General features: G+C 73.7%; 52 protein-coding genes (1 of these 52 running past the window's edge). 22 read left to right on the forward strand and 30 right to left on the reverse strand.

What is annotated here, in order from left to right:
- Positions 1–287: 287 nt before the first annotated feature.
- The 7 genes from LWC33_RS11060 (at position 288) to narI (ending at position 8,767) form a co-directional block, all read left to right on the forward strand.
- The gene (locus LWC33_RS11060; RefSeq protein ID WP_233304200.1) at positions 288–896 is read left to right on the forward strand and encodes a TetR/AcrR family transcriptional regulator; all 609 of its coding nucleotides are present in this window, start codon (positions 288–290) and stop codon (positions 894–896) included.
- Positions 897–994: 98 nt separating this feature from the next.
- Entirely contained in the window at positions 995–1,270 is a 276-nt protein-coding gene (locus LWC33_RS11065) for a type II toxin-antitoxin system Phd/YefM family antitoxin (protein ID WP_233304201.1), read from the forward strand.
- Positions 1,267–1,575 carry a type II toxin-antitoxin system RelE family toxin gene (locus LWC33_RS11070; RefSeq protein ID WP_233304202.1) on the forward strand — a complete coding sequence of 103 codons (309 nt, stop codon included), beginning with the start codon at positions 1,267–1,269 and terminating at the stop codon, positions 1,573–1,575. The genes LWC33_RS11065 and LWC33_RS11070 overlap by 4 nt, the downstream gene beginning before the upstream one ends.
- Positions 1,576–2,008: 433 nt before the next feature.
- The gene (locus tag LWC33_RS11075; protein ID WP_233304203.1) at positions 2,009–5,653 is read left to right on the forward strand and encodes a nitrate reductase subunit alpha; all 3,645 of its coding nucleotides are present in this window, start codon (positions 2,009–2,011) and stop codon (positions 5,651–5,653) included.
- Between the two features lie 38 nt (positions 5,654–5,691).
- On the forward strand, positions 5,692–7,314 hold the full coding sequence (gene narH / locus LWC33_RS11080) for a nitrate reductase subunit beta (protein ID WP_233304204.1): 1,623 nt from the start codon (positions 5,692–5,694) through the stop codon (positions 7,312–7,314).
- Positions 7,311–8,027 (forward strand): nitrate reductase molybdenum cofactor assembly chaperone, encoded by a 717-nt coding sequence (gene narJ, locus LWC33_RS11085; RefSeq protein ID WP_233304205.1) that lies wholly within the window; start codon positions 7,311–7,313, stop codon positions 8,025–8,027. The genes narH and narJ overlap by 4 nt, the downstream gene beginning before the upstream one ends.
- A complete protein-coding gene (gene narI, locus LWC33_RS11090) occupies positions 8,024–8,767 on the forward strand; it encodes a respiratory nitrate reductase subunit gamma (RefSeq protein WP_233304206.1) in 744 nt (247 codons plus the stop codon). The genes narJ and narI overlap by 4 nt, the downstream gene beginning before the upstream one ends.
- Here narI and LWC33_RS11095 read toward each other — a convergent pair.
- Genes LWC33_RS11095 through LWC33_RS11105 form a run of 3 tightly spaced genes read right to left on the reverse strand, consistent with a single transcriptional unit; the run spans position 8,761 to position 13,171 of the window.
- Positions 8,761–11,388 carry a multicopper oxidase domain-containing protein gene (locus LWC33_RS11095; protein ID WP_233304207.1) on the reverse strand — a complete coding sequence of 876 codons (2,628 nt, stop codon included), beginning with the start codon at positions 11,386–11,388 and terminating at the stop codon, positions 8,761–8,763. The genes narI and LWC33_RS11095 overlap by 7 nt on opposite strands.
- Positions 11,385–12,500 carry a DUF8744 domain-containing protein gene (locus tag LWC33_RS11100; RefSeq protein WP_233304208.1) on the reverse strand — a complete coding sequence of 372 codons (1,116 nt, stop codon included), beginning with the start codon at positions 12,498–12,500 and terminating at the stop codon, positions 11,385–11,387. The genes LWC33_RS11095 and LWC33_RS11100 overlap by 4 nt, the downstream gene beginning before the upstream one ends.
- Entirely contained in the window at positions 12,497–13,171 is a 675-nt protein-coding gene (locus LWC33_RS11105; protein WP_233304209.1) for a helix-turn-helix domain-containing protein, read from the reverse strand. The genes LWC33_RS11100 and LWC33_RS11105 overlap by 4 nt, the downstream gene beginning before the upstream one ends.
- Positions 13,172–13,324: 153 nt before the next feature.
- Between LWC33_RS11105 and LWC33_RS11110 the strand changes: the two genes are divergently transcribed.
- The 3 genes from LWC33_RS11110 (at position 13,325) to LWC33_RS11120 (ending at position 14,946) form a co-directional block, all read left to right on the forward strand.
- Positions 13,325–14,137, forward strand: a complete 813-nt coding sequence (locus LWC33_RS11110; RefSeq protein ID WP_233304210.1) for a DUF2249 domain-containing protein — start codon at positions 13,325–13,327, stop codon at positions 14,135–14,137.
- Complete coding sequence (locus tag LWC33_RS11115; protein ID WP_233304211.1) at positions 14,134–14,436, forward strand: hypothetical protein; 303 nt, start codon at positions 14,134–14,136, stop codon at positions 14,434–14,436. The genes LWC33_RS11110 and LWC33_RS11115 overlap by 4 nt, the downstream gene beginning before the upstream one ends.
- A gap of 141 nt (positions 14,437–14,577) precedes the next feature.
- Entirely contained in the window at positions 14,578–14,946 is a 369-nt protein-coding gene (locus LWC33_RS11120) for a hypothetical protein (RefSeq protein WP_233304212.1), read from the forward strand.
- A 71-nt stretch (positions 14,947–15,017) separates the two neighbouring features.
- Here the strand turns inward: LWC33_RS11120 and LWC33_RS11125 are convergent, their stop codons facing one another.
- Both LWC33_RS11125 and LWC33_RS11130 read right to left on the reverse strand, forming a co-directional pair.
- A complete protein-coding gene (locus LWC33_RS11125; RefSeq protein WP_233304213.1) occupies positions 15,018–16,244 on the reverse strand; it encodes a cytochrome d ubiquinol oxidase subunit II in 1,227 nt (408 codons plus the stop codon).
- Positions 16,241–17,635, reverse strand: coding sequence for a cytochrome ubiquinol oxidase subunit I (locus LWC33_RS11130; protein ID WP_233304214.1), 1,395 nt, complete (start codon positions 17,633–17,635; stop codon positions 16,241–16,243). Before LWC33_RS11130 ends, LWC33_RS11125 begins: the two co-directional genes overlap by 4 nt.
- A 60-nt stretch (positions 17,636–17,695) precedes the next feature.
- On the opposite strand from LWC33_RS11130, the gene LWC33_RS11135 reads away from it, so the two are divergent.
- Positions 17,696–17,863, forward strand: a complete 168-nt coding sequence (locus tag LWC33_RS11135) for a hypothetical protein (protein WP_233304215.1) — start codon at positions 17,696–17,698, stop codon at positions 17,861–17,863.
- Between the two features lie 186 nt (positions 17,864–18,049).
- Here the strand turns inward: LWC33_RS11135 and LWC33_RS11140 are convergent, their stop codons facing one another.
- The gene (locus tag LWC33_RS11140; protein ID WP_233304216.1) at positions 18,050–18,928 is read right to left on the reverse strand and encodes an LLM class F420-dependent oxidoreductase; all 879 of its coding nucleotides are present in this window, start codon (positions 18,926–18,928) and stop codon (positions 18,050–18,052) included.
- A gap of 170 nt (positions 18,929–19,098) precedes the next feature.
- Here LWC33_RS11140 and LWC33_RS11145 point away from each other — a divergent pair, with 170 nt between their 5' ends.
- Positions 19,099–19,977: an SDR family oxidoreductase gene (locus LWC33_RS11145; protein ID WP_233304217.1), complete on the forward strand. Its 879-nt coding sequence runs from the start codon at positions 19,099–19,101 to the stop codon at positions 19,975–19,977.
- 39 nt (positions 19,978–20,016) lie between these two features.
- On the opposite strand, the gene LWC33_RS11150 is transcribed toward LWC33_RS11145, so the two are convergent.
- The 7 genes from LWC33_RS11150 to LWC33_RS11180 all read right to left on the reverse strand — a co-directional run bounded on the left by LWC33_RS11150 (position 20,017) and on the right by LWC33_RS11180 (position 25,266).
- On the reverse strand, positions 20,017–22,410 hold the full coding sequence (locus tag LWC33_RS11150) for an ATP-binding cassette domain-containing protein (protein ID WP_233304218.1): 2,394 nt from the start codon (positions 22,408–22,410) through the stop codon (positions 20,017–20,019).
- A 118-nt stretch (positions 22,411–22,528) separates the two neighbouring features.
- On the reverse strand, positions 22,529–22,954 hold the full coding sequence (locus tag LWC33_RS11155; RefSeq protein WP_233304219.1) for a VOC family protein: 426 nt from the start codon (positions 22,952–22,954) through the stop codon (positions 22,529–22,531).
- A complete protein-coding gene (locus LWC33_RS11160) occupies positions 22,951–23,403 on the reverse strand; it encodes a helix-turn-helix transcriptional regulator (protein ID WP_233304220.1) in 453 nt (150 codons plus the stop codon). Before LWC33_RS11160 ends, LWC33_RS11155 begins: the two co-directional genes overlap by 4 nt.
- A gap of 62 nt (positions 23,404–23,465) precedes the next feature.
- Positions 23,466–23,696 carry a DUF3072 domain-containing protein gene (locus LWC33_RS11165; RefSeq protein ID WP_233304221.1) on the reverse strand — a complete coding sequence of 77 codons (231 nt, stop codon included), beginning with the start codon at positions 23,694–23,696 and terminating at the stop codon, positions 23,466–23,468.
- Positions 23,697–23,741: 45 nt separating this feature from the next.
- Positions 23,742–24,380: an HdeD family acid-resistance protein gene (locus tag LWC33_RS11170; protein ID WP_233304222.1), complete on the reverse strand. Its 639-nt coding sequence runs from the start codon at positions 24,378–24,380 to the stop codon at positions 23,742–23,744.
- Positions 24,381–24,449: 69 nt separating this feature from the next.
- Positions 24,450–24,935 carry a bacterioferritin gene (gene bfr / locus LWC33_RS11175; protein ID WP_037038919.1) on the reverse strand — a complete coding sequence of 162 codons (486 nt, stop codon included), beginning with the start codon at positions 24,933–24,935 and terminating at the stop codon, positions 24,450–24,452.
- Between the two features lie 133 nt (positions 24,936–25,068).
- Positions 25,069–25,266 carry a (2Fe-2S)-binding protein gene (locus LWC33_RS11180; RefSeq protein ID WP_233304223.1) on the reverse strand — a complete coding sequence of 66 codons (198 nt, stop codon included), beginning with the start codon at positions 25,264–25,266 and terminating at the stop codon, positions 25,069–25,071.
- An 84-nt stretch (positions 25,267–25,350) separates the two neighbouring features.
- Between LWC33_RS11180 and ligD the strand changes: the two genes are divergently transcribed.
- From ligD to LWC33_RS11210, 5 genes are all read left to right on the forward strand, one after another.
- Entirely contained in the window at positions 25,351–27,261 is a 1,911-nt protein-coding gene (gene ligD / locus LWC33_RS35925; protein WP_308190928.1) for a non-homologous end-joining DNA ligase, read from the forward strand.
- A 28-nt stretch (positions 27,262–27,289) separates the two neighbouring features.
- Positions 27,290–28,096 carry a glycerophosphodiester phosphodiesterase family protein gene (locus tag LWC33_RS11195; RefSeq protein WP_233304224.1) on the forward strand — a complete coding sequence of 269 codons (807 nt, stop codon included), beginning with the start codon at positions 27,290–27,292 and terminating at the stop codon, positions 28,094–28,096.
- A 188-nt stretch (positions 28,097–28,284) separates the two neighbouring features.
- The gene (locus tag LWC33_RS11200) at positions 28,285–29,622 is read left to right on the forward strand and encodes an MFS transporter (RefSeq protein WP_308190929.1); all 1,338 of its coding nucleotides are present in this window, start codon (positions 28,285–28,287) and stop codon (positions 29,620–29,622) included.
- Positions 29,623–29,981: 359 nt separating this feature from the next.
- A complete protein-coding gene (locus LWC33_RS11205; protein WP_233304225.1) occupies positions 29,982–30,323 on the forward strand; it encodes an RNA polymerase-binding protein RbpA in 342 nt (113 codons plus the stop codon).
- A 139-nt stretch (positions 30,324–30,462) separates the two neighbouring features.
- The gene (locus LWC33_RS11210; protein ID WP_233304226.1) at positions 30,463–32,103 is read left to right on the forward strand and encodes a DUF885 domain-containing protein; all 1,641 of its coding nucleotides are present in this window, start codon (positions 30,463–30,465) and stop codon (positions 32,101–32,103) included.
- Positions 32,104–32,125: 22 nt separating this feature from the next.
- Here LWC33_RS11210 and LWC33_RS11215 read toward each other — a convergent pair whose 3' ends face one another.
- Positions 32,126–34,087 carry an aconitate hydratase gene (locus LWC33_RS11215; RefSeq protein ID WP_233304227.1) on the reverse strand — a complete coding sequence of 654 codons (1,962 nt, stop codon included), beginning with the start codon at positions 34,085–34,087 and terminating at the stop codon, positions 32,126–32,128.
- Between the two features lie 108 nt (positions 34,088–34,195).
- Here LWC33_RS11215 and LWC33_RS11220 point away from each other — a divergent pair, with 108 nt between their 5' ends.
- Positions 34,196–35,485 (forward strand): MFS transporter, encoded by a 1,290-nt coding sequence (locus LWC33_RS11220; RefSeq protein ID WP_233304228.1) that lies wholly within the window; start codon positions 34,196–34,198, stop codon positions 35,483–35,485.
- Between the two features lie 21 nt (positions 35,486–35,506).
- On the opposite strand, the gene LWC33_RS11225 is transcribed toward LWC33_RS11220, so the two are convergent.
- The 6 genes from LWC33_RS11225 to LWC33_RS11250 form a co-directional block, all read right to left on the reverse strand.
- Positions 35,507–36,001, reverse strand: a complete 495-nt coding sequence (locus LWC33_RS11225; protein ID WP_233304229.1) for a phosphoribosyltransferase — start codon at positions 35,999–36,001, stop codon at positions 35,507–35,509.
- Between the two features lie 24 nt (positions 36,002–36,025).
- On the reverse strand, positions 36,026–36,817 hold the full coding sequence (locus LWC33_RS11230; protein ID WP_233304230.1) for a polyprenol monophosphomannose synthase: 792 nt from the start codon (positions 36,815–36,817) through the stop codon (positions 36,026–36,028).
- Positions 36,810–38,462 carry an apolipoprotein N-acyltransferase gene (gene lnt / locus LWC33_RS11235; protein ID WP_233304231.1) on the reverse strand — a complete coding sequence of 551 codons (1,653 nt, stop codon included), beginning with the start codon at positions 38,460–38,462 and terminating at the stop codon, positions 36,810–36,812. Before lnt ends, LWC33_RS11230 begins: the two co-directional genes overlap by 8 nt.
- A 34-nt stretch (positions 38,463–38,496) precedes the next feature.
- On the reverse strand, positions 38,497–39,336 hold the full coding sequence (locus tag LWC33_RS11240) for a PIG-L deacetylase family protein (protein ID WP_233304232.1): 840 nt from the start codon (positions 39,334–39,336) through the stop codon (positions 38,497–38,499).
- 185 nt (positions 39,337–39,521) lie between these two features.
- A complete protein-coding gene (locus LWC33_RS11245; RefSeq protein WP_233304233.1) occupies positions 39,522–41,018 on the reverse strand; it encodes an amidohydrolase in 1,497 nt (498 codons plus the stop codon).
- A gap of 62 nt (positions 41,019–41,080) precedes the next feature.
- On the reverse strand, positions 41,081–41,269 hold the full coding sequence (locus tag LWC33_RS11250) for a PspC domain-containing protein (protein WP_232868634.1): 189 nt from the start codon (positions 41,267–41,269) through the stop codon (positions 41,081–41,083).
- A 294-nt stretch (positions 41,270–41,563) separates the two neighbouring features.
- On the opposite strand from LWC33_RS11250, the gene LWC33_RS11255 reads away from it, so the two are divergent.
- Positions 41,564–42,619: a GDSL-type esterase/lipase family protein gene (locus LWC33_RS11255; protein WP_233304234.1), complete on the forward strand. Its 1,056-nt coding sequence runs from the start codon at positions 41,564–41,566 to the stop codon at positions 42,617–42,619.
- Positions 42,620–42,630: 11 nt separating this feature from the next.
- Here LWC33_RS11255 and LWC33_RS11260 read toward each other — a convergent pair whose 3' ends face one another.
- On the reverse strand, positions 42,631–43,758 hold the full coding sequence (locus tag LWC33_RS11260) for a M24 family metallopeptidase (protein ID WP_233304235.1): 1,128 nt from the start codon (positions 43,756–43,758) through the stop codon (positions 42,631–42,633).
- 103 nt (positions 43,759–43,861) lie between these two features.
- On the opposite strand from LWC33_RS11260, the gene LWC33_RS11265 reads away from it, so the two are divergent.
- Positions 43,862–44,812 carry a 5'-3' exonuclease gene (locus tag LWC33_RS11265; protein WP_233304275.1) on the forward strand — a complete coding sequence of 317 codons (951 nt, stop codon included), beginning with the start codon at positions 43,862–43,864 and terminating at the stop codon, positions 44,810–44,812.
- 131 nt (positions 44,813–44,943) lie between these two features.
- On the opposite strand, the gene LWC33_RS11270 is transcribed toward LWC33_RS11265, so the two are convergent.
- The 8 genes from LWC33_RS11270 to LWC33_RS11310 all read right to left on the reverse strand — a co-directional run bounded on the left by LWC33_RS11270 (position 44,944) and on the right by LWC33_RS11310 (position 54,278).
- Positions 44,944–46,287, reverse strand: a complete 1,344-nt coding sequence (locus LWC33_RS11270) for a GNAT family N-acetyltransferase (RefSeq protein ID WP_233304236.1) — start codon at positions 46,285–46,287, stop codon at positions 44,944–44,946.
- A gap of 84 nt (positions 46,288–46,371) precedes the next feature.
- Complete coding sequence (locus LWC33_RS11275; RefSeq protein ID WP_233304237.1) at positions 46,372–47,397, reverse strand: DUF4333 domain-containing protein; 1,026 nt, start codon at positions 47,395–47,397, stop codon at positions 46,372–46,374.
- Positions 47,398–47,835: 438 nt separating this feature from the next.
- On the reverse strand, positions 47,836–50,601 hold the full coding sequence (locus LWC33_RS11285) for a DEAD/DEAH box helicase (RefSeq protein ID WP_233304238.1): 2,766 nt from the start codon (positions 50,599–50,601) through the stop codon (positions 47,836–47,838).
- Between the two features lie 81 nt (positions 50,602–50,682).
- The gene (gene tatC, locus LWC33_RS11290) at positions 50,683–51,648 is read right to left on the reverse strand and encodes a twin-arginine translocase subunit TatC (protein ID WP_255691630.1); all 966 of its coding nucleotides are present in this window, start codon (positions 51,646–51,648) and stop codon (positions 50,683–50,685) included.
- 61 nt (positions 51,649–51,709) lie between these two features.
- Positions 51,710–52,003: a Sec-independent protein translocase subunit TatA gene (tatA, locus tag LWC33_RS11295; RefSeq protein WP_233304240.1), complete on the reverse strand. Its 294-nt coding sequence runs from the start codon at positions 52,001–52,003 to the stop codon at positions 51,710–51,712.
- A 61-nt stretch (positions 52,004–52,064) separates the two neighbouring features.
- A complete protein-coding gene (locus tag LWC33_RS11300; protein ID WP_233304241.1) occupies positions 52,065–52,250 on the reverse strand; it encodes a hypothetical protein in 186 nt (61 codons plus the stop codon).
- Positions 52,250–53,266, reverse strand: coding sequence for a helix-turn-helix transcriptional regulator (locus LWC33_RS11305; protein ID WP_233304242.1), 1,017 nt, complete (start codon positions 53,264–53,266; stop codon positions 52,250–52,252). Before LWC33_RS11305 ends, LWC33_RS11300 begins: the two co-directional genes overlap by 1 nt.
- Before the next feature lie 22 nt (positions 53,267–53,288).
- Positions 53,289–54,278: a helix-turn-helix transcriptional regulator gene (locus tag LWC33_RS11310; protein WP_233304243.1), complete on the reverse strand. Its 990-nt coding sequence runs from the start codon at positions 54,276–54,278 to the stop codon at positions 53,289–53,291.
- 271 nt (positions 54,279–54,549) lie between these two features.
- Between LWC33_RS11310 and LWC33_RS11315 the strand changes: the two genes are divergently transcribed.
- Positions 54,550–54,798, forward strand: coding sequence for a hypothetical protein (locus LWC33_RS11315; protein WP_233304244.1), 249 nt, complete (start codon positions 54,550–54,552; stop codon positions 54,796–54,798).
- Between the two features lie 67 nt (positions 54,799–54,865).
- Here the strand turns inward: LWC33_RS11315 and pafA are convergent, their stop codons facing one another.
- Positions 54,866–56,227, reverse strand: coding sequence for a Pup--protein ligase (pafA, locus tag LWC33_RS11320; protein ID WP_233304245.1), 1,362 nt, complete (start codon positions 56,225–56,227; stop codon positions 54,866–54,868).
- A 42-nt stretch (positions 56,228–56,269) separates the two neighbouring features.
- Between pafA and LWC33_RS11325 the strand changes: the two genes are divergently transcribed.
- On the forward strand, positions 56,270–56,754 hold the 5' end (the start) of the coding sequence (locus tag LWC33_RS11325) for a bifunctional phosphatase PAP2/diacylglycerol kinase family protein (protein WP_308190930.1). Its footprint extends 1,093 nt past the window's final position; 485 of the gene's 1,578 nt are visible here — the first part of the coding sequence; its start codon is at positions 56,270–56,272; the stop codon falls past the right edge of the window.

The following is a 56,754-nucleotide window of genomic DNA, read 5'->3' on the forward strand; positions in this document are numbered from 1 at the left end:
GTCGTCAGAGCCGGGTCGGTCCGTCGGCGCAGGCCCTGTGACGGGCGGCCGCCGCAGCGGGGGAGCGGGGTGGACGGCCTCACCTGCGCGCCCGTCGTGCGATCACCACACAGACGAGTACGACGGCGATCGCCAGAGCCCCGACGATCCCGACCTTCCAGGCGAGGTCGACGAGGAGCCGGGTGGGCCCAGCCGGTCACGGGTGAGGTCCCACCTCTCCATGACATCCTCCTTATTAGCGTGATCGTGCTAAAAAGACGGTAGCACGGCCGTGCTAAAAAGGTCACATGCCGAAGCTCGTGGATCCGGACCGGCGCCGCAGACAGGTGTTCGACGCCGTGTTCGCCGTGATCGAGGAGCGCGGCGTGCACGGGGCCTCACTGCGCCGGGTGGCCGACGCGGCCGGTCTGGCGATCGGGTCGGTGCGGCACTACTTCGACTCCGCGGAGGCGATGCTCCGCGCCGCGGCCGAGGAGGTCATCGAGCGGGTGACCGCCCGGCTCGAGGCCCATCGCACCGAGCTCGACGAGGGCGCCGACCGGACGGCCGTGATCGAGCGCATGATCGACGAGCTGCTGCCGCTGGACCCGCACAACGCCCGGGAGACGACGGTGTGGCTGGAGTTCGCCATGGCCGCCCGCACCACGCCGGCGTTCCGGGCGACCGCCGAACGACTGCACACAGGCGTCCGCACACTGACCGGGACCTTCCTGCGCCGGAGCGGCCTCGTACTTGCCGAGGACGTCGACGTCGAGGCGGAGCGGTTCGCCGCACTGGTCGACGGACTCGGCCTTGCCGGCACCCTGCACCCCGAGGCGCTTCCACCGGACCTGGCCCGTGCCGTGGTGCGCCGACACCTGCGTTCCCTGGGGGACCCCCTGACACAGGGTCGGTGACGAACGAACTGTCATAACGTAGATTATCGGCTCAGGAAGGACGAGAGTTGCAGTTAGTCCGGCTAGATATTGGCCATACTTCTGGCTAGATTGGTCGGGTGCGCGCGGTACCGCTGGGCGAAGCCAAGGACAAACTGTCGGCCCTGGTCGACGAGGCCGAGACGACCCACGAGATCGTCACCATCACCCGGCACGGCCGGCCAGCCGCGGTGCTGATGGCTGCCGACGATCTCGAGTCGTTGCACGAGACGCTGTACTGGCTGTCCCAGCCCGGGGTCCGCGACTCGATCACCGACGCCGAGCGTGAGCACGCGACGGGCGAAACCAGCACCGGCGAGGATCTGCGCGCCGAGTTCGAGCTGCCGCCTCGGTGACTCCCGGTGCGGGCGCCTCGGACGCAGCGCATGCCGACCAGCCGTATCGGGTCGAGGTCAGCAGCGAGGCACGCCGCAGCCTGCATCGGCTCCCGGGCAAGGTGGCGGCCGCGATCATCGAGTTCATCACCGGCCCGCTGGCCGATAATCCTGCGCGGCTGAGCAAGCCGCTCACCGGCGAGCTCAACGATTACCGCAGCGCTCGGCGCGGCGACTATCGGGTCTTGCTGCGGCTCGACGAAGCCGCTCACCTCGTGCTCGTGGTTCGGATCGCTCATCGCGCCCATGCCTACCGGCCCCGTTGAGGTGCGCAGAACAGGCGGGGCGCCCCCCGCACTGCGGTCGGGGCCAGGAGTTTCCCGGCAGCGGAGTGGTGATGTCGGCGGACCTGGCCACCGGCGTCGAGTTCCCGAAGTGGGGAGCGCTCCCGCTACTCCCGCCTCGTCGACTCCGGTCTCCGTCGGGTCAGGACTGTCGCCTCGACGGAGGTCGCTGTACGTTTCTCCTGCGTCGGACGTGCCTGTGATGCCAGCCGCGTCGGCGGGAAGTGAGGACTGAGCCGGCGGCAGGAGACCGATACCAGCGCGCGGAGCCGACGTCGCAGTGGCTGATCCAGCCCGCGGATCGTCCGACCCGACGAGTGCCGACCGGAGGCGCCACCGTACGGCACGCGGACGAGGGACGGGGAGGCGGTCGCCGGTGACTGCGGATCGTGCCGGTGCGGCGGCGGAGCGGTTGATGCGGTCGGCCCAGTTCTTCTTCCCCGGGGAGCAGTCACCGGCCCGACGGGTGCTGTACCGCACGGGGGGCCGGACCGCGGACGAGTTCTACCGGGAGCGGTGGCGGCACGACCGCGAGGTCCGGTCGACGCACGGGGTGAACTGCACCGGCTCGTGCTCCTGGCGCGTCTTCGTCAAGGACGGCCTGATCACCTGGGAGACGCAGGCGACCGACTATCCCTCCGTCGGGCCGGACTCCCCCGAGTACGAGCCGCGCGGCTGCCCCCGCGGCGCCTCCTTCTCCTGGTACACGTACTCACCGACCCGTATCCGCTACCCGTACGTGCGCGGCCCGCTGCTGGAGTTGTGGCGGCGGGCGAAGCAGCACACCTCGGACCCGGTCGAGGCGTGGGAGTGGCTCACCGCGGATCCGGAGCGATCCGCCGCATACAAGCGGGCGCGCGGCAAAGGCGGGTTCGTGCGCTGCACGTGGCCCGAGGTGACGGAGCTGGTCGCGGCGGCGTACGTGCACACCGTCAAGCGGTACGGGCCGGACCGGATCATCGGCTTCTCCCCCATCCCGGCCATGTCGATGACGTCGTACGCGGCCGGCACGCGATTCCTGTCGATGATCGGCGGGACGATCTCGTCCTTCTACGACTGGTACGCGGACCTGCCGATGGCCTCTCCGCAGGTCTTCGGCGACCAGACGGACGTGCCGGAGTCCGGCGACTGGTGGAATGCCGGGTACCTCATCGTCTGGGGCACCAACCTGCCGATCACCCGGACCCCGGACGCGCACTTCATGACCGAGGCGCGCTACCGGGGTCAGAAGGTGGTGGTGGTCTCCCCCGACTACGGCGACCACACGAAGTTCGCCGACGACTGGCTGGCCGCGGTGCCCGGCACGGACGGCGCGCTGGCGATGGCGATGGGGCACGTCATCCTCACCGAGTTCTACCGCGACCGCCAGGTGCCGTACTTCGTCGACTACGCCAAGACCTACACCGACCTGCCGTTCCTCGTGACGCTGCGGGAGCGGGACGGCGCTCACCTGCCGGACAAGTTCCTCACCGCCGCGGACCTGCCGGGCACGCAGACGGAGGCGGCCGAGTTCAAGACCGTCCTGCTCGACGCGCCCACCGGGCAGCCGGTCGTCCCGGACGGCTCGCTCGGCTTCCGCTGGTCGCTGTCGGGCGCGGGCCGGTGGAACCTACGCCTGGAGGGCGTCGACCCGCTGCTGACGCTGCACGACCGCGCGGACGGCGAGGCGGTGGAGGTGCTCCTGCCGCGGTTCGACGCCGGTCCCGGCGAGTCCGGCGGCACGCTACGGCGCGGCGTCCCCGCGACGCGCGTCGGCGGACGGCTGGTGACGACCGTCTTCGACCTGGTGCTCGCGCAGTACGGGGTGGCGCGCGACGGACTGCCGGGTGAGTGGCCGGGCGGCTACGACGACGCGGGCGTGCCGTACACCCCGGCCTGGCAGGAGGCGATCACCTCGGTCCCGGCGCAGGCCGCGGCCCGGGTGGCACGGGAGTTCGCGCGCAACGCCGAGCGCACCGGCGGCCGCTCCATGATCGCCATGGGTGCCGGGACGAACCACTGGTTCCACTCCGACCAGATCTACCGCACCTTCCTGTCGCTGGTGATGCTCACCGGCAGCCAGGGCGTCAACGGCGGCGGATGGGCGCACTACGTGGGCCAGGAGAAGGTGCGGCCGCTCACCGGCTGGTTCCATCTCGCCTTCGGGCTGGACTGGCAGCGGCCCACCCGGCACATGGTCGGCACGCCGCTGTTCTGGCTCGCCACCGACCAGTGGCGCTACGAGGCGTTCTCCGCCGACGTGCTGACGAGCCCGGTCGGTGACGGGCGGCTCGCCGGGCGGAGCCTGCCGGACTGCAACGCGCTCGCCGCCCGGCTCGGCTGGATGCCGTCGCATCCCGCGTTCGACCGCAACCCGCTCGACCTGTGCGACGAGGCGCAGCGGGCCGGCAAGGAGGTGCCGGAGCACGTCGTCGAGGAGCTGAAGGCCGGACGGCTGCGCTTCGCCGCCGAGGACCCGGACGCGCCCGCCAACTTCCCGCGCGTGCTCACCATCTGGCGAGCGAACCTCTTCGCCTCCTCGATGAAGGGGCACGAGTACATGCTGCGGCACCTGCTGGGCACCGACGACGCGGTCACCGCCGCGCAGACCCCGCCCGAGCTGCGCCCGGCCGGCGTCGTCTGGCGCGATCCCGCCCCGGTCGGCAAGCTCGACCTGTCCGTGGCGATCGACTTCCGGATGACCAGCACCTGTCTGTTCTCCGACATCGTCCTGCCTGCGGCGACCTGGTACGAGAAGTTCGACCTGTCGTCCACCGACATGCACCCCTTCGTGCACGCCTTCAGCCCGGCGATCGCGCCGCCCTGGCAGACCCGCACCGACTTCGACATCTTCCACACCGTCGCCGCGCGGTTCTCCGAGCTCGCCGCCACCCACCTGGGGGTGCGACGGGACGTGATCGCCGCGCCGCTCGCCCACGACACCCCCGACGAGATGGCGCAGCCGCACGGCCGGGTGCGCGACTGGAAGGCCGGCGAGTGCGAACCGGTGCCGGGCCGCACCATGCCCAAGCTGATCGTCGTCGAGCGTGACTACGTCGCCGTGGCGGAGAAGATGGCCGCGGTCGGCCCGCTGCTGGACACCCTCGGCACCTCCACCAAGGGCGTCACCTGGAATCCCGGCCAGGAGATCGACCACCTGCGCAGCCGCAACGGGACCGTGCACGGCGGGGTGGCCGACGGCCGGCCCTCGATAGCCCGTGACGACCAGTTCTGCGAGGCGATCCTGGCGCTGTCCGGGACGACCAACGGCCGCCTGGCGGTGGAGTCGCTGCGGGCGCTGGAGGAGCGCACCGGCGTGGAGCTGGCCGACCTCGCCGAGGAGCGCTCCGGCGACCGCATCGACTTCGCCGACACCCGCACCCAGCCCCGGGCGGTGATCACCTCCGCCGAGTGGTCCGGCACCGAGTCCGGCGGGCGCCGCTACTCCCCGTTCACCGTGAACGTCGAACGGCTCAAGCCCTGGCACACCCTCACGGGCCGCCAGCACTTCTTCCTCGACCACGACTGGATGGCCGAGTTCGGCGAGCAGTTGCCCACCTACCGGCCGCCGCTCAACGTCCTCGCCCACTTCGGCGACCCGACCCGCTCCCCCGACGGCCATCCGGAGATCGTCGTGCGCTACCTGACGCCGCACTCGAAGTGGTCCATCCACTCCGAGTACCAGGAGAACCTGCACATGCTCACGCTCTTCCGCGGCGGCCCGGTGATCTGGATGAGCCCGCTCGACGCCGAGCGCGTCGGGGTGGCCGACAACGACTGGATCGAGGCGTACAACCGCAACGGCGTGGTCGCCTGCCGCGCCGTGGTCACCCACCGCATGCCGCGGGGGACGGTGTTCATGTACCACACCATGGACCGGCACCTGAACGTGCCGCGGACGGAGACCTCCGGCCTGCACGGCGGCGGCGACAACTCCCTGACCCGTCTGCTGATCAAGCCGACGCACCTGATCGGCGGCTACGCCCAGTTCTCCTACGGCTTCAACTACATCGGCCCCACCGGCAACCAGCGCGACGAGCTGACGGTCATCCGGCGACGGGCACAGGAGGTCGAGTTCTGATGCCCTGCCGAACCGCCAGCCGAGGCCCCGGACGCGTGATGGCGCAGGTGGCGATGGTGATGAACCTCGACAAGTGCATCGGCTGCCACACCTGCTCGGTGACCTGCAAGCAGACGTGGACCAACCGGCCGGGAACCGAGTACATCTGGTTCAACAACGTCGAGACCAAGCCGGGGGCCGGCTACCCGCACCGCTACGAGGACCAGGCGCGCTGGAAGGGCGGCTGGACCCTGGACCGGCGCGGGAGGCTCCGGCTGAAGGCCGGCGGGCGGCTGCGCAAGCTGCTCACCCTCTTCTACAACCCCGAGCTGCCCTCGCTCGACGACTTCTACGAGCCGTGGACCTACGACTACGAGAGCCTGACCACCGCTCCGCTGTCCGACGCCTTCCCCAGCGCCCGGCCCAAGTCGCAGCTCACCGGCCGGGACATGCGCCCGGTGCACGGCCCGAACTGGGACGACGACCTCGCCGGCGCGGCCGCGTACGCGGCCACCGACCCCGACCTGGAGGGCCTGTCCGAGCAGGTGCGGATGGAGTTCGAGCAGGTGTTCATGTTCTACCTGCCGCGCATCTGCGAGCACTGCCTCAACCCGTCGTGCGTCGCCTCCTGCCCGTCGGGCGCGATGTACAAGCGGGAGGAGGACGGCATCGTGCTCGTCGACCAGGACCGCTGCCGGGGCTGGCGGTTCTGCGTCTCCGGCTGCCCGTACAAGAAGGTCTACTTCAACCACCGCACCGGCAAGGCCGAGAAGTGCACCTTCTGCTACCCGCGCATCGAGGCCGGGCAGCCCACCATCTGCTCCGAGACCTGTGTCGGCCGGCTGCGCCATCTCGGCGTGCTGCTCTACGACGCCGACGCCGTGCTGGAAGCAGCCTCGGTACGGGACGAGAAGGACCTCTACGAGGCCCAGCTGTCGGTCTTCCTCGACCCCGACGAGCCCGCGGTCGAGGCGGCGGCCGAACGCGACGGCATCCCCCACGACTGGATCCAGGCCGCCCGGCGCTCCCCCGTCCATGCGCTGATCTGCAGGCACAAGGTGGCACTGCCGCTGCACCCGGAGTACCGCACCATGCCCATGGTCTGGTACATCCCACCGCTCTCCCCCGTCACCGACGCCGTGCACGCCACCGGCTACCACGACGACGACCCCGACCGCGTCTTCGCCGCCATCGACTCCCTGCGGATCCCCATGGAGTACCTGGCCAACCTGTTCACCGCCGGGGACACCACCGTCGTCGAGGGCGTGCTGCACAAGCTGACCGCCATGCGCGCCCACATGCGTGCCCGCCAGCTCGGCGACCCGCCCGACCAGCGGCTCCTCGACTCCGTCGGGATGAGCGCCCTCGACGTCGAGGACCTCTACCGGCGGCTGGCCGTCGCCAAGTACGAGGAGCGCTACGTCATCCCCCGGGTGCACGCGGAAGGCTCCGGCGCCCTGATGGCCCAGCACTGCGCGCTCGACTACCCGGGCGGGGTGGCCGACCAGGCCGCACACGACGAGGACCAACTCGCGGCGGCGCCCCCGTCGCTGCCCGGGTTCGCGGCCCCCGGCGGCGGCAGCCAGTTCCGCGACAGCGACGGGCGGGTGCGGTTCAACCTGCTGGGCTGGAACGGCACGGGACCGGCTCCCGGGCTCTTCGGCGACGGGAGCACCCGGTGATCCCCCGCCGCGCCCGCGCTGTCCGCGCCGCCGTCGACACGCCGCTGCTGCACCGCGTCGCCTCGATCCTGCTGCGCTACCCGGACGCCGACGTGCTCGGCTGCCTCGACGACGTCTCCGCCGCACTCGGCGGGATCACTGACCCGGGTGACCGGGCGCGGCTCGCCGCGCTCACCGACCACCTGCGTTTTCTCCCGCCCACCGAGGCCGCCCAGCGGTACGTGGAGACCTTCGACCACACCCGCCGCCGCTGCCTCCACCTCACCTACTACCGGTACGGCGACACCCGCGCCCGCGGGATGGCGCTGCTCGCCCTCAAGCACGTCTACCGGCAGGCCGGTCACGAGCCGCCGGAGGCCGAGCTGCCGGACTTCCTGCCCCTGGTCCTGGAGTTCGCCGCCCTCGCGCCCGAGCCCGGTGAGCGGGTCCTGCTGCAGTGCCGGCCGGGGCTCGAACTGCTCCGGCAGGCGCTCCACGAGCGCTCCGACCCGTACACGCCCCTCCTCGACGCGGTCTGCGGCCGCCTGCCCGATCCGGGCCGCCGCCAGCGTGACGCCTGGCGCCGGCTGGCCGCGGACGGCCCACCCCGCGAGGAGGTCGGCCTCGAGCCGTTCGCCCCGCCCGAGGCGTCCGAGCCCTTCGCCCCGCCCGAGTACCTGACGTCGCCGGCCCACCTGACGCGGACGGCCAGCCGGAGGGGAGACGGCCGATGAGCGCCTTCGACCTGTGGTGGTGGATCATCCTGCCCTACCTCGCGCTGGCCGTCTTCGTCGTCGGCCACATCTGGCGCTGGCGCTACGACCAGTTCGGCTGGACCAGCCGCTCCACCCAGCTCCAGGAACGGCTGCTGCTCAAGTGGGGCGCGCCGCTGTTCCACTACGGCACGTTCGCCGCGATCGCCGGGCACGTCCTGGGCATCCTGGTCCCCGAGTCGTTCACCCGGTGGCTCGGCATCCCCGAGGAGACCTACCGGATGTTCTCCTCCATCGGCGGCACCGTCGCCGCCCTCGCCGTCATCATCGGCGTCGTGCTGCTGGCCTTCCGCCGCACCACCGTGCCCCGCGTCCGGGCCACCACCAGCCCCGTCGACTGGCTGGCCCTCGTCCTGCTCGCCGTCGTCATCGTCCTGGGCATCATCCCGACGATGGGCATCAACCTCCTGGGCAGCGGCTACGACTACCGCGAGAGCGTCGCGCTGTGGTTCCGCGGCCTGTTCGCGGCCAGCCCGGACGTCTCCGCCATCGCGAACGCGCCGCTGATCTACCAGATCCACGCCACCGCCGCCTGGGCCATCCTCGCCGTGTGGCCCTTCACCCGGCTCGTGCACGCCTGGAGCATCCCGCTGTGGTACCTGTGGCGGCCCTACGTGCTGTACCGCAGCCGGGTCCCCGCCCACCCCACCGAGCCCGGCACCGGCGGCCGTCGCTGGCGGCGCATCGGCGTGCGCTACTGACCGGCCACCTCGATGATCCCGTGTGCACCGCGCTCGGCGTCGACCATGGAGTGCGAGACGAACGGGTAGTGCCCGGCCTGCGGGAGGGTCAGCTCGACGAAGCCGCCCTGGGACGGGGCGAGCGCGAGGGTCTGGCTGCCGCCCGCGCCCGTGTCCGGCCGGAGTTGGTAGCCGCCCTCGACGTACACGGTGTCGAACTGGCCGCCGACGACGTGGAACGCAGCACCCCGGTTCGGCCCGGCGTCCAGGACCCAGATCCGGACCCGTTCGCCGGTCCGCGCGAGGAGCGGCCGGTGGTCGTACTGGTCGGCATAGCCGTTGAACACCACCGCATCGGGCTTCTCCGCGCGCAGCGAGTCCACGTCGACGGTCCCGTGCTGCGGGCCGAGGTACAGCTCGGACTGCACGAGCACGTAGCTGCGGTCCACCGGGGGCAGTCCCGGCGGGTCGACGACGACAGCGCCGAACAGGCCGTTGGCGATGTGCGCGGACATCGGCATCGACGAGCAGTGGTACATCCAGATCCCGGCCCGGGTGGCGGTGAACCGGTACACGAGCGACTGCCCCGGCTGGAGGGTGCGCATCGGCTCGTCAGGCGCGAGCGAGCCGGCGTGGAAGTCGACCGAGTGGCCGATGCTGCCGTCGTTGACGAGGGTGATCTCGAAGACGTCCCCGATCCTGCCGTGCAGCGTCGGGCCCGGCGCCGTTCCGTCGAAGGTCCAGAGGTGCTGGCTCACGCCCGGCGCCACGTCCCGGTCCAGCTCGCGCGCGGTGAGCGTGCGACGGTGCACGGTGGTGTTCTCCAGCGGCGGCAGAACCGGGTCGTACGCGGTGAACGCCGGTCCGGGGTCGGCCAGGAAGTCCAGGTCACGGGCCGCGCTGGGGCCGGAGGCCGGGGATGCCTGCCCGTCCATGGCCATGGCGTGGTCCGCGGGGTCGTCGTGCGCGGCGTCGTGGTGTGTGGTGGCGCCGTCAGTGACCGCAACGGCGAGCACCATGCCCATCTGCCGGTGCCCGACGACCGAGCACCAGCCGCTGACGTCGTGGTCGACGACGCCGGCGTCGATCGTGGCGGACTCGCCGGGCGCGAGCCTGCCGGAGGACCGTCCGGAGTCGAGGACGAGGTCGTGCACCTGCTGGGCGTCGGTGTTCTTCAGATCGATCACGAGCCGGTTGCCGGCGGGCACCTCGATCCGTGACGGGGTGAACCGCATGTCGTGGGCCTGCACCTCGACGCGGGTCGTCTGCCCGGTCCCCTGCGCCTCCGCGGGGGCGGGGCGGCTGGTGACGAGGGCGGCCGGGTCCGCCGCGACGCCCACGGCGACGGCGAGCACGAGCGCGGCGAGCCCGGTGGCCAGGCCGCCGCGGCTCCGCCCGGTGGCAGCCGGGTCCGGCTGCTCCCGACGGGGCCGCGGCCGGGGCGCGTCGGCCTTGGCCCGGTGGGAGGCGCGCATTCCGCGGAACGCCAGCGGCAGGAACCCCGCCAGCCCGATCAGGGCAAGGCCGGCGGCGAGCACCCGCACGAGGCTCGGCACCGGCAGCACGTACAGGAGCAACCCGCCGTTGACGAGGGTGATCCGCAGCCCGCCGGCTCGCTCGAGCTCGGCGTTCGCCGCGCGGACGGCGGCCGGGCCACCGCCGAGTACCACCGGGACCAGGTACGACAGCGCGCCGAGCAGCACCTGGGCGCCGAAGCCGGCCGCGAGCGGGGTCGCGAGCCGGTCGAGCCGGGTACCGACCGCCGTCCACGAGGGCGCGGAGGCGACGGCGACCGCCAGCGCCACGAGCACCCCGGCGAGCCAGCCCGCGGCGGCGAGCACCGACCACGTCGGGTACGACGCGGGCGCCTTTCCGCGCGCGGTGCGCACGAAGGCCCGCCCGGCGAGTGCCAGCCCGCCGAGATAGGCCAGCACACCGGCCGCGGCGAGGACGGTGAGCCCAGCGAGCGCGCCGGCGGCGGTCACGGCGACGGCACCGAGCAGCACCGGAAGCGCGAGGTAGGCGTCGCGTTCGGCGTGCTCGGCGATCCGCGTGCGCAGCATGGTCGGCCACAGCGTGACCAGCGTCCCGACGACGGTCAGACCCATCCAGCCGAGCACGTTGACCGCGACGTGCGCCAGCACGACCCGGTCGTGCCACGGGTCGGCGGGCCCCCGACCCAGCGCCGCGCCCAGCCCGGCCCCGACCGGCAGGCACGCCGCGGCGGCGACGTAGTAGCGCACCAACGGTCGGAACCGCGACGGCGCCGACCGTCGCAGCCGCCGGACCAGCGAGGCGCCGTGCCAGCCGACCGCGGCGGCGACCAGGCAGGCCCCGGCCAGGGTCGCCCCCCAGACGCCGCTCGGGATGCCGATGACCACCAGGAGCACCCCGCCGTTGAGCAGGATCAACCGCCGGGACTGCCGGCGCCGCTCCGCGGGGTCGACCGGGGCGTGCAGCAGGGTCTCGGCGAAGTGGTTGCTCCACACGACGATCGAGTGGGTCACGGCGCCGAGCAGCAGCAGGTGGAGCATGAGCCAGCCGGACGCCGCGACGAACGGGTGCACCAGCGTCACGACGAGGAGCGCGACCAGCCAGAACACCGCTGGGATGTCGCGCAGCGGCCAGAACCCGCCCCTCATGACGCACCGGCCCGGTGCGCGGCGCGCACCGACGCCCAGGCGGCCACCCCGACGAACAGCAGCAACGCCGTGACGTTCAGGACGCCGCCGACCTGCCAGGCGAGGTGGATCCCGCGCGCGTCGCCCGCCCACAGCCGCAGCGCGAGCGAGCCGTGCAGCAGGACGCCCGGCGCGATCATCAGCGGGTGGTAGGGCAGCGGCCGCCGCAGCACCGCCGGGAGGATCACCGGGGCGTGCGCCAGGATCATCGAGATCGTGAAGCCGAGGAAAACGGCGTGGACGACGGCGTCGTAGCGCGGTCCGTCCAGCGCCGCGCCACCGAGCAGCCAGATCGCCCCCGCTACGGCGAGCCAGCCGTAACCGGCCAGCAGGCAGCCCGCGATGTATCGCGCCAGGCCGGTGGACCTGATCGTCCGCCGCGCGGCGTCGTGCACGGCGAGCCAACCGACGAGGGCGAGCAGCGCCAGCCCGAGGAGCGGATACCCCGGGACCGGCCAGAGCAGGGCGGCCGCGACGGCGCCGGCCAGCGCGGCGCTCAGGGCGAGGAACGCCGGACCGGCGCGCGGCCCCATCGCCAGCCGGGCGAGCTCGAGACGCTCCCCGGCGATGGTGAGCACGACGAAACCCACGAGCCACGGCAGCAGCACCGGGACGTCGACGTTGCCGAGCCACAGCAGGGCCCCGCCCGCGGCCAGCACGGCGCCGAACGCCTGGACGAGGACCGCGTCGTCGCGCTGGCGACGCCACAACGGGACGTACACCGCCACCATCGCCAGCGCGCCGAGGCAGAGCGCCATCCGGCCCGCGGCGAGCGGGGCGGGGACGATCAGCAGCAGTGCGCCGAGGCCGAGGCCCGCGGGCGCGGCGAACCCGGCCGGGTGCCGTAGCGCCACGGCCCGTTCGAGCGCGACCACGGTGCCGACGAAGCCGAGCACGAGGAGCATCCCGTGCACCTCGGGCAGCCGGTCGGCGGCCACCGGGGCCGGGAGCCCCAGCAGCATCAGGGCGGCGTCGAGCCCGGCGAGCAACGCGACCCCGGCAGGCAGCAGGAAGCCCGCCCGTCGCCACCGGGTGGCCGTCGCCTGCGAGGATCGTGGTTCGAGGGCGGTCACGGCTGCGGCTCGTCGTCGGGACGGCGGGCCAGCTCGAGCCGGCAGGCACCCGGTTCGTCGAACGCCAGCAGGTCGGCGCGGTCGGCCTCCCCGCCGTACACCTCCAGCGCGCCCCGGACGATCCCGAGATGGACCCCGCAGACGATCTCGGGGTGGCGGTGCGCCGCCTCGAGCAGCGGGCAGCGGGTCAGCTTGACGACCGCCTGCGGCGGGTCCGGCCGCGGGGCGAACCCGAGGCCGTCGAGCAGTCGCACGACGCCTCGCCGCGCTTCCGCCCGTCCACCCCCGCCCGCTCCCCCGCCGCCCGGTCCTCCGCCGCTCGGTCCCCCGCCGTCCGCTCCCCCGCGGCCGGCGAGCTCGCGGCCCCACCGCCGTCCCGCCTCGATGGCGTCCTTCCGGGGCGTGCTGCTCGTCTGCTCGATCACCTCGGCGAGCGCCGACGCGAGCCCGGCGTACTCGGCGACGCCGGTGGGCAGTTCGTCGTCGGGAACCGCGCTGTAGAGCCAGGCCGGGCGGCCGCGCCCCGCGGCGCGGGCCCGCTCCCGGCGTGCCAGCCCGGCCTCGACCAGGGCGTCGAGGTGCTCGCGCAGGGTGTTGGGGTGCAGTCCGGTCACCGCGCCGAGCGAGGCGACGGCCACCGGCTCCGCCTGCCCGTCGAGGACCTCGAGCACGGACTCCCTCGACGCCGACAGCGCCGGCCTCCGTGGCGCCCGGCGCGCCGCTCGCGGACCCAGGCCACCGGAGTTATTTTTCACGGGATTCAGTGTAGTAAAGTCCGGAGCGACGCCGCCACCGACGGGCAGGCGGCCGGTGGGAGGACAGTCATGAACAACCCAGTGATGAACAACCCAGTGATGAACAACGTCGTCATCGCCTCGAACGAGGCCGAGGCCGCCGCGGTCGCCGCGGTGGAGCAGCACCACGCCGAGCTGGCGGGAGCGCTCGACCTGCGGGTCGAGGCGCTCCTCGGCGCGGTCGCGCGCGGGGAGGTCGCCGACCGTGAGCGTCGGGCGCTCGTCGATTGGTGCACCCGCGAGCTGGTCCCCCATGCGCAGGCGGAGGAGGAGGCGCTCTACCCCGCGGCACACGGGAAGGCCGAGGCCCGGCTCCTCGTGGAGGGGATGCTCGACGAGCACCGGGTGATCACCGGCCTGGTCGGCGAGATCTCCGCCGCACCGGACCCGACGCGGACGGCAGCCGCCGGACACGCACTCCGGGTGCTGTTCGCCGGACACCTGGCGAAGGAGAACGAGCTGGTCCTCCCGCTGCTGGCCGGGGCGTCCGACGTCGTCCTCGCCGATCTGCTGGCCGGGATGCACGAGCTCCTCGGTGGCGCGAGCCGGAGCGACCAGGCGGGCCACCCGGACGCGGACGGTCACCACTGTGGCTGCGGCGAGGTCGACGGTCCGGGCCACCCGGAGCTCGACGCTCGCGCCATCCCGCACGCCATCCGGCACGCCACGATCTTCGGAGCGCTGGACTCGGTGCGCCCGGGCGGCGGGCTGGTGCTGATCGCACCGCACGACCCGCTGCCGCTGCTGGCCCAGGTCGAGCAGCGCACTCCCGGGCTGTTCGCGGTGGACTACGTCGAGCGCGGCCCGGAGACCTGGCGACTGAGGTTCGTCCGCGCCGCGTGACCGCGCACGGCGGGCGCGACACTGCCCGAAGTGCCCGGGTGGTGGCGAGAGCGACGTCGAGTCCCTCGGCGAGGTTCCGATCCGAGCAGACCCCCGAACAGCGTCTTCGGGCAGCCGACGATCAGATCAGGAGCAGCCTCGATGCCATCCGCCGTGCCCGGGTAGCCCTGTACCGATCACTGGCACGTCTCGAACGAGCCGAATCGGCGCTCAGGAGGACCCAGGAGCGCACCGACCGCGACCAGGCCGAGATCGACCGCGAGATCGCGAGCAGTACACGGCAGCACGACGTGCCCTGATCCGGGACACGAACTGTCATGACGCTGCCCCGGGCGCGAGCGACGCAGACGAAGCTCACCACGCGGGGTCGGGTGGCGCTGCGAGTGCGTCACCCGCAGCGGGTGACGTGGCGATCCGCCTGCACACGGTCGAGTGGGACCATGGATTCGCGCGATCTCAGGAGCCGCTGGACCATCCGCGGCGATCCGGCCCTCCTCTCGGACGCGGCCGCTGCCCTGCGCGCGGCGAGGGCGGAGCAGATCTTCGGGTCGCGATTTCCCGGCGAGTACGTCATGGCCGGGATCGCCCGACTCCTCGAGTCCCTGGCCTACGAGATGCGGACCGACGACAGCGCGCTGACCCGCGACGTCGTCCTCGCCGCCACCGACATGTCCCGGCACGTCCTGCGCTATCTGCCCGAGCTCGACGACGCGACCTCGGACCGTCCGCACGATGCGGAGTCGGACACCGCTCCGGCGGATCTCCGGGACGACGTCGACGCCGCCCGCGAGGACGGGCCGGGTTCCTAGGCGTCGTCCCGGACCGCGTGGAGGTCGACGTCCGGGTACGCGGCACGCCATGGCTCGAGGAAGGCGCGGGATCAGCGGCCCCGGCGCCAGCCCGACACGAGCTGCCGGACGGCGTCACGAAGCGCGCCCCCGGCGACGACGAGCAGCACCACCGCCTCCAGTCCGCGGTGCCGATCGGCGGCGTACCGGGGCGGAGTTCCTGCCGGCTCGGTCCGCTCCGCCAGGTCCTCGCCGGCCCGGGCCCCGGCGGGTACCGGTGGCGGATGCGACTCCAGCAGCATCCCGTGCTGTTGCAACCAGTACAGCCACACGAACGCGGGGAACACGAGCAGCAGGGCCAGCCCCAGGGCGACGAACAGCGCGAGCTGCGCCGGCTCGGGCGCGGCGCTCTGGGCGAGTGTGACGGCCCCGGGCAGGACCCAGGGGTACTGGGCGACGCCCCATCCCGCGACCACGCCCACGACGGCGAGCGCGGTGGCGCCGCGCAGCAGCATCGGCCGCCTGCCGGGCAACAGCGCCAGGGCGGCGACCCCGCCGAGGACGGAGGCGGCGACCGCGGGCAGGGCCGGTCCGGTCAGGCCGGCCCACAGGTACGGGGCGCTGCGCGCCAGCAGGACCAGGTTGATCGCCGCCAGGACGCCCGTGACCAGGCCCGCGGCGAGCGAGCGGAGGCGGAAGTAGCGCGCCATGTCGTCATGGCCGCGCCGCTCGCAGTCCGCGACGAGGTAGACGCCGGCGACGTAGGCGCACGTGGCCACGAAGAGCAGACCGGTCACGATCGCCGTGGGGCTGGTCCAGGCGCCGAGCAGGTTGCCCGACGGGTCGGCCGGTATCGCGCCGGTGGCCACCGCGCCGACCGCGGTGCCGAGGAAGAAGGGCGTGAGGAGGGAGGAGGCGGCGAACAGCGCCCCGTACAGCCTGGTCGTCGCCGGGCGCTGGGCCTCGTGCCGGAAGGCGAAGCCGACCCCGCGCAGCACGATCCCGAGCAGCGACAGCGCGAGCGGCACGAACAGCGCGACCATCACGGCGCTGAACGCGCTCGGGAACCCGGTCCAGAAGACGACGAGGCCGAAGATGATCCAGACGTGGTTGCCCTCCCACACCGGCGTGACGGACGCGTCGATCTCCTCCCGCGGGCGGGCACCGCGCTCGTCGCCGCCCGCGAGCAGGTCCCAGGTGCCGCCACCCAGGTCGGCACCGGCGAAGAGGGCGTAGCCGGCGACCGTCACCAACAGCACCACGGCGACGGCAAGAGTGGCGACCGACGGCCCCGACACGGCGTTCACGGCGGGGATCACGACCGCGCGTCCTCGCCTCGTCGTGGCCGCTCGTAGGGCGCCCGTACGATGTCCGCCCCCGCCCCCACCGCGTCCTGGGCCCGCCAGCGGCGGCCCATGAGCCACGGCACCGCGATGCTGGTCACCGTCAGCACCCCGTAGACCACCACCGTGACGGCCAGGGTGACCGGCACGCCGTTCGCCGGGGTCACCGCGTCGCGGGTGAGCAGCAGCCCGTAGACGACCCAGGGCTGGCGGCCCACCTCGGTGGTGATCCAGCCGAGCTCCATCGCGACGATCGACCCGGCGCCGGCGAGCGCGGCCGGGATCAGGAACCACCGGGTGGACAGGACGTCGCGACGGAACTTCCACACCCACGCCTGCCACGCGCCGAGGACCACGAGGAGGGTCCCGATGGCGACCATGCCGTCGAACGACAGGTGGATCAGGTTGGGCAGCGGGGGCCGCAGCTCCGGCGGCACGCTGTCCCAGCCCGTCACCTCGGTGTTCGGTGAGAAGCCGACCAGCAGCGAGTCGAGGTACGGGATGGCGACCCCGAAGTAGACCTGCCCGTGCCAGTAGACGCCGCCGACCCACTCCGGGACGCCCCGCGCCGTGGTGTCCACCAGCTCCATCGCCGCGAACTTGATCGGCTGCTGGTTGGCGACCGCACGGGCGAGCACGTCGCCGACGTACACCTGCAGCGGCGCGCACACGGCCCCGACCCAGAAGGGGATGAGGAACCCCAGCCGGTGGTAGCGGTCGCGTCGCCCGCGCAGCAGGCCGGTCGCGTAGACGCCGGCGACGACGAACCCGGCCACCATGTAGGCCGCCAGGATCATGTGCGGCGTCTCGTAGGGCGTCGCGGGGTTGAACACCACCGCCCACGGGTTCACCGTCGCGACCCGCCCGTCCTGCAGGGTGAAGCCGCTGGGCTGGTTCATCCAGGAGTTCGCCGCGACGACGGCCAGTGCCCCGAGCAGGCCCGCGACCACCATCGGCATGCCCGACCACCAGTGCACCCACGGCCGCAGCCGGCCCCAGCCGTACAGGTAGATGGCCGTGAAGATCGCCTCGACGAAGAACCAGATGCCCTCGATCGCGAACGGGATGCCGAACGCCGAGCCGTAGCGGCCCATGAGTACCGGCCAGAGCAGCCCGAGCTCGTACGACAGGACCGTCCCCGACACCGCCCCGACGGCGAAGACCACCGCCGCGACCTTCGACCAGCGCCGCGCGAGCACCAGCGCCACTCCGTCGTGGCGCCTGATCCCCAGCCAGTGCGCGATCAGCACGACGCTCGGGAAGGCGATGCCGAAACAGGCGAAGACGATGTGGAAGCCCAACGACGCCCCCATCTGCACCCGTGCGGGGATGTCGCCCTCGGCCAGGACCAGCACCGGTGCGCTCACCGCCTCACCGCCGCACGTTCCGGCGTGCGGGGGCACGATGGGCACGGAGGTGATGCCGTCATGGTCTCCGCACTGCTCGTCGTGCTGCTCGGGCTCGCGCTCGGCGCACTCGGCCTGCTGGTCCCCGACCTGTACGTCGTCGGACTCATCGTGCTTCTCGTCGGTGGCATCGGCGTCCTCGTACGGCTGGGCGACTGGTACCGGATCACCGGACGGCGACTGCCGTAGCCGGATGATCGGCCGACATTCCCGGCTGGGCCGCCCCGCAGCGCGGGTATGCGCCCTCGCGGCGTCGAAACCTCTGTGACGAGGCGAGAAACCCGACGAGCAGGCTCGAACTCGGCACAACGACCGCCACCGACATGGTGATCGCGACCTTTCGACCGGCTCCCGATCGACGGGGCCCGGTCGATCTCACCCGCGGGCGGCGGCCGCGACCCACCGATCGGCCAGCGCCGACACCCACTCGGCGGCGAGCCCGGGATCGGCGGGCGGACCGTCGACGATCACCATCTCGGTCACCCCGAGATCGGCGAGTTTCGCGACGTCGTCGTCCTGCGGACTGCGCAGCGCGACCGCGAGTTTCAGCTCCGCGATGTCGCGTCCGGACTCCCGGCAGCGTGCGCCCAGGAATTCCAGGCGTTGGGCGACGTCGGCGACGCCGTCGAGGTTGAACCCGTACCAGCCGTCGCCCAGGGCCGCCACGCGGCGCAGCGCCGAGTCGCTGTTACCGCCGAAGACGATCGGGATCGTCCTGGCCCGGACGGGCTTGGGGTTGACGCGCACGGAGTCGAGGTGGACGAACTCCCCCACGAACGAGGCGACGTCCTCACGCCACACCGCGCGCATCGCGGCGACGTACTCGTCGGTCCGCGCTCCTCGCCGCGCGAAGGGCACGCCGAGCGCCTCGAACTCCTCGCGCGACCAGCCGATCCCGACGCCGAGGGTGAGCCGGCCGCCGCACAACGAGTCGAGCGTCGCCGCCTGCTTGGCCACGACCACCGGGTTGTGCTCCGGCAGGAGCAACACCCCCGTCGCGACGTCGATCGTCGAGGTGGCCGCGGCGACGAAGCTCAGGCCGACCAGGGGGTCGATCCAGTCGGCCTCCGCCGGGACGGCGATCCGTCCGTCCTCCGAGTACGGATAGCGCGACGACGTCCGGTCGACCATGACGACGTGCTCGCCCGACCACAGCGTGGCGAAGCCGCACGACTCCGCCGCCACCGCGACCGCGTCGATGACGGACCGTCGGGCGCCGGCCCCGATCCCCAGAGCGTGCAGACCGACCTGCATCAGGCGAGCGTCCCACACGGATCCCGTCGCGGGCATCCGTTTCCCCTCGACCTCGGAACGAGCGCGGCTCGAGGTCGAGGCTCGTCGTGAGCCCGACCAGTGACGGGACTCTTGTCCCGTCAGAGGTGTACCGTGATGCGACAAGAGTCCCGTCATATCAGGAGAACCCCATGCGTGTCCTCGTCACCGGAGCCAGCGGCGCCATCGGCTCGGCCCTCGTCCCGGAGCTGCTCGGTGCGGGCCACGAGGTCGTCGGCCTCGCCCGGTCGGAGGCCTCGGCGGACGCCCTCGGCGCCGCCGGGGTCGACGTGCTCCGCGGCGACCTGACCGACCTCGACACCCTGCGGTCCGGGGCGGCCGCGGCCGACGGCGTCGTCCACCTCGCCTTCTCGAACGACTTCACCGACTTCGCCGCGTCCGCCGAGGCCGAGGGCCGCGCGGTGGCCGCCCTCGGCGAAGGCCTCGTCGACAGCGGGAAGCCGCTGGTCATCGCCTCCGGTACCCCGGCGGTGCCGGGCCGTACCGCCACGGAGGAGGACCCGATGCCGACGGACGGGCCCGTCGGCGGCCGCGGCCGCACCGCGCTGGCGACGCTCGCCCTCGCCGACCGCGGCGTCCGGTCGGCGGCCGTGCGGCTGCCGCGCACGGTGCACGCGCAGGGCACGGGTGGCTTCGCCGGACTCCTCGTCGACATCGCGCGCCGGACGGGGGTGTCCGGCTACGTCGGCGACGGCACCCAGCGCTGGCCGGCGGTCCACCGTCGGGACGCCGTACGGCTGTTCCGGATCGCCCTGGAGGACGCGTCCCCGGGGTCGGTGCTGCACGCCGTCGCGGACGAAGGTGACCGCATGCGGGACATCGCCGCCGCGATCGGCCGCGTGCTCGACCTGCCCGTCGACGAGGTCCCCGCGGACGACTACGGCTTCCTCGGCGCCGTCTTCGCCGTCGACCAGCCCGCCTCGAGTGCCCGCACCCGGGAGCGTTTCGGCTGGACGCCGACCGGCCCGAGCCTGCTCGACGACATCCGGGCCGCGACCTACGCCACCTGACCGTCCCCCGGCCGACCGCCCCCGACGGCGATCCCCGGCTCAGGCCCCGACGTAGGCGGCGAGATGCTGGCCGGTCAGGGTCGACCGGTCGGCGACGAGATCCGTGGGCGTCCCCTCGAAGACGATCCGGCCGCCGTCGTGGCCGGCGCCCGGGCCCAGGTCGATGATCCAGTCGGCGTGTGCCATGACCGCCTGGTGGTGCTCGATCACGATCACCGACTTGCCGCTGTCGACGAGGTGGTCGAGCAGGCCGAGCAGCTGCTCGACGTCCGCGAGGTGCAGACCGGTCGTCGGCTCGTCGAGGACGTAGACGCCGCCCTTGTCCCCCATGTGCGTGGCCAGCTTGAGCCGCTGCCGCTCGCCGCCGGACAGCGTGGTGAGCGGCTGCCCGATGGTGAGGTAGCCGAGGCCGACCGCGGCGAGCCGCTCGAGGATCTTGTGGGCGGCCGGCGTGCGCGCCTCCCCCGAGCCGAAGAACTCCTCCGCCTCGGCGACCGGCATCGCGAGCACCTCGCTGATGTCCTTGCCGCCCAGCCGGTACTCCAGCACGGCCGCCGAGAACCGCTTGCCCTCGCACTCCTCGCAGGTGGTGGCGACGCCCGCCATCATCGCCAGGTCCGTGTAGATCACGCCCGCGCCGTTGCAGGTCGGGCAGGCGCCCTCGGAGTTCGCGCTGAACAGCGCGGGTTTCACGCCGTTGGCCTTCGCGAACGCCTTGCGGATCGGCTCGAGCAGCCCGGTGTAGGTGGCCGGGTTGCTCCGCCGCGAGCCGCGGATCCCGCCCTGGTCGATCGCCACCACGCCGTCCCGGCCGGCGACCGAGCCGTGGATCAGCGAGCTCTTGCCCGAGCCCGCCACCCCGGTCACGACGACCAGCACGCCGAGGGGGATGTCGACGTCGACGCCGGTCAGGTTGTGCGTGGTGGCCCCGCGCACCTCCAGCGCCCCCGACGGTGTACGCACCGCGGGTTTCAGGGAGGCGCGGTCGTCGAGGTGCCGCCCGGTGAGCGTGCCGCTGGTCCGCAGGCCCTCGACCGTGCCTTCGAAGACCACCTGGCCGCCGCCGGCACCGGCGCCCGGCCCGAGGTCGACGACGTGGTCGGCGATCGCGATCGCCTCCGGCTTGTGCTCGACCACCAGCACGGTGTTGCCCTTGTCCCGCAACCGCCGCAGCAGGTCGTTCATCCGCTGGATGTCGTGCGGGTGCAGGCCGATCGTCGGCTCGTCGAAGACGTAGGTGACGTCGGTGAGCGACGAGCCCAGGTGCCGGATCATCTTGGTGCGCTGCGCCTCGCCGCCCGACAGCGTGCCCGACGGCCGGTCCAGCGACAGGTAGCCCAGCCCGATCTCGACGAACGAGTCGAGGGTCTCCCCCAGCGCCGTCAGCAGCGGCGCGGCGGACGGCTCGTCCAGCCCGCGGACCCAGGCGGCGAGGTCGTTGATCTGCATCGCGCAGGCGTCGGCGATGCTGATCCCCGCGATCTTCGACGACCGGGCCGCTTCGGTGAGCCGGGTGCCGTCGCACTCGGGGCAGGTCGTGAAGGTGACGGCCCGCTCGACGAAGGCGCGGATGTGCGGCTGCATCGCGTCGACGTCCTTGGACAGGTACGACTTCTGGATGCCGGGGATCAGGCCGGAGTAGGTGAGGTTGATGCCCTCGACCTTGATCTTGGTGGGCTCCTTGTACAGCAGGTCCTGCAGCTGCTTCTTCGTGAAGTCCTTGATGGGCGTGTCGCAGTCGAAGAAGCCGCAGCCGCGCAGGATCCGGCCCATCCAGCCGTCCATGCTGTAGCCGGGGATGGTGAGCGCGCCGTCGTTGATCGACCTGGTCTCGTCGTAGAGCTGGGTGAGGTCGATGTCGTTGACCGCGCCGCGGCCCTCGCACCGCGGGCACATCCCGCCCGTGACGGAGAACTCGCGGCGTTCCTTCACCTTCTGGCCGCCCTTCTCGATCGTCACGGCGCCGGCACCGCTGATCGAGGCGACGTTGAAGGAGAAGGCCTGGGCCGAGCCGATGTGCGGCCGGCCGAGCCTGCTGAACAGGATGCGCAGCATGGCGTTGGCGTCCGTGACGGTGCCGACCGTGGAGCGGGGGTTGGCGCCCATCCGCTCCTGGTCGACGATGATCGCGGTGGTCAGCCCGTCGAGGACGTCGACCTCCGGCCGGGCCAGGGTCGGCATGAACCCCTGCACGAACGCGCTGTAGGTCTCGTTGATCAGCCGCTGCGACTCCGCGGCGATCGTGCCGAACACCAGCGAGCTCTTGCCCGAGCCGGAGACGCCGGTGAACACCGTCAACCGGCGCTTCGGGAGCTCGACGTCGACGTCCTTGAGGTTGTTCTCCCGCGCCCCGTGCACGCGGATCAGGTCGTGCGTGTCCGCGGTGTGCACGGTGGGCACCGTGGGTGTCGGGGCCTCTGTGGCCGAGCTCATCCTGTGTCTCCCCCTGTGGTGCGGCGTGCCGTGTCGATGTCCGAACGGGCCCCGGCTCAGCTCCGGTGTTCGCTCCGCGAGCTCCGCTCAGCTCCGAGGTTCGCTCCGCGAGCTCCGCTCAGCCGAGCTGCTTGATCCTGATCATGTTCCCCGCGGGGTCGCGGAAGGCACAGTCCCGCACGCCGTAGGGCTGGTCCATCGGCTCCTGGACGACCTCGGCCTCCGCGGCCTGGATCCGGTCGAACGTCGCGTCGAGGTCCTTGGTGGCCAGGTTGATCGCGGCGTAGGTGCCCTTGGCCATCATCTCCGAGACGACCTGGCGCTCCTCCTCGGTGACCCCCGGGTCCACCGCCGGCGGGTGCAGGACGATCGCGATCCCCGGCTGCCCGGGCGGGGCGACGGTGATCCAGTACAGGTCGTTGTAGCCGACCTCGTTCTGCACCTCGAAGCCGAGGACGTCCCGGTAGAAGGCGATCGCCTCGTCCTTGCCGGTGTGCGGGAGGTAGGTCTGGCTGATGACGATGTCCGTGCTCTGCGCTGTCATGCCGAGGACGCTAGCGGCGCTCCGCCGGCCGGGGCTTCTCGATTCCTGACCGGTCTCGTCACCTGCTTGACCACGCAGGACGGAATGTCCACCCGCTGCTCCTCGGCCGCCCGGCGGTAGGCCCCGGGCGGCATGCCGACGAGCTCGGCGAAGCGCGTGCTGAAGGTGCCCAGCGACGAGCAGCCCACCGCGAAGCAGACCTCGGTGACGCTCAGGTCGCCCCGCCGCAGCAGGGCCATCGCCCGCTCGATGCGCCGGGTCATCAGATAGGAGTAGGGCGACTCGCCGTAGGCCCGCCGGAACTCCCGGCTGAGGTGTCCCGCCGACATGTGGGCGCCGCGGGCGAGCGCCTCGACGTCGAGCGGCTGGGCGTACTCCCGGTCGATCCGGTCCTTCACGCGCCGCAGCCGGGCCAGGTCGCTCAGGTTCGCGGCGGATCTGCTGCTCACGTGCGCGATCGTGCCACGACCCGGGTCCGAAATGCACCGTCCCGGCCCGGCCCGGGAGTCGCTCAGCGGCGGTTCCCCCGCCCCGCCGCGGCCTGCAGCTCGTCGATGCGCTTCGAGGCCTCGGCTTTGGTCAGCCGGCCGAGGTCCTCGGGCAGCTCCTGGCCGGCCTGCTGCGCGAGCGTCTCCAGGTACGAGCGCTGCGGTCCGGTGATCGGCTCGTCGCCGGTGGTCCAGTCCTCGGGGTCCTTCGCCGCCGGCGTGGTGGTCTGGACCTGGGTGTCGCGATCGGTCATCGGTCGAACATATCTTCGATCGCGCTCCCCCGCGACCCGAGCGCGTCAGGCCGGGTTCGGCGAGGGCCGCGCCCCGGCCGCACCCCTGGCGATCGCCCGGACGCGGAAGGCCCACCCGATCAGGATCACGCCGCCGATCAGCGCGAACAGCCCGACCAGCCAGATCAGCGTGAGGATCCCGCCGGCCGGCCAGGTCAGCAGTGCGAGGCCGAAGAGGATGTTCACGATGCCCGCGACGAGGGTCCAGCCCCAGGCGTGCGCGCCGGTCCGCCGGGCCGTGAAGGCCTCGGCGATCTCCGCGACACCCATGACGATCGCCCAGAACGCCACGACGAAGAGCAACGCCAGGGCCGTGACGCCGGGCCAGACGAGCGCGACGAGGCCGGCGATCACCGACAGCACGCCCTGCACCACGGGCCACACCCAGTGGGCCGCCGTCCGTCGCGCCCGGAAGCCCAGGACGACGGCGACGATGCCGTCGAGGATCGCGTAGAAGCCGAACAGGAACACCAGGGTGAGCAGGGCGATGCCCGGGCTCACGAGCGCGATGATCCCGAAGAGGGCGATCAGGACGCCCCGCAGCAGCACCATCCACCAGACGGCGCCGGCGAGCTCCCGGATCGCGTCGACCGGGCGCTGCCCGGAGTCCCCCGCCCGGTCGCCCGCACTCACGTTCTCGCTCATGACGGCCCCCCTCGGCGCCCCGGGTGGACACCTCGCGACCTGTGTACTCCGCCCGAGGGGAACGCGGAATCAGCCGGGCGTGGGAGGCTGGTCGACCAGCTGGGCCAGGTAGAGCTGCTCGCCCAGGCGGTCCATCAGCTCGAGGTTCGTCTCGATGTAGTCGATGTGGTGCTCCTCGTCGGCGAGGATCTCCTCGAACAGGTTCGCCGTGGTGATGTCGCCCTTCGAGCGGCACATCGCGATGCCGGGCCGGAGCCGCTGCACGACCTCCAGCTCGATGGCGAGGTCGGACTGCAGCATCTCGCGGACGTTCGTGCCGATCCGCAGCTGGAACAGCCGCTGGTAGTTGGGGAGGCCCTCGAGGAAGAGGATGCGGTCGGTGATCTTCTCCGCGTGCCGCATCTCGTCGATCGACTCGCTACGGGTGTAGGCGGCGAGCTTGGTCAGGCCCCAGTTCTGCTGCATCTTCGCGTGCAGGAAGTACTGGTTGATGGCGGTGAGCTCGCTGGTGAGCTGCTCGTTGAGCAGGGAGATGATCTCCGGGTCCCCACGCATGGCACCGTCCTCCGTTCGCTGTGATGGGCGGCACGAACGGTAGTGGGTCCGGTTCGCCCGGATCCACGAAGGACGGGCTGTCCGATAGCTAGCCTTACCTGCGGCCTCGCCTCGTTCGAGTGAGCGGCGTCGGTCAGGCCGAGAGCGGCAGCTCCGACATCACGGACGGGGCGAGCTCGGCGGCCAGCAGGACGTCGAGGGTGCCGAGGCAGCTGCCGCAGCCCGTGCCGGCACCGCACGCGTCGCCGATCTCCTCGACCGTGCGGGCGCCCTCGCCGATGCAGTCACGCAGCTCGACGTCCGTCACGGCGTGACAGATGCAGACGTACATGCAGGCCAGCCTTTCGTCAGGTAAGGCTATGCTCGCAAATGATCACGGCCGGTGACAAGCCCTGCACGGCGTTAGCCTGACGACGTGCCGCTCGACGAGTACCGCCGCAAGCGCGACCGGGGGCGCACGCCGGAGCCGGTCCCGGAGGCCGACCCCGCGCCCGATGCCTCGCCGGAGGGGCCCGGCGACCGGTTCGTGATCCAGGAGCACCACGCCCGCGCGCTGCACTGGGACCTGCGCCTCGAACGCGACGGCGTGCTGGCCTCGTGGGCGGTGCCGAAGGGCCTGCCGGTCGACACCGAGACCCTGCGGCTGGCCGTCCGCACCGAGGACCACCCCCTGGAGTACCTGGAGTTCTCCGGCGAGATCCCGCGCGGGGAGTACGGCGGCGGGACCATGACGATCTGGGACCACGGCCGCTACGAGACCGAGAAGTGGTCCGATCGGGAGGTCGCCTTCACGCTGCACGGCGAGCGTGCGCAGGGGAAGTACGTGCTGGTCAAGAGCAACCGCGAGCGCCGGGACGGTTGGCTGCTCAAGCGCTCCGACCGCACCGACCGCTCCCCGCTCCCCCACGACACGGCCCCGATGCGCGGGGTGCCCGACGAGCTGCCGACGGACCCCGAGGGCTGGCTGCTGCAGGTCCGGTTCGGCGGGCGCCGCGTGATCGTCGAGGTCGACGGCGGCCGGGCCCGCCTGACGGCCGACGGCGACGAGGTCCAGGCGAAGACCCTCGCCGAGCTGGGGCCCTCGATCGGCGCCACCGCCCTGCTGCTCGACGCGGAGCTGACCCGCGGCGGCGAGCTGTGGATCTCCGACCTGCTGTTCCTCGACGGCCGGGACACCTGCGGGCTCGGGTTCACCGACCGGCACGCCCTGCTCGAGGAGCTGCCGCTGTCCGGACCGCACTGGCGGCTCGCCCCGGTGTACCCGGCCGACGGCGGCGCCGCCGTGCTCGACGCCGTCCGCGGGCAGGGGCTGCCGGGCGTCGTCGCCAAGCGGGCCGACTCGGTATATCTGCCCGGGAAGCGTTCCGACACCTGGCGGGAGGTGGGCGAGGTCGCCGAGCCCGAGAAGCCACGACAGCGGCGCGCCGGCGGGAAGGCGGGCGTGGGCCGGGCGACGCTGACCAACCCCGACAAGGTCCTCTACCCGCTCACCGGCACCACGAAGGCCGACGTCCTGGCGCACTACCGCGCGGTCGCGCCGGTCATGCTGCCGCACCTGGAGGGCCGGCCGGTCACGCTCGTGCGCTGGCCCGACGGCGTCGAGAAGCCCTCGTTCTTCGAGAAGGACGTCTCGCGGCACGCGCCGGACTGGATCCGCACCGAGCGGGTCGGGACGCCGGGCGGGCGGTCCGAGTCCGCCTACTTCCCACTGCTCGAGAGCGAGGAGGGCCTGGCCTGGGCGGCGAACCTGGCCGCCCTCGAACTGCACGTGCCCCAGTGGCGGGTCGGGCCACGCGGCGGCCGGCAGACCCCCGACCTGGTCGTCTTCGACCTCGACCCCGGCGAGGGGACGACGGTCGTCGAGTGCTGCCGGGTCGCGCAGCGGATCGCCGAGGTGCTCGCCGAGGACGACCTCGAGGCGTACCCCCGGACGTCGGGCGGCAAGGGGCTGCAGCTCTACCTGCCCGTCGCGGTCAGCCGGGCCGAGCAGACCATCGACTTCGCGAAGGCCGTGGCCGAGCGGCTGGCCGACGAGTCCCCGCGGAGCGCCACGTCGGTGATGGCGAAGGCGCGCCGGCGCGGCAAGGTCTTCGTGGACTGGAGCCAGAACAACACGGCGAAGACCACGATCGGCAGCTACTCGCTGCGCGGGCGGGCGCGCCCGACCGTCGCCACCCCGGTGACCTGGGAGGAGGTGCGCGGCTGCCGCCGCCCGGACGACCTCGTCTTCACCCTCGACGACCTGCCCGGCCGCCTGGACCGGCACGGTGACCTGCTCGAACGCCTGCTGTTCAGCGAGCGGCAACGGCTTCCCCGTCGCGGATGATCGGCGCCGGATGAGAGGGTTCCGCACTGTGACGGAGGCGGAGCGGGCGAAGCCGACCACGAGCGGGGACCGGCACCCGTACCTCGATGGGCCCTACCCGCGCCGGTACGCGCACCGCGGCTGGCACGTCGGCGAGCTCGCCGGCTGCGAGAACACCCTCGCCGGCTTCGAGCTCGCGGTGGCGAACGGCTTCTCCTACATCGAGATGGACGTGCACGCCTCCGCCGACGGCGTGCCGATGGTCCACCACGACGCGACCCTCGACCGCACCACCGACGGCAGCGGCCCGCTCGCCGGCCTGCCCGCCGCGGTGATCGAGGGCGCCCGGGTGGCCGGGCGGGAACCGGTGCCGCGGCTGGAGTCCGTGCTCGCGGCCCTGCCGGAGACCCGGTTCACGATCGAGCTGAAGTCCGACGCCGTCGTGCTGCCCACCCTGGCCGTGCTCGAGCGGCTCGCCGCCTGGGACCGGGTCTGCCTCGGCGCCTTCCACGAGAGCCGGCTGCGGCGGGCCCGCGCGGTCGGCCCGCGGCTGTTCACGTCGATGGGCTTCGAGGGGGTGCTCGGCCTGCGTGCCCGCGCCTGGCTGGACGCCGCCCCGTCGGCCCGCACCGCCCTGGAGCCGGTCCTGCCCCGGATCGGCGGCCGGCTCGCCCAGATCCCGCGGCACTTCGGCCCGCTCACGGTGGTCGACGACCGTCTGCTCACGCGGGCCCACGACGCCGGCCTGGAGGTCCACGTCTGGACGGTCGACGAGCAGGCCGAGATGCGCGCGCTGCTCGCCATGGGGGTCGACGGACTGCTCTCCGACCGGCCGGACCTGCTCATCGCCCTGTGAGCGCGGCGCGCTCTAGTGCGGTGACCACGAACGTTCGCCGGGTGATCGCGTGATCCGGGGGGTTCCTCGCAAGGCGCCCCCGCACCGCCTGTACCGGGCGTACCGGGGTGCGGGGGCAACGCCGCGAGGGGCCGCCCGGGCGCGCGAGGACCGGTGAACGTTCGTGGTCACCGCACTAGGCTGCCGCGGTGAGCAGCGAGGCCGCCCCCGCGGACCGGACCGGAGACGGGCTGGTGGGATCGACGCCTGCGCGGCGTCAGGTGCTGGCCTGGGGTTTCTGGGACTGGGGCTCGTCGGCCTACAACACCATCACGCTCACGTTCGTCTTCTCCGTCTACCTCACCGACACCGTCGGACGAGGCCTGCCCGGCACGGTGAACGCCAACAGCTGGCTCGGCTACGCGATCGGTGCCGCGGGCCTGGTGATCGCGCTGCTGGCGCCGGTGGTCGGGCAGAGCGCCGACCGGGCCGGACGCCGGCTGCGGTCCACCGCGATCTGGACCGCCGCGACGGTCGCGTCGATGGCCCTGCTCTTCTTCGTCCGCGACGACTGGCACTACCTCTGGCTCGGCCTGCTGCTGCTCGCCCTGGGGTCGATCTTCTTCGAGCTCGCCGAGGTCTCCTACAACGCCGTCCTGCGGCAGATCTCGACGCCCGCCACGATCGGCCGGGTCTCCGGTTTCGGCTGGTCGATGGGCTACTTCGGCGGGATCGTGCTGCTCCTCGCGGTGTACGTGCTGTTCATCGCCGGCGAGGGGGGCGTGCTCGGGGTGAGCACCGAGGCCGGGCTCAACGTCCGGGTGGTCGCCCTCGTCTCGGCCGCCTGGTTCGCGCTGGCCGCGATCCCGCTCTTCCTCGTCGTACCCGAGGCGCCGCCCGCCGTCGACCGCCCGGCCCGGCTGGGCGTCCGGGCGAGCTACCGCAAGCTCGTCACCGACCTGCGGGACCTGCACCGCACGAGCCCGCACACAGTCTACTTCCTCGGGGCGAGCGCCCTGTTCCGCGACGGGCTGGCCGCCGTGTTCACGTTCGGCGCGGTGATCGCGGTCAGCGTGTACGGCCTGAGCTCCGGCGACGTCCTGGTCTTCGGCGTGGCCGCCAACGTCGTGTCGGCCCTCGGCGCCCTGAGCGGCGGATGGCTCGACGACCGGATCGGCCCGAAGGCGGTCATCGTCGGCTCGCTCGGCGGACTGATCCTCTGCGGTGTCGTGCTGCTGTTCCTGTCCGGCCCCACGGCGTTCTGGGTGTTCGGGCTCGGGCTGTGCCTGTTCGTCGGCCCGGCGCAGTCGTCGTCGCGCACCTATCTGGCCCGACTCACGCCCCCCGGTCAGGAGGGCCAGATGTTCGGCCTATACGCGACGACGGGGCGGGCGGTGTCGTTCCTCGCCCCGACGCTCGTGGGCTTCTTCACCTACGCGTTCGGCTCGGACCGCGCGGGCACGGTCGGGATCCTCGTGGTGCTCGCGGCCGGGCTGCTCGCGCTCTGGCCGGTCCGCCGGCCCGAGTCCGCCGCGCCGACCGGGTGATCGGGGTGCGCCGATCGCCGGATGTCCGGCGGTTCGCGCGGCAACCACGCCGACCTGCGCATATCCTGATGCATGTCGATCGCGGGTAACGGGAAGCCACCCACGTGTTAACACTCGGGTCCCGACCGGTGAGGTAAGTCACAGACGGCTGACACGTCACATTCGCGTGTGGCAGAGCGCCCGATGGGCCACACTCTGACGTCGGGACAGGAGCGGGTCACCGACGGTCGCGAGGACGTCGGCGTGCCCGCGCAATGCCTCCCCCGGGAATGCGCGGCTGTACTGCAGACGTTACACCGGGTGGCGACGATGTGACCGTCGAGGGGTGCCCCCCTCGGCAGAAGACGGGAGGATGACGCATGGCCGACCGCGTGCTCCGTGGCAGCCGGCTCGGGGCTGTCAGCTACGAGACCGACCGGAATCACGACCTGGCGCCGCGGCAGCTGGTCCGCTACGTCTCCCCCTCGGGCCATGAGTTCGAGGTGCCGTTCGCGAACGACGCCGAGGCGCCCGCGACCTGGGAGTCGCCCCAGGGCGGCGTCGGGCGGCGCGTGGACGGCGTCGAGGCGGAGCAGAAGAAGACCAAGCCGCCGCGCACCCACTGGGACATGCTGCTGGAGCGCCGCTCGATCCCGGAGCTCGAGGAGCTGCTCAACGAGCGCCTCGACCTGCTCCGCGAGCGTCGCCAGGAGATCGCCTAGTGATCGCCTGACCCTCCCGAACGGGTCGGCGTCGCGACGGCGACGCCACGGCGGACGCGCCGCAGCACACACCACGAAGCCGGGCCACCTCCCGTGGGGCCCGGCTTCGTCGTGTCCGGAGGGCGGCGATGATGACCGCATGTCCGCACGCACGATCAGGGACCTGGCCGACGCCCACGTCGCCGCGCACGCCGAGCTCGACCCGCTGCTCGCGACCTCGCTGGGCCTGCCCACCGGCCAGGACCGGCTCCCCGACCTCTCCCCCGCCGGCGACGAGGCCCTCGACGCCCTCGAGCGGGACACCCTCACCCGCCTCGAGGCCGCCGGCGAGCCCGCGAACGACACCGAGCGCCGGTGCGCCCGGCTGCTGCGCGAGCGCCTCGCCGCCACGCAGGCCATCCGCACCCTCGGCGAGCACCTCCGCAACGTCCAGATCCTCTTCGGGCCGGTCCAGGATCTGCGCACGACGCTCACGCTGATGCCCACCGGCACACCCGAGGAGCGCGCGAACCTCGCTGCCCGGCTCGCCGCCGTCCCCGCGGCGTTCGCCGGCTACGCGGAGAGCCTCCGGGCCGGGGCCGACCGCGGGCTGCTGGCGGCTCCGCGACAGGTCGACGCCGTCGTCGCGCAGTTCGGCTCGTGGCTCGCGGCCGACTGGTTCGCCTCCTTCGCCGCCGACGCCGGCCTCCCCGCCGACAGCGCGGACGCCCCGACCGCCGCCCTGGGCACGCTGCGGGAGTTCCTCGCCCGCGAGTACCGCCCGCGCACCGAGGGCGTCCCGGACGCCGTGGGCGAGGAGCGCTACCGGGCGGCCGTCCGCCGGTGGACCGGGGCCGACCTCGACCCCCGCGAGGCCTACGCGTGGGCCTGGTCGGAGTTCCACCGGATCCTCGACGAGCAGCGGGCCGAGACCGCGCGGGTCCTGCCCGGTGCCACGCCGCGCGAGGCGATGGCGCACCTGGAGACGCACGGCGAGATCGTCGAGGGCGTCGACGCCGTCCGCGCCCGGCTGCAGGGGATCATGGACGACACGATCGCGGCCCTGCAGGGCACGCACGTCGACCTCGCCCCCGAGCTGCTGCGCGTCGAGGCCGTGATCGCGCCCGAGGGCAGTGCCGCCGCGCCGTACTACACCCAGCCCTCGCTGGACTTCGCCCGGCCCGGCCGCACCTGGCTCCCGACGCTGGGCCGCGACCGCTTCCCGATGTGGGACCTCGTGAGCACCTGGTACCACGAAGGCGTCCCCGGGCATCACCTGCAGCTCGGCCAGTGGGCGCTGTGTGCGGGCGAGCTCTCCACCTTCCAGGCCTCGGCCGGCATGATCAGCGGGAACCTCGAGGGCTGGGCGCTCTACGCGGAGCGGCTCATGGACGAGCTGGGCTTCCTCACCGACCCCGGCGAGCGGCTCGGCTACCTCGACGCCCAGATGATGCGCGCGATCCGAGTGATCATCGACATCGGCATGCACCTGGAGCTGGCGGTCCCCGCCGACTCGCCGATGCACGCCGGGCTGACCTGGACGCCCGGGCTCGCCCGGGAGTTCTTCGGCGCCTACTGCGGCCGCGACGCCGCCTTCCTCGACAGCGAGCTGCTGCGCTACCTGGGCGGGCCGGGGCAGGCGATCAGCTACAAGCTCGGCGAGCGGGCCTGGCTCGCGGGCCGGGCCGCGGCGAAGCGGGCGCGGGGTGCGGACTTCGACCTCAAGGCGTGGCACATGACCGCGCTCTCACAGGGCTCGCTCGGCCTCGACGACCTGGAGCAGGAGCTGGCCGCCCTGTAGGACCGCGTCGGGACGCCGAGCGTCAGCGCGGCGGGCGGTCTCCCTCGCGGGTCCGGCGCAACAGGCCTCCCGCGGCGAGCACGTCGCGCTCCCCGCGGCTGAGCAGCAGCCGCAGCGCGATCGGCTCGCCGCGGTCGACCTCGGCGGTCAGCTCCTCGGCTCCGGAACGGACCGCATCGGCCAGGCCGGCGATGTGCCACCGGTCGCCGACCGACACCCGCTCCCGATCGGCGTCGGCGGCGAGGAGCAGCGGGACGATCCCCTGCACGACGAGGTTGCGCCGGTGGATGCGCGCGAACCCGGCCGCCGCCACGACCATGATGCCGAGGTGCAGCGGGGCCATCGCGGCGTGCTCCCGGGACGAGCCCTGCCCGTAGTTGTCCCCGCCGACGATGATCCCGGGGGTCCCCTGCCCCGCCCATTCCCGCGCCCGGTCGTGGAAGTCCGGGTCGAAGCGGCGGAACAGGTAGTGGCTGCACGCCTCGATGTCCGACCACACGGACATGCCGATGGCGCCGTCCGGGGCCATGTCGCCGGTGGAGACGTCGTCCCCGACGACGATCACGACGCGGCCGTCGAGCTCGGCCGGCGGTGGTTCCGGCAGCGGAGGCGGGACGAGGCTCGGTCCGCGGACGATCTCCACCCGCCGCGCCTCGACCGCCGGCAGCGGCTCGGTGATCAACCCGTCGACCACCGCCGGGTCGGGGCCCGGGGCCGCGGGCAGCGGAGGGAACGCACCGAGGTCGCGGGGATCCGTGATGTGGCCCGTCAACGCGGTGGCCGCCGCCGTCGAGGGCGAGCAGAGGTAGACGCGGTCCTCGGCCGTGCCGCTGCGGCCGGGGAAGTTGCGGTTGAACGTCCGGACGGACGCCTGCCCGCGCGTCGGCGCCTGCCCGATCCCGATGCAGGGGCCACAGACCGGCTCCAGCATCCGGGCACCCGCCGTGGCGAGGTCGCGGTACACGTCGCCCCGCACGATCGTGTCCAGGATCTGGCGCGAGCCCGGCGTGACCGTGAGCGCGACGTCCGGGTGGACGGTGCGGCCCGCCAGCACCGCGGCGACCGTCGCGAGGTCCTCGTAGGAGGAGTTGACCGAGGAGCCGACGCACACCTGCACGACCGGCGTGCCCGCGACCTCCCGGACCGGCACGACGTCGCCCGGGGACTGCGGCACGGCGATCAACGGTTCGAGGGCCACGAGGTCGATGTGCTCCTCGTCGTCGTAGGTCGCGCCGTGGTCGGCGGTCAGCGCGGTCCAGTCCTGGTCGCGGCCCTGCGCGGCCAGCCACTCCCGCGTCCGCTCGTCGGCCGGGAACACGGCACCGGTCGCCCCGGTCTCCGTGATCATGTTGCAGATCGTGGCCCGCTGGGTGACCGACAGGGTGGCCACCCCCTCGCCCGTGAACTCGAACACCGCGCCCGTGCCGCCCCGGACGCCGTGGCGGCGCAGGAGCTCCAGGATCACGTCCTTCGCCTCCACCCAGTCCGGCAGGGTGCCGGTGAGCTCGACGCGCACGACCCGCGGAGAGGCCAGGTCGAACCCGTGGCCGGCCATCGCGACGGCCACCTCCAGGCCGCCCGCGCCCACCGCGAGCATCCCGAGGGCGCCCGCGGTCGTCGAGTGCGAGTCCGCGCCCACGAGCAGGCCTCCAGGCCGGGCGAACCGCTCCAGGTGCAAGTAGTGCGAGATCCCGTTCCCCGCCGGGGAGTACCGCACCCCGAACCGGCGGCAGAACGAGCGCAGGTAGTGGTGCTCGGCCATGTTCCGGTCGTCGATCTGCAGCACGTTGTGGTCGACGTAGAGCACCGTCGGGTCCACCACCACCCGCTCCGCGCCGAGCGCCTCGAACTGCATGCACGCCATCGACCCGGTGGCGTCCTCGATGAGCACCTGGTCGACGTCGAGCGTGACGTCCTCGCCGTGCGCGAGCGGCCCCCCGCCGCCGTGCCCGGCGAGGAGCATGCGGGTGACGCTCTCGGCCACGGCCCCATCGTCGCCGCCTCGACCGGGGACCGCAGTGCGAGGCGGTGTAGGACGCGCCCGGGTGGGTAGGCGGACACGCGACACTCATTGCCGGCACAAGGGGGTGCCATGGCCGAGGTGGCGACCCGCACCGCCTGGTACGCGGGAGTGAACCGCAAGCATCGCCGGGTCCTCTACGCCACGTTCTCCGGGTGGGCCTTCGACGGCTACGAGACCCAGGCGCTCGTCGTGGTGGTGTCGCCCGCGCTCGCGCAGCTGCTGCCGGCGGGCGAACGGAGCAGCATCGGGCTCTACTCCGGGCTCGCCATCGGGCTGACCCTCCTCGGCTGGGGCATCGGCGGACTCGTCGGAGGGGTGCTCGCCGACTACCTCGGGCGCCGGCGGGTGATGCTGCTGGCGATCCTGGGCTACGCGGTGTTCACCGGCCTGACGGCGCTGAGCACCTCGTTCGAGATGCTGATCGCCTTCCGGATGCTCACCGGCATCGCGATGGGCAGCGAGTGGGCCACCGGGACGGTCCTGCTGCAGGAGACCTGGCCGGACCGCGCGCGGGCCAAGGGCGCCGGGTTCATGCAGTCGGGGTTCGGCTTCGGCACCCTGCTCGCCGCCCTGATCTGGCTCTTCCTCCAGGGCTCCGGCCCGGCGGCCTGGCGCTGGATGTTCGTCGTCGGGATCCTGCCCGCCTTCCTCGTGCTCTACATCCGTCGGCGCCTCGAGGAGTCGCAGCGGTGGGTGGACGCCGTCGCCGCGGAGAAGCGGACGCAGGAGCAACGCCCGTTCACCGTGCGCAGGTTGTTCGCCGACCCGGTCAACCGTCGGCGCGTCCTCGTGACGCTCGTCGTGTCCCTGGGCACGATCATCGGCTGGTACGCGGTGTCCGCGTTCCTGCCGCAGTTCGCCGTCTCGCTGGCCCACACGAGCGGGATCGGCAACCCGGCCGGCTGGGGCGCGCTGGCGGTCGTGTTCTACAACGTCGGCGCCATCCTGGGCTACCTGGTCAGCGGCTTCGTCGCGGACGCGGTCGGCAGGCGGTGGCTCGTCGCGATCATCTTCGGGGGCTCGCTGGTGATGACCCCGATCACCTACCTCTGGTGGGGTGGCCCCGTGGCGTTCCAGGTGGTCGCGCTGGTCAACGGTGTCTTCACCCTCGGCGGCTTCGCCTGGTTCGCGATCTACCTGCCCGAGCTGTTCGGGTCGACGGTGCGCTCCACCGCCACCGGATTCGTCTTCAACGCGACCCGGCTCGTCGCGTGGATCGGCCCGATCGTGTCCGGGGCGCTCATCGCGAGCTTCGGCGGGGTCTCCCACGCCGCCCTCTACATGGGATCGGCGTACCTGCTCGGGATCATCATGCTGCCGTTCCTGCACGAGACCAAGGGCGAGCCGCTGCCGCCCTGAGGCCCGCCGCAGGAGCGCAATTCAGGCGTCGAGCACCTCGGTCCCGACGACCGGGGGCAGCGTCGACCAGGGGAAGTTGATCCAGAGCGGGGTGTGTCGCCAGACGTACTCGCAGCGCACCTCGCTCTGCGGCTTCTCGTACACGACCGCGCACCGGACGTCGGCCACGTGCTCGCCGCAGAAGTCCCGCACGAGCTTGAGGGTGGCCCCGGTGTCGGCCACGTCGTCCGCCACGAGGACGGTGGCCCCGGAGAGGTCGACGATGTTCGGCACCGGCGGCAACATCACCGGCAGCGGCAGCCGCTCCCCCACCCCGGTGTAGAACTCCACGTTCATCACGTGCAGGTTCTTCACGCCGAGCGCGTAGCCGAGGGCGCCGGCCACGAACAGTCCGCCGCGTGCGATCGAGAGGATGATGTCCGGGCGGTAGCCGCTGTCCGCGACCTGCTCGGCCAGCTGGCGGGAGGCCGCGCCGAACAGCTCCCAGGTCAGCGTCTCGCGCTCCGCACCGCTCATGACCGGGAGCCTAACGAGGAGTGATCAGGCGCGGACGGACCCGTCTCCCGCGGCGGTGTCCCCGGCCCACCGGGCGGGGCGCAGCCGGCGGAACCGGTGCTCGAAGCCCCACCGCGCGACGTTGACGAACGCCTCGAGCATCACCGCGCCGTCCATCTTCGACGAGCCGATCTGCCGCTCGGTGAAGGTGATCGGCACCTCGACGACGCGGAACCCGGCCTGCAGCGCCCGCCAGGCGAGGTCGATCTGGAAGCAGTAGCCCTGGGAGATCACCGAGTCGAGGTCGAGCTGCTCGAGCACCTGCCGCCGGTAGACCCGGTAGCCGGCGGTGATGTCGCGGACGGGCGCGCCCAGCGCGAGGCGCGCGTACAGGTTCGCGCCGCGGGAGAGCCACTCCCGGTGGGCGGGCCAGTTGACGACCTCGCCGCCGGGCACGTACCGGGAGCCGAGGACCAGGTCGGCGCCCGGGCCCTCCTCCAGCGCCGCCAGCAGGGCCGGCAGGTCCTCGGGGGCGTGCGAGCCGTCGGCGTCCATCTCGACGACGACCTGGTGCTCGCCGCTCAGCGCGTGCCGGAAGCCGGCGAGGTAGGCGGCACCGAGGCCGTTCTTGCCCTCGCGGTGCAGCACGCGCACGCGCGGGTCCGCGGCCGCCATCTCCTCGGCGAGCTCGCCCGTGCCGTCCGGGCTGGCGTCGTCGACGACCAGGATGTCCGCGGCCGGCACTGCGGTGTTGAGCCGCGCGACGACCCGGCCGAGGTTCTCCCGCTCCTCGTAGGTCGGGATGACCACCAGGACCGGTCCCGGGGGCTCAGCCATCGACGTCCTCTCCTGCCCGGGGGGCGTCCTCGGACCCCGTGCGGGACCCGGCCCCCTCCTGCGCGGCGGCCGCACCGCGGCGTGCCCGCCTTCCGGCCAGCAGCGCGGCGCCGATCGCCATGACTCCCGCTGCGGTCAGCACCCACTCCGGCACGGATCGCAGCCGAGTGGCCAGCGTAGTCGTGTCCTCCAGCGTCTCGACAGCGACCAGGGTCCCGGGCACGAACTGCCCGGTACTGCCGGTGACGGTGCCCTCGGGAGTGATCGTCGCGCTCACGCCGGAGGTCGTCGCGACGACGACCGGCCGGTCGTGCTCGACGGCCCGCACCCGGGACATCGCCAGCTGCTGGTACGTCATCTCCGACAGGCCGAAGGTGGCGTTGTTGCTGGGGACGGCGAGCATGGTCGCACCCGCCGAGACGCTGTCGTCCACCAGGTCGTCGAACGCGATCTCCCAGCAGATCGCGATGCCGATGTCGGCGCCGCCGGCCTGCAGCACGCCGGGGCCGGGCCCGGGCACGAAGTTGCCCGCCCGGTCGACGTAGCTGGAGAAGATCCGGAAGAACGAGCGCCACGGCATGTACTCCCCGAAGGGCTGGATACGGCGCTTGTCGTTGCGCGCGATCGGGCCCAGCACCGGGTCCCAGACCAGGACGGCGTTGCTGTCCGTCCCGCCGGCGTTCACCAGGACCGAGCCGACGAGGATCGGGGCCTTGATCGCGGCCGCGGCCCGGGAGATCAGCGCGGCGGCGTCGGCGTTGCGGAACGGGTCGATGTCGGAGGAGTTCTCCGGCCAGATCACCACGTCGGGCTGCGGTCGCCGGCCCGCGGCCACGTCGGCCGCGAGCTGCTCGGTGACCGTGACGTGGTTGTCCAGGACGGCGCGGCGCTGGGCGTTGAAGTCCAGGCCCAGCCGCGGGACGTTGCCCTGGATCGCCGCCACGGTGATCGACTTCGACGGTCCGTTCACCGTCGCGGGGATCAGGCTCGCGACAGGGCCGGCCACCAGGGCGAGGACGAGCAGGACGGCCGGCACCACCGCGGCCCGGCCCTCCCGCCGCGCGAGCCGCCGGACCAGCTCGCCGAGCGCGAGGCCGGCGAGGACGGTGACGAACGACAGCAGCGGAACGCCGCCGACCGACGCGGTGTGCAGGAAGAGACCCTCGGGCTGGCCGAACCCGACGCGCCCCCAGGGCAGCCCGCCGAACGGGAAGCGGCTGCGGAGCGCCTCGACCCCGACCCAGACGGCGGCGCCCCACACCGGGGCCGCCGGGAGCCGGGACGTCACCGCCATGCCGGCGCCCGCGAGGCCGAACGCGATCGCCTCGACGACGCACAGGGCCAGCCAGGGCAGCGCCCCGACGAAGCCGCCGGTCCAGCTCAGCAGCGGGACCAGGAAGCCGAGGCCGAACAGGAAGCCCAGCAGGAACCCGCGGCGGGCGCGGACACCGCGCAGCACCACGCCGAGCACGGCGAACACCGGCGGGGCGAGCCACCACAGCTCGCGCGGCGGGAAGCTCAGGTACAGGACCACACCGGCGGCGATCGCCGGCAGCGCCCGGGCCAGGAGCCGCAGCGAGCGGGCGGACCGCGGAACCCGGGGAGCGGACCCGGCCGGGGCGGGGTCGACGGTCGGTGCGGCCACGGGAAGAGCGTACGGCGCGGGGGTGGTGGACCTGTTAGAGGAGGTCGAGCACGCCGGGCCGGCCCGCGGGGCCGGTGCGGCGGAACCACTCGCGGCCGTAGGCGGCGGCGAAGTCGTGCTCGGGGAGCTCGGCCGGGTCGACCTGGCTGGCGTGCGCCAGGATCGCGGCCCGCTTGACGGCGAGGTGCCGGGCGTCGCCGCCGACGGTCAGCGCGATCTCGGCGCCCTCGCGGCCGAAGGGAACGTCGGCGGCGCGGGCGGCGCCGTGCACGAGGTGCCCGTCCGGACCGAGCCGACCGAGGCCGTCGCGGTCCACCGTCGCCAGGTAGGCGTCCGCGCCGGTCAGCTCGGCGGCGATGGTGCCGACCACGCCGGCCATCCGGTGGTCGGGGTGGCCGTAGACGCCCTGCTCGTCGTCGGCGAGCAGGGTCCCGGCGCCCTCGTCGTCGACGATCTCGGCGAGCCGGCCGGCCAGGGCGAGCGGCTCGGCGCCGGCCAGCGCGCGGGCGTGGGTGCTGTCCGGGCCGCCCGGCAGCCCGGAGTCCCGGCGGCCCAGGAGCACGAGGCGGGCGACGCCGAGCAGCTCGGCGGCCTGCTCGAGCTCGGCGAGCCGGCGCTGCCGCACGGTCTCGCCGGGGTGCAGCGGGAGCCGGGACCCGCCCAGCTCACCGCCGGTGGCCATGACGAGCACGACGCGGGCGCCGGCGTCGGCCAGGCGGCGCAGGGTGATGCCGGTGAAGATCGCCTCGTCGTCCGGGTGCGGGTGCAGCGCGACGACGGTGTGTCCGCGCAGGTCGGGCTCGGCGAGCGCCGGGACGGCGGCGGAGACGACGGAAGCAGCGGGGTTCAGGGCAGGGGCCGCGGAAGCGGTCATGGAGGTGATCGCAGTCTGTGTGGGCCGCGGGAGTGCGGCGGGCGGACTATTCCGGGGGTGTCAGCGGCAACAGCGACAACACCCCGGACAGCAGCGACCCACCAAGGGGCGGCGGCTGGTCCGGTCGATCACGCGGAACAGGATGCCAGAGCGGCGGGGCGGAACGGAAGCGGGGTTGCCCGACGTCACTCCTCGGGTCCGCCCCCGTGCAGGATCCGGCCCTCGCGCACGGTGCGCAGGCACCGCGTGCCGTCCCAGAGGGCGTAGGACGCCGGGCCGCCCGTCACCGGGATCGGCGAGCCGCCACCGCCGGCCGCGTATCGCCCACCCGCGGTGTGCGCGGCCAGGGCGGTGGCCTCCCCGACCGACGATGCCGGCGTGCGGTGGGCGGTCGCGGCGCGGACCGCCGCCCACGGGTCCAGCGGCGTGACCGGGGAGTCGGAGCCGAAGGCGAGCACGACGCCGGCCTCGTCCAACGCCCGGAAGGGGTTCATCCCGCGCGCCCGTTCCGCCCCGAGCCGCGCCGCGTACATGCCACCGGGACCGCCCCAGGCGGCGTCGAACAGGGGCTGGACGCTGGCCACCACGCCGAGCGCGGCCAGCCGGGCCGCCTGGCCGCCGTCGACCATCTCCAGGTGCTCGAGGCGGTGCCGGGCCGCGCGGACCTCCGCCGGGGAGGTGCGGCGGGCGGCCTCCTCGAGCGCCGCGACGGCCGCCTCCACGGCGGCCTCGCCGATCACGTGGAAGCCCGCCTGGATGCCGGCCCGGGTGCAGGCGGTGAGGTGCGCCGCCAGCGTCCCGGCGTCGAGGTAGTGGTTCCCGGTGCAGCCCGGGGCGTCGAGGTAGGGGGTGTGCAGGGCGGCGGTGCGCGAGCCGAGCGAGCCGTCGACGAACAGGTCGCCGGCCAGACCGTGCGCACCCGTGTCGGCGCGGAGCGCCCGGGCGGCCTCCGGGCTGTCGACGGCCTCGCCCCAGTAGCCCACGACCTGGACACCGTGCGTGCTCCCGAGCAGGTCGGCGAGGTCGGCGCGGCCGGAGATCTCCGGGCCCGCGCACTCGTGCACCTCGGCCACCCCGCGGGCGGCGGCGTGGTCGAGGAAGGCGGCCTGGGCCGAGCGGCGCTGCGCGGGGTCCAGGGCGGCCAGCGCGGCCCGGCGGACGTGGTGGTGGGCGTCGGCGCTCAGCGGGCCGGTCGGGCTCCACCCCGTGGCACCGACCGCTCCGGGTGCGCGGTCGACCAGGGCGGTGGACACCAGGGCCGAGTGCACGTCGATGCGACTGAGGTAGACCGCCCGGCCGCCGGCGGCGCGGTCCAGCTCGGCGCGAGAGGGCGGCGGCCCGGACCAGCGGTCCTCCTCCCAGCCGTGCCCCCACACGACGGCGGCGGGCGGGGCAGCACCCGCGGCCGCCGCCACCGCGGCCAGGACCTCGGCCGCGGTCGCGCAGCGGGTGAGGTCCAGGCCGTCGAGCAGGAGGCCGGAGGCGGTCGCATGGACGTGCGCGTCGACGAAGGGCGAGGTCAGCAGGACCCCGTCGAGCTCCTCGACGCGCGTGGCGCGGTGCGCCCGGCTGCGGGCCTCCGCGGCCGCGCCGGTCCAGGTGACCCGTCCGCCTTCGGTCTCGAGCGCGACGGGGCCGGGCCGGCCGGGCGACCGGAGGCCGGTGAGCAGGGTGCGGACCACGGTCGGGTGTCTACCGCACCCCGGGGCGGTGGATCAGGACTGGGTCGATCGGGACGGGCCGATCAGTAGGGGGCCTTCGGCATCAGGATCCACAGCACGATGTAGATCACGAACTGCGGACCCGGGAGCAGGCAGGACAGCAGGAAGATCAGCCGCACCACGAACGGGCTCAGGCCGAAGCGCTGCGCGAGGCCGGCGCAGACCCCGGCGATCACGGCGCCGTTGCGCGGGCGGGTCAGGGTGGTTGCCATGGTGTCGTCGAGCTCCTCGTTCCGGGTCGGCGGCGGTTCTCGCCGCCCTGCACCTCACGATGCCGCCTCTGCGGGGTGGGTGCCTCCGGACAACGCCCGGAGAAAGTCCGGGGTTCCCCCGAGGGAGCGACGCGGCAGCCCACACCGACACTTCCGCCGCTCCGCGCGCAGTTGTCCACATCGGTGGCCGCTCTCCGGTCCGTGGCCGCGGTTGCGCGTGCCGGGCGACCGGGTTGTCCACAGCGGAGCGGCGACGGCCCCACCCGCCGCCTCCGTGCCCCTAGCGTCCGCCGCGTGCCGACCCGTCTGCTCCCCGTCGCGTGCCGCCGTGTGGTCCCGGTGGTCGCCCTGCTCCTGGTCCTCGCCGCGATCGGGGCCGCTCCCCCGGCCCTGGCCGCCGGGGTACCACCCGATCCCCGGCCGACGGCCGTCGTCGCGCTGGGCGACAGCGCGGCGTCCGGCGAGGGCGCCGGTGACTACGAGGCGGGCACCCGCGGCGAGGGCGGGAACTGGTGCCACCGCTCCCCCGCCGCCTACGTGCACCGCAGCGCGCTGGCCGAGATCGCCGTGAACCTCGCCTGCTCCGGCGCGGGCGCGGAGCACGTCGCCTTCGGCACGGCGGTGCACCACACCGAGGGATCACAGGTACAGCGCCTGGTCGAGGTCGCGCGCCGGCACCGGGTGCTCGCGGTCACCCTGCAGGTGGGCGCGAACGACGAGCCGGACCTGTCGGGCGTCGCCGTCGCCTGCATCCGGGCATTCCTCGACCTGCGCGAACCGGGCTGCCGTACGACGGCCGGGCCGGGCTGGGCGGATCGGCTCGCGGCGGTGGCACCCCGGATCGAGGCGGCGGCCCGGGACGTCCGCACCGCGATGTCCGAGGCGGGCTACCCGCCGGACGGGTACGCGTTCGTGCTGCTGTCGTACGCGGCCCCGGGCAGCGAGGCGATGCCGGCCTGGCACGGGCTCCAGGGCTGCCCCTACTCCCGGCCCGACGCAGGGTGGGCGCGCACCGTCGCGTTCCCGCAGCTCGCCGCGACGATCGGGGCGGTCGCCGAGCGGGTGGGCGCACGCTTCCTCGACCTGGCGCGGCTCGCGGAGGGCCGCGAGGCGTGCACGGGCCCGCTGCGCGACGAGTGGCAGCGCCGGCTCACCGTCGACCCGCGGACGCTCGTGCAGGGCGCGCTCGACACCGCCGGCCGGCACCTGTTCCAGGAGTCGTTCCACCCGACCGCGGCGGCGCACACCGCGATCGCCGGGTGCCTGCGCGAGTTCCTCGGCGGCACCGCGGCGCGTGCGGCGTGCGTACCGGGCCGGGACGGCGCCGCGCACCCGGAGGTGGCGGCGTGATCAGGGCACGATCAGAGGACGACCAGGTTCCGGGGGCCGTTGTTGAGCCGCTCGACGCCCGTCTCGGTCACGACCACGATGTCCTCGATCCGGGCGCCCCACTCGCCGTCGAGGTAGATGCCGGGCTCCACACTGAAGGCCATGCCCGGCTCGAGGGTCAGCGTGTTGCCGTCCACGATGTAGGGCTCCTCGTGCACGTCGAGCCCGATGCCGTGCCCGGTGCGGTGCACGAACCGCGGGCCGAAGCCGGCCTCGGTGATCGGCGCACGGGCCGCCTCGTCGACCGACTCCGCCGTGACGCCCGGGCGCACCGCCTGCACCGAACGCTCCTGCGCCTCCTGCAGCACCGCGTAGGTCTCGCGGACCTGCGCGGACGGCTCCGCCCCCACCGCGTACGTGCGGGTGCAGTCGGAGTTGTAGCCGCTGGCGAGCGGACCGCCGATGTCGATGACCACCACGTCGCCCGCCTCGACGACCCGGTCGGAAACGTCGTGGTGCGGGCTCGCGCCGTTCGGCCCGGACCCCACGATCACGAAGGCGGCCCCCGTGTGCCCCTCGGCCACGATCGCCGCCTCGATGTCCGCGCCGACCTGCGCCTCGGTGCGGCCGGGCTTGAGGATCTCGCCCATCCGCGCGTGCACGCGGTCGATCGCGGCGCCCGCCGCGCGGAGCTCTGCCACCTCCGCGGCGTCCTTGCGCATCCGCAGCTCACGCAGGACCGGTCCGGCGAGGCGCTGCCGCACGTCGGGGAACGCGTCGCGCAGGCCGAACACGTGTCGCGCCGGCATCCCGTCCGCCACCGCCATCCGGGTGGGGCCGCCCGCCAGGTCGGAGACCAGCAGGTAGGGGTCCTCGCCGTCCGTCCACGTGAGGACCTCGATGCCGAGCGCCTCCAGGGTCGCGACGTCGAACCCGGGGGCCTCCAGCCGCGGCACGACCAGCGCCGGTGGCGCACGGTGGCCCGCGGCCGGGAGCACCAGGCAGGTCAGCCGCTCGTGGGACTCACCGGCGTGGTCGACCAGGTAGCGCAGGTCGGTGCCGGGTGTGATGAGGAGGACGTCGGCGCCCTGCTCGGCGGCGACCTCGCCGGCCCGGCGCAACCGGTCGGCGAGCAGCTCGGTGGGGACGGCGTGGCTCATGCGGCGAGCTTAGGGCGCTCACGCTGTGCGTCGTCCCCGCCTGGCATGCTGGCTCACCGTGACGGCACCCCACCCGGCCCCGCAGGCCCCCGCCGGCTCGCTGATGCTGCTCGACGCCGCGAGCATGTACTTCCGCGCCTTCTACGGCGTGCCCGAGTCGATCACCGCGCCCGACGGGACACCGGTCAACGCCGTACGCGGGTTCACCGACATGGTCGCCCGGCTCGTCGCCGAGCACCGCCCCGCCCGGCTCGTCGCGTGCCTGGACCTCGACTGGCGGCCGGCGTTCCGGGTGGAGGCCCTGCCCTCCTACAAGGCGCACCGGATCGAGGGCTCCACGCCGGGCAGCGGGCCGGACACCGCGCCCGCGGGGATCCCCGAGGAGGTACCGGACACCCTCGCGCCGCAGGTGCCGATCATCCTCGACGTCCTGGCCGCGGCGGGCATCGCGACCGGTGGGGCCGAGGGCCACGAGGCCGACGACGTGATCGGCACGCTGGCCCACCGCGAGGCCGCCGACCCGGTGCTCGGGGTCAGCGGCGACCGGGACCTCATGCAGATCGTCCGCGAGGAGCCCACGCCCGTGCGGCTGCTCTACGTGGGCCGCGGCCTGGCGAAGGCCGAGCTCCTCGGCCCGGCGGAGGTCGCCGAGAAGTACGGCGTGCCGCGGGACCGGGCCGGCGAGGCCTACGCCGAGATGGCGATGCTGCGCGGCGACCCCTCCGACGGGCTGCCCGGCGTGCCCGGGGTCGGCGCGAAGACCGCGGCCACGCTGGTCGGGAAGTTCGGCTCGTGGGCCGAGCTGGTCGCGGCCGTCGCCGACCCCGGTGACACGCGGCTGGCCGCGAGCGTGCGGAGCAAGCTCGGCAAGGCCACGGACTACCTGGCGGTCGTCGAACCCGTGGTGCGGGTGGTGCAGGACGCGCCGGTGGAGCTGTCGCGCTCCGACGTCCTGCCCGACTCCCCCGCCGACGCCGGCGCCCTCGCCGCCCTGGCCGAGCGCTGGGGCCTGGGCGGGTCGGTCGACCGGCTGGTGGCGGCGCTCAAGGGCTGAGGTCCGGACCGGGCGTCACTGCCCGGTCCACGCTGCCGGATCTCGCGGCCGGATCTCGCTGCCGGATCTCGCGGCCGGATCTCGCTGCCGGATCTCGCTGCCGGGGCTGCGCCGCCGGCGGCCGTGGTGGGTCAGAAGAACGTCCCGCACCACGGCACGGTGTCCGGCCCGGTCGCCGCGAAGAGCCGGTCGGCGCGGGCGACGGCGGCCCCGTCGTGCACGGTCCACCAGCCACTCGCGACGAGCTCGGACGGCCGCCGGTCGCCCAGGTAGGCCATGGCGAGGCCCGCGACGTCGCATTCCAGGTCGGCCGGCCAGTCCTCGGCCGGTGAGGGGTCTGGGGGGCCCGCGCCGTTCGTACCGGCGGCGCGGCCGTCGATCACGTGCACGCCGTCGTTGCCCGGGAACAGGGCGTCGTGCACGCGGAGGCGGAGCGGCTCGCCCCCGGACTCGCCCCAGCTGCGGGCGGCGAAGGCGGCGGGCACGTCGAGCAGGCGCAGCCAGGTCTCGTCGTCGACGCCGGTGGTGCGGCAGGCCCGCGGGTCCTCGAGGAACAGGTCCACCGGCTCGTCCAGTGGGCGCAGGTGCGCCGAGACGGCGCGGAGGAGGTCGATGCGCAGCAGGAATCGCCAGAGGCCTGCTGTGGCCTGCGGGGTCGCGGCGTGCAGGTCGTGGAGCTCGAGGACGTTCTCGCCGAAGTCCGTACCGTCCTGGCGCACGGTCCAGGTGGCGAAGCCGTCGTCGCCGCGGGGGCCGGTGTGCACCGCGATCCCCCGGGCCTCGTCGGCGGTCCGCCGGGAGCGCAGGACGTGCGCCCACCAGCCCTCGTCGCGTTCGATCGGGCCCGGGCGTGCGGTCGCGGCCAGGATGCGGGCGTAGAGCGGCGGCAGGACCGTCGCGGCCTCGTCGGGGTCGAGCAGCCGGACCTCGCCGCCCGCCGGGGCGCCGGTGCGGAAGCGGGCGCCGGCGGTCACCCGCAGGTTCCGGCCCCGGCTGGCGACGCCGTAGCCGAAGCGGCCGTAGATGCGCGCCTCGCTGGCCCGCAGGGTCGCCGCGATCTCACCGCGGTCGGCGGCGTCGGACAGCTGCTCGCGCATGAGCCCGGTGAGCAGGCCGCGACGGGTCCGGTCGGCCCGGACGCCGACGCGGGTGACGGCCGCCATCGGTACCCGCGCCCCGCCGGGCACCGTGAGTGCCGACCCGAAGCTCATCGCGGTCCCGGCGAGGGTGCCCGCGGGCAGGTCCACGCCGAACGTGCGGCCCGGGGCGTAGGAGAGCCGGGTGAGGGCCCAGTGCTCGTCGTCGGCGGGCCCACCGCCGTGGAGGGCGGCGCGGAAGAGGGTGTGCGCCGAGCGGAGCTCCCCGGGCTCCAGCACCCGCACCTCGGCGGCGGGACGCGCCGCGCCGGCCGGGGACGCGGGTGGGCGCGGGGCGGCGGTGTCGGGCTCGCGGGGATCGGTACCGGTCGTGCTCACGGTCGTCGATCCTCGGGCCCCGGGCCGCCTCCTGTCATCCGGAATCCGGTGCGGGCCGGGTCCGGCTCGGCCGGAGCGCCGGGATCAGACGCGAGCGACCTGGTAGGTGCCCTGGTCGTCGAGGACCGTGACCGGGACCTCGACGTTCTCGCCGTCGACGTTCGCGGTGCAGCTGAAGGTCGAACCGGCCTCGACCTTCTGGCCCTCGGGGCAGCTCACGCCGGTGGCGCCGAGGCCGTAGTCCTGGGTGAGGATCTGGGTGACCCCGGCCTGCAGGGCCGGCTGGTCGAACTCCTCGGTCACGAGGAAGCCCGGCTTCCAGAACGCGGTCACGGCCAGGACGGCCAGCACGACCACCAGTACGGCGGCGCCGGCCACGAGCTTCCGGTCGCCCCCGGGCCACCCGCGCCGGCGTACGGCGCGGCCCGTCCCGCCCGGGAGGGTGGAGGTCGCGGAGGCGGCACCGGGGATGCCGGTGCCCGCCGGGTCCCAGCCGCCCTGCACCGCCGTGCGGTCGCCCTCGGGGGTCCAGCCGCCGTGCACGGCCGTGCGGTCGCCCGCCGGATCCCAGCTGCCCTGCACCGCCGTGCGGTCGCCCTCCGCGGCCCAGGAGGCCTCGGCCCCGCTCTGCGGGGTGGCCGCCGGGTCCCAGGCCGCGGTCCCGGCCGGGTCCCGGTCCGGACCTTCGCCCCGGGTGGCGGTGCTCCAGCCCGAGCCGGTCACGGTCGCCTCGGGGTCGCCAACGCCACCCACGCCGCCCACGCCACCCACGCCACCCGGGTCGCCGACGCCGCCCGGGTCGCCAACGCCGCCCGGGTCGCCAACGCCGCCCGGGTCGCCGGCCGGGACGGCCGGGGAGCCGTAGGCCGGGGTGGGCGGGTCGGCCTCGCCGGTGCGGGTGAAGTCCCACCCGGACCGCCCGGTGTGCGGCACGGTGACCGACGCGGAGTCGTCCGTGACGGCCTTCCCCCCGCCGGGGCCGTACCGGTCGGCGTCATACCGCTCGGCGCGGTCCTCCGCGGACGGGTCCGGTCCGGTCGCGTCGCCCTGGCCGCCGGCGGCCCGGTGGCTCCGCTCCGTCTCCCCGTGCGGGTCCCGTGGGGTGCTCATCGCCGACCTTCCGTCCGTCCTGCGTTCCGTGCCGCGGTGCGTGCCCGTGTCGCCAGTGCTCGTGTTGCCAGTGCTCGTGTTGCCAATGCCCGTGTCGCCAGTGCTCGTGTTGCCAGTGCTCGTGTTGCCAATGCCTGTGTCGCCAGTGCCTGGTCGTCATTGCCCGTCTCCTCGGTGCCCGTGTCCTCAGTGCCGTGTCGTCGGTGCTGTGTCCTCGGTGCTGGGTCGTCGGGCGCCTGGGCGGACCCCTCACGGGCCGCCCGGGCAACGATCCAAGCACACCGCGGGGCGATGCCGCGGCCGGTCACCGCCCGGCGGCGACGCTCACAGCATGGGTGCGCACGCTGCCGCCGCGGGTCGGCACCCCGCTGCCCCACCCGGCCCAGGCGGTACGCCCGCCGCCGCCCACTCCCGGCGCGCTCAGCCCACTTCCGGCGGTCAGCCCACTCCCGCCGCCACGACGCCCCGGCGGACCTCCCTGGCCGCCCGGTGCGCGGTGCGCCCGACCCCCTCGGTCTTCCCGGCGACCGAGGCGATCTGCTCGAGCAGGTCGAGCACCTGCCGGGCCCACCGGACGAAGTCGCCCGCGGACAGCTCCTGCCCGTTGCGCTCGGCGGCCTCCAGGACCTGGGCCAGCGACTCCCCGCGGGCCCACCGGTGCATCGGCCAGGCGAAGCCGAGGTCCGGCTCGCGGGTGCGGTCGATCTTGTGCCGGCGCTCGTCCTGTTCGAGCTCCGCCCAGATCCGCACCGTGTCGGCCAGAGCCTCGGTGACCGCGCCCTGCGGGACCCGCGGGACCGGGGCGTCGTCCCGGCGCGACTCGTAGACCAGCGCGGACACCACCGCCGCGAGCTCGGCGGGCTCGAGGCCCGACCACACGTCGTGCCGCAGGCACTCCGCGGCGAGCAGGTCCGACTCGCCCCAGAGGCGGGACAGCCTGTGACCGTCCTCGGTGACCGTCTCGCCGTCGAGGTACCCACGCTCCGTGAGCAGCGCCCGGATCCGGTCGAAGCCGCGGGCCAGCGAGTGCGTGGTGGCCCGGACCTTCTGCCGGAGCTGCTCGGTCTCGCGCTCCAGCCGCGTGTGGCGCTCGCCCCAGCGAGCGTGGGCCTCGCGGTCGTCGCAGCCGTGGCACGGGTGGGACCGGAGCGCACGGCGCAGGGTGGTGAGCTCCGGATCGTCGGCGGCACCGCCACCGCGCCGCTTCCGCTGCGGGGTGGGCGCCACGATGCCGGTGTTGCGCAGCGACGAGGCCAGGTCGCGCCGGACCCGCGGCGAGCGGTGGTCGACGCGCTTCGGCAGCCGCATCCGGCCGAGCGTGCTCACCGCGACCGGGAAGTCCGCTGCGGAGAGCCGGCCCGCCCAGCGGTCCTCGGTGAGCACCAGCGGCCGCGGGTCCTCGTGGTCGCCGGGCGGGTCGAGGACGACGGCGAGCCCGGAACGACGCCCGCCCGGCACCGCGATGACGTCGCCGGGCCGCAGCGTGCGCAGCGACTCCGTGACCTCCTGGCGGCGCTCGGCCGAGCCCTGTCGGCGCAGCGCCTTCTCCCGGTCGGACACCTGGCGGCGCAGCCGGGCGTACTCGGTGAAGTCGCCGAGGTGGCACTGCATGGACTCGGCGTAGCTGCGCAGGGCCTCGGTGTTCCGCTCGATCCGCCGCGCCAGCCCGACGACCGACCGGTCCGCCTGGAACTGCCCGAACGACTGCTCCAGCAGCTCGCGGCCCTGTTCGATGCCGAGCCGCTCCACCAGGTTGATCGTCATGTTGTAGTCCGCGCGGAAGGAGCTGCGCAGCGGGTACGTGCGGGTCGAGGCGAGGCCGGCCACCTGCTCCGGGTCCACCCCGGGCTGCCAGATGACGACTGCGTGCCCCTCGACGTCGATCCCCCGCCGCCCGGCCCGCCCGGTGAGCTGCGTGTACTCGCCGGGGGTGAGATCGACGTGGGCCTCGCCGTTGTACTTGACCAGCCGCTCGAGGACGACGGTCCGCGCCGGCATGTTGATCCCGAGCGCGAGGGTCTCGGTGGCGAACACGCACCGCACGAGGCCCTCGACGAACAGCTCCTCGACCGTCTCCTTGAAGGCCGGCAGCATGCCCGCGTGGTGCGCCGCGATGCCGCGCTCGAGCGCCTCGCGCCACTCCCAGTAGCCCAGCACGCCCAGGTCGCCCTGGGGCAGGTCGCCGGTGTGCTTCTCGATGATCCGCCGGATCTCGCTGACCTCGGCCTCCGTGGTGAGCCGCAGCCCGGCCCGGACGCACTGGCCCACCGCGGCGTCGCAGCCCGCGCGGCTGAACACGAAGGTGATCGCCGGCAGCAGGGCCGCCCGGTCGAGCCGGTCGATGACCGTGACCCGTGAGGCCGGCCGGATCCCGCCGCGGGAGCGCGGCGGCCCGCCCCGCCCGGGACCCGACGAGCGGCCGCGACGACCGTCGGTCACCCAGGTCGCCATGTTGTCCTGGCGGGTGAGCTCGCGGGTCTGCCGCAGCAGCTCGGGATCGACGGCGAGCTCGCCGGCCCGCTCGGCGAACAGGTCGTAGAGCCGGTTGCCGACCATCATGTGCTGCCACAGCGGCACCGGCCGCACCTCGTCGACGACGACGGCGGTGTCGCCCCGCACGGCGACCAGCCAGTCCCCGAACTCCTCGGCGTTGCTCACCGTGGCGGACAGGCTGACGAGCGCGACGTGCTCGGGCAGCTGGAGGATGACCTCCTCCCAGACCGCGCCGCGGAAGCGGTCGGCGAGGTAGTGCACCTCGTCCATGACGACGTACCCGAGCTGGTCGAGCGACCGTGAGCCCGCGTAGATCATGTTGCGCAGGACCTCGGTGGTCATCACGACCACCTGCGCGTCGCCGTTCACGCTGGTGTCGCCGGTGAGCAGGCCGACGGCCCCGGCCCCGTGCCGCTCGACGAGGTCGGCGTACTTCTGGTTCGACAGCGCCTTGATCGGCGTGGTGTAGAAGCACTTGAGGCCCTGCGCCAGGGCCAGGTGCACGGCGAACTCGCCGACGACGGTCTTGCCCGCGCCGGTCGGCGCGCAGACGAGCACCCCGTGCCCGTCCTCGAGCGCCTCGCACGCCTCGCGCTGGAACCCGTCGAGACCGAAGGGGAGGGACCCGGCGAACTCGCTCAGCCGCGGATGCGCGGCGCGGGCCCGGGCCGCGGCGTACGCCTCGGCGGGGGCCGGTGTGCTGCTGGCCACCCGACCAGGCTGTCACACCACACCGACACTCCGCCGTGTGATAGCCCCGTTACCCCGCTCACGAGCGGGGCGGACTCGCCCTCAGGTCACGTCGTCGACGTTGCGGGTGCTCGGCTCCGCGCTGTGCAGCGGGGCAGGCGGCGGGACCGGGCTCGGCCCGTCGAGGCCGCCGGCCCCGTGGACACCGCCGGGTGTGTCGATCCGGCTGGGCCCGTCGACCGCGCTCGGGGTGGTGTCGATCGGGGACGGGGCGTCGGGGTCCCAGTCGTCCCAGCCCTCGGCCTTGCGCAGCTTCGCCTTGCGCGCGTCGTGCACCCGCGCGATCTGGATGGCGAGCTCGAACAGCAGCGTGAGCGCCAGCGCGAGCGCCGTCATCGAGATCGGGTCCTGCCCCGGCGTGGCGACGGCGGCGAACACGAACAGGCCGAAGATGATCCCGCGCCGCGACTTCCGCAGCCGCGCGTAGCTCAGGATCCCGATCTGGTTCAGCATCACCACGAGCAGCGGGATCTCGAAGCTCACGCCGAAGATCAGCAGCAGCGCGATGACGAACCCGAAGTAGCTCTCGCCGGTCAGCGCGGTGGTCTGGACGTTGCTGCCGATCGTCAGCAGGAACGCCAGACCCTGCGAGACGACGAAGTAGGCGAGCACCGCACCCGCGACGAACAGCACGGCGGCGGTGCTGACGAAGATCAGCGCGAACTTGCGCTCCTTCGGGTACAGCCCGGGCACGATGAACGCCCAGATCTGGTACAGCCAGATCGGGCACGCCAGGACGATGCCGGCGACCGCACCGACCTTGAGCCGCAGCATGAACTGGTCGAACGGCCCGGTGCCGAGCAGGGTGCAGGAACCGTCGGCGGTGAACACGGCCCGCGACGAGGCGGGCAACGAGCAGTACGGCTGCTTGAGCAGCTCGCCGAGGCTCGGCGCGCCGAAGAACCCGACCTCGAACCAGATGTAGCCGACGATCGTGGTGAGCGCGATCGCGAGCAGCGAGATCCCGAGGCGGTTGCGCAGCTCGTAGAGGTGCTCGACGAGCGTCATCGTGCCGTCGGGGTTCTTCGGCCGCCGGCGGAGGCTGAGCTTCACCACGTCGAGCGGGGCCTTACTGCTGGTGCTCGCGCTGCTCCGCCGGCTGCTCGGCCGGGCGCGCCGGCTCGGCGGCCGCGGGGCCCGTGCTGCCGGTGGTGCCCTGCGCCGGCGGGAGCGGGGCCGGGGGTTCCTGCTTCGCCGCCGGCTCCTCGGTCTTCCCGTCGTTCTTCATGCCCTTCATCTCGCCCTTGAAGATGCGGGCGGACTGGCCGACGGAGCGGGCCATGTCGGGCAGCTTCTTGGCGCCGAACAGCAGGAGCACCACCACCACGAGGATGACGATCTCCCACCCGCCGAGACTCGGCATGAGCAGTCCTTTCGACGGAACCGGTTCGCCCTGATAGTACGCACCGGCGCCCCGGCCACGGTCAGCGGCGGGCGCGCAGTTCCGCGGCCGCCGCCCGCAGCGGGACGACGGACTCCCCGGCCCGCCGGCGCTCGTGCTGGGCGGCGTGCACGAACCGCCGCACGTGCGCCAGGCAGACCACCGCCACGGCCAGCAGCAGCACGATCCCCGCCGCACCCAGCAGGACCGGCACCCAGTACAGACCCATCAACGCTCCCCCGCTCCGTCGTCGTCCGTGGTGGCGGTCCCGGCGGACGTGGCCGCCGTGGCCGCCGTCGATGCGGACGCGAGAGCCGCCCGAGCGCGCTCGGCCACCGCGGCCGCCAGCTCCGGAGGCTCCAGCACCCGCGCGCCGCCGCCGAGGCCGAGCACCAGCCGGACCAGCCATGCCGGGTCGGCGTAGCGCAGCCGGACGCGCGCCGCGCCCGACCCGTCGAGGTGCTCGACGACCTCGTCCACCGGGTAGTACTCGGCGATCCAGCGGGCCTCGCGGGCCACCTCGAGGACCGCGGTGCGGTGCTCCTCGCTGGGCGTGAACAGCCCGCGCGAGACGTCGTGCGGCTCCGCGTCGGACGGCGGCGAGCTCGGTTCGGCGAGCTCGGCGACCTCCTCGACCCGGTCCAGCCGGAACAGCCGCACGCCCTCCGCGCGCCGGCACCAGGCCTCCAGGTACCCGCGGCCCTCGACGAGCAGCAGCCGCATCGGGTCGACCGTCCGGCGGGACACCGCGTCCCGCCCCGCCGTGTAGTAGACGATCTGCAGGGCCCGCCCGCGGTCGAGGGCGCCGCGCACCGCGGCGGCGGTGGCCTCCTCCTCGCGGGTGAGGTCGACGGCGACGGTCGCCACCCCGGCGTCGCCCACGGCCCGCTCGATCTTGGCGGTGGCCCGCCGCACGGCCGCGGTGTCGACGACGCCGGGCGCCTCGCTCAGCGTGCGCAGCGCCACCAGCAGGGCGGTCGCCTCCGCCGTGGTCAGCCGCAGCGGGCGGCGCATGCCGGCGTCCTCGGTCACGCTCACCGTGTCGCCGGAGAACGAGAGGTCGACGAGGTCGCCCGGCCCGTACCCGGGCAGCCCGCACATCCACAGCAGCTCGAGGTCGCGGCGCAGCTGCCGCGGGGTGATGTCGAAGTCCGCGGCGGCCTCGGCGATCGGGATCCCGGGCCGGGCCAGCAGGTACGGCACCAGCGACAGCAGCCGCGGCAACCGGTCGGCGACCCCGCTCACGCCGCACCCCCCACGACGCGCCTCACCGGACCTGTTCCCCCGCGTGCGCGGCGAGCGCGCCCTCCCACAGCCTCCGGACGTGGGCGGCGAGCCCCGGCGGGTCGAGCACCACGACGTCCGGACCCGCCCCGGCGAGCCACCGGGCCACCGTGCGCTCGCTGCGCAGCTCGATCTCCAGCACGTCGCCCGGACGCCCGTCCAGCTCGCGGGGCCCGACGACGGTGCCGAGCCGGCGCAGCCCGTGCGCGTGCCCCTCGGGAACCCACACCGTGGCGACCCCGACGACCGGGCCGTGGTCGACCGTGCGGTGGATCGACGCCATGAGGTCCGTGCCGGGCGGCACGGTCACCTCGCCGGGCTCGCTCACCGTCTTGACCGGTTCGAGGATCCGGGACAGCCGGAAGGACCGGACGTCCGCCCGGTCCCGGTCGTGCCCGACCAGGTACCAGCGCCCCCGCCACGACACGACGCCCCACGGCTCCACGGTCCGCCGGGCGATCTCGCCGGTCGGCCCGCCGCGGCGGTGGTCGAAGGTCACCACCTGGCCCGCCTGCACGGCCGCGAGCAACGGCGCGAACGCCGGCTCCGCCGCCCGGACCCGCGGCTGCACCGACCCGCGGCTCTCGTCGACCTCCACCCCGGCGGCCCGGAGCTTGCGCAGCGCCCCGTGCGCGGCGCCGGCCAGCTCGGGCGAGTCCCACAGCGACCCGGCCAGCGCGACGGCGGCGGCCTCCTCGGCGTCGAGGTCGATCTCGCCGAGCTCGTAGTCGCCGCGGGCGATCCGGTAGCCCTCGACCGTGTCGAACGCCGAGGTGCGGCCGGTCTCCAACGGCACGCCCAGCTCGCGCAGCTCGGTCTTGTCCCGCTCGAACATGCGGAAGAAGGCCTCGTCGCTCGTGGCGTCGGCGTAGCCGGGCACGGTCGCGCGGATCCGCTCCGCGGTCAGGAACTGCCGCGTCGAGAGCAGGCAGAGCACCAGGTTGACCAGGCGCTCGGCGCGGGCGGAGGACACGGGGGCAGCATACGACCAACCGTTCGAACGGCGCGGACACCCGCGGAATCTCGGCACGGCGGACCGCGGTCGGGTGAACGCCGCCCGGACGAGGCGACGGTGTGGCCGCGGTGTGGCCGCGGTGTGGCCGCGGTGTGGCCGCGGTGTGGCCGCGGTGTCGTCACGGCGTGGCCCGGTGTCTCAGGAAGCGACACCGCCCGCCCTTGACCCGGCGATCATCGCGGCAGAGGCTTCCGGTGACGCACGGCACAGTACGAGGAGGCCCACCGCGATGACGCACGACGCCGGCCAGCCGGAGACCTTCAACCCGTGGAGCGTCGTCAACCTGGTGTTCCACCATCTCGCCGACCAGGGGCTGCACCCCGTGCTCGGCGAGACCGGCGACCCGAAGCAGGCCGCCGAGGCGCTCCTGCACGCCTTGGGGATCCAGCCCGCGCCCGACCACGCCGGGCCCGCCGCCAAGCCGATCCAGGACGACCTGCTGGAGCTGCGGAGGAAGATGATGCCCGGCATCGAGTAGTCCCCGGACCGACGACGGCCCCGCCGCCCGAGGGCGACGGGGCCGTCCGTCCGTGGAGCTCCGGAGCTCAGAGGGACTGGATCAACCGGTCCACCCGCTCGTCGACCGAGCGGAACGGGTCCTTGCACAGCACGGTGCGCTGCGCCTGGTCGTTGAGCTTGAGGTGCACCCAGTCGACCGTGAAGTCCCGGCCGGCCGCCTGGGCGGCGGCGATGAAGTCGCCCCGCAACTTGGCCCGCGTGCTCTGCGGCGGGGTGTCCTTGGCGACCTCGATCTCGCCGTCGTCCGTGACCCGCTCGACCAGGCCCTTGCGCTGCAGCATGTCGAACAGCCCGCGGCCGCGGCGGATGTCGTGGTAGGCGAGGTCGAGCTGGGCGATCCGGGCGCTGGACAGGTCCAGGTCGTGCTTGTTGCGGTACCGCTCGACCAGCCGGTACTTGATCGCCCAGTCGATCTCCCGGTCGATGAGGGAGAAGTTCTGGGTCTCCACGGCGTCGAGCGTGCGGCCCCACAGCTCCACGACCCGCTCGAGCGTGCGGTCCTCGCTGCCGCGCTGGCGCAGGTGCTCGACGGCGCGGGCGTGGTACTCGCGCTGGATGTCCAGGGCGCTGGCCTCGCGCCCGCCCGCCAGCCGCACGGTGCGGCGGCCGGTCAGGTCGTGGCTGATCTCGCGGATGGCGCGGATCGGGTTGTCGAGGGTGAAGTCCCGGAACTGGACGCCGGCCTCGATCATCTCCAGCACCAGGTGCGTGGTGCCGACCTTGAGCAGCGTGGTGGTCTCGGCCATGTTCGAGTCGCCGACGATGACGTGCAGCCGGCGGTAGCGCTCGGCGTCGGCGTGCGGCTCGTCCCGGGTGTTGATGATCGGCCGGGAGCGCGTGGTGGCGCTGGAGACGCCCTCCCAGATGTGCTCGGCCCGCTGGGACAGGCAGTACACGGCGCCGCGCGGGGTCTGCAGCACCTTGCCCGCGCCGCAGATGAGCTGGCGGGTGACCAGGAACGGCAGCAGCACGTCGGCGATCCGGGCGAACTCGCCCTGCCGGGCCACCAGGTAGTTCTCGTGGCAGCCGTAGGAGTTGCCCGCGGAGTCGGTGTTGTTCTTGAACAGGTAGATGTCGCCGCCGATGCCCTCGTCGACGAGCCGGCGCTCGGCGTCGACCAGCAGGTCCTCGAGGATCCGCTCGCCCGCCTTGTCGTGCGCGACCAGCCCGGTGAGCGTGTCGCACTCGGCCGTCGCGTACTCGGGGTGCGAGCCGACGTCGAGGTAGAGCCGCGCCCCGTTGCGGAGGAAGACGTTGGACGACCTGCCCCACGACACGACGCGCCGGAACAGGTACCGCGCGACCTCGTCGGGCGAGAGCCGGCGCTGGCCGTGGAAGGTGCACGTGACCCCGAACTCGGTCTCGACCCCGAAGATCCGACGCTGCATGTCCCACAGCGTAAGCGCAGGAAGCCCCATAAGGTCACGCCTGTGACCGACTGGTTCCGGCGAGTCGCCCTGAAATCCCGCCGCCTCGATCGGGGCCTGGCGGCCGTCAACGACGTCGACCGCGCCCTGACGGAGGCCGTCTCCGCGGCCCCGCACACCCGGTTCGACCACGTCATGCGGCGGCTGTCCGCCGCGGCGAACCACAGCGCGCTCTGGGTCGTGATCGCGGGCGTGCTCGCGGTGCGCCGCGGCGCCGGGCGGAAGGCCGCCGCGCGCGGACTGCTCGCGATCGCGCTGTCGTCGGCCACGGCCAACGGCCTCCTCAAGCCGCTGCTCCCGCGCCGGCGCCCGGCGGCGGCCGAGCTGCCCGCGTACCGGACGCTGCCCAACCCGCCGACGTCGTCGTCGTTCCCCTCGGGGCACGCGGCCTCGGCGGCCGCCTTCGCCACCGCCGTCACGCTGGACAACCCGAAGGTCGCACCCGCGGTCGTCCCGCTGGCCGCCGCCGTGGCCTACTCCCGGGTGCA

Source organism: Pseudonocardia terrae, assembly GCF_021343995.1.
Lineage (GTDB): Bacteria > Actinomycetota > Actinomycetes > Mycobacteriales > Pseudonocardiaceae > Pseudonocardia > Pseudonocardia terrae.

What these genes read in the sequence shown, in the direction of transcription:
- LWC33_RS11060 (WP_233304200.1), top strand. Translation starts at nt 288, where the DNA reads ATGCCGAAGCTCGTGGATCCGGACCGGCGCCGCAGACAGGTGTTCGAC.
- LWC33_RS11075 (WP_233304203.1), top strand. Translation starts at nt 2,009, where the DNA reads ATGCGGTCGGCCCAGTTCTTCTTCCCCGGGGAGCAGTCACCGGCCCGA.
- narH (WP_233304204.1), top strand. Translation starts at nt 5,692, where the DNA reads ATGGCGCAGGTGGCGATGGTGATGAACCTCGACAAGTGCATCGGCTGC.
- narI (WP_233304206.1), top strand. Translation starts at nt 8,024, where the DNA reads ATGAGCGCCTTCGACCTGTGGTGGTGGATCATCCTGCCCTACCTCGCG.
- LWC33_RS11095 (WP_233304207.1), bottom strand. Translation starts at nt 11,388, where the DNA reads ATGAGGGGCGGGTTCTGGCCGCTGCGCGACATCCCAGCGGTGTTCTGG.
- LWC33_RS11110 (WP_233304210.1), top strand. Translation starts at nt 13,325, where the DNA reads ATGAACAACCCAGTGATGAACAACCCAGTGATGAACAACGTCGTCATC.
- LWC33_RS11120 (WP_233304212.1), top strand. Translation starts at nt 14,578, where the DNA reads ATGGATTCGCGCGATCTCAGGAGCCGCTGGACCATCCGCGGCGATCCG.
- LWC33_RS11135 (WP_233304215.1), top strand. Translation starts at nt 17,696, where the DNA reads ATGGTCTCCGCACTGCTCGTCGTGCTGCTCGGGCTCGCGCTCGGCGCA.
- LWC33_RS11140 (WP_233304216.1), bottom strand. Translation starts at nt 18,928, where the DNA reads ATGCAGGTCGGTCTGCACGCTCTGGGGATCGGGGCCGGCGCCCGACGG.
- LWC33_RS11145 (WP_233304217.1), top strand. Translation starts at nt 19,099, where the DNA reads ATGCGTGTCCTCGTCACCGGAGCCAGCGGCGCCATCGGCTCGGCCCTC.
- LWC33_RS11150 (WP_233304218.1), bottom strand. Translation starts at nt 22,410, where the DNA reads ATGAGCTCGGCCACAGAGGCCCCGACACCCACGGTGCCCACCGTGCAC.
- LWC33_RS11155 (WP_233304219.1), bottom strand. Translation starts at nt 22,954, where the DNA reads ATGACAGCGCAGAGCACGGACATCGTCATCAGCCAGACCTACCTCCCG.
- LWC33_RS11165 (WP_233304221.1), bottom strand. Translation starts at nt 23,696, where the DNA reads ATGACCGATCGCGACACCCAGGTCCAGACCACCACGCCGGCGGCGAAG.
- LWC33_RS11170 (WP_233304222.1), bottom strand. Translation starts at nt 24,380, where the DNA reads ATGAGCGAGAACGTGAGTGCGGGCGACCGGGCGGGGGACTCCGGGCAG.
- bfr (WP_037038919.1), bottom strand. Translation starts at nt 24,935, where the DNA reads ATGCGTGGGGACCCGGAGATCATCTCCCTGCTCAACGAGCAGCTCACC.
- LWC33_RS11180 (WP_233304223.1), bottom strand. Translation starts at nt 25,266, where the DNA reads ATGTACGTCTGCATCTGTCACGCCGTGACGGACGTCGAGCTGCGTGAC.
- LWC33_RS11205 (WP_233304225.1), top strand. Translation starts at nt 29,982, where the DNA reads ATGGCCGACCGCGTGCTCCGTGGCAGCCGGCTCGGGGCTGTCAGCTAC.
- LWC33_RS11210 (WP_233304226.1), top strand. Translation starts at nt 30,463, where the DNA reads ATGTCCGCACGCACGATCAGGGACCTGGCCGACGCCCACGTCGCCGCG.
- LWC33_RS11220 (WP_233304228.1), top strand. Translation starts at nt 34,196, where the DNA reads ATGGCCGAGGTGGCGACCCGCACCGCCTGGTACGCGGGAGTGAACCGC.
- LWC33_RS11225 (WP_233304229.1), bottom strand. Translation starts at nt 36,001, where the DNA reads ATGAGCGGTGCGGAGCGCGAGACGCTGACCTGGGAGCTGTTCGGCGCG.
- LWC33_RS11230 (WP_233304230.1), bottom strand. Translation starts at nt 36,817, where the DNA reads ATGGCTGAGCCCCCGGGACCGGTCCTGGTGGTCATCCCGACCTACGAG.
- LWC33_RS11240 (WP_233304232.1), bottom strand. Translation starts at nt 39,336, where the DNA reads ATGACCGCTTCCGCGGCCCCTGCCCTGAACCCCGCTGCTTCCGTCGTC.
- LWC33_RS11250 (WP_232868634.1), bottom strand. Translation starts at nt 41,269, where the DNA reads ATGGCAACCACCCTGACCCGCCCGCGCAACGGCGCCGTGATCGCCGGG.
- LWC33_RS11260 (WP_233304235.1), bottom strand. Translation starts at nt 43,758, where the DNA reads ATGAGCCACGCCGTCCCCACCGAGCTGCTCGCCGACCGGTTGCGCCGG.
- LWC33_RS11265 (WP_233304275.1), top strand. Translation starts at nt 43,862, where the DNA reads ATGCTGCTCGACGCCGCGAGCATGTACTTCCGCGCCTTCTACGGCGTG.
- LWC33_RS11275 (WP_233304237.1), bottom strand. Translation starts at nt 47,397, where the DNA reads ATGAGCACCCCACGGGACCCGCACGGGGAGACGGAGCGGAGCCACCGG.
- tatC (WP_255691630.1), bottom strand. Translation starts at nt 51,648, where the DNA reads ATGACGCTCGTCGAGCACCTCTACGAGCTGCGCAACCGCCTCGGGATC.
- tatA (WP_233304240.1), bottom strand. Translation starts at nt 52,003, where the DNA reads ATGCCGAGTCTCGGCGGGTGGGAGATCGTCATCCTCGTGGTGGTGGTG.
- LWC33_RS11300 (WP_233304241.1), bottom strand. Translation starts at nt 52,250, where the DNA reads ATGGGTCTGTACTGGGTGCCGGTCCTGCTGGGTGCGGCGGGGATCGTG.
- LWC33_RS11315 (WP_233304244.1), top strand. Translation starts at nt 54,550, where the DNA reads ATGACGCACGACGCCGGCCAGCCGGAGACCTTCAACCCGTGGAGCGTC.
- pafA (WP_233304245.1), bottom strand. Translation starts at nt 56,227, where the DNA reads ATGCAGCGTCGGATCTTCGGGGTCGAGACCGAGTTCGGGGTCACGTGC.